This window comes from Pseudomonas sp. SDO5271_S396 (assembly GCF_054071795.1).
The window spans coordinates 114,428-157,675 of record NZ_JBSVWB010000008.1; the positions used below are offsets into that span (position 1 = coordinate 114,428).

General features: G+C 61.3%; 38 protein-coding genes (1 of these 38 running past the window's edge). 21 read left to right on the forward strand and 17 right to left on the reverse strand.

The window, feature by feature from the left end:
* Positions 1–689 carry the beginning of an autotransporter outer membrane beta-barrel domain-containing protein gene (locus tag ACW9IN_RS08975; RefSeq protein ID WP_457365545.1) on the reverse strand. The gene continues 2,197 nt to the left of window position 1, outside the view, so 689 of the gene's 2,886 nt are visible here — the first part of the coding sequence; the start codon lies at positions 687–689; its stop codon lies off the left edge, out of view.
* A 221-nt stretch (positions 690–910) separates the two neighbouring features.
* Here ACW9IN_RS08975 and ACW9IN_RS08980 point away from each other — a divergent pair, with 221 nt between their 5' ends.
* Both ACW9IN_RS08980 and ACW9IN_RS08985 read left to right on the forward strand, forming a co-directional pair.
* On the forward strand, positions 911–1,321 hold the full coding sequence (locus ACW9IN_RS08980) for a hypothetical protein (protein ID WP_457365579.1): 411 nt from the start codon (positions 911–913) through the stop codon (positions 1,319–1,321).
* Positions 1,318–1,593 (forward strand): helix-turn-helix domain-containing protein, encoded by a 276-nt coding sequence (locus ACW9IN_RS08985; protein WP_457365546.1) that lies wholly within the window; start codon positions 1,318–1,320, stop codon positions 1,591–1,593. Before ACW9IN_RS08980 ends, ACW9IN_RS08985 begins: the two co-directional genes overlap by 4 nt.
* Positions 1,594–1,633: 40 nt before the next feature.
* On the opposite strand, the gene ACW9IN_RS08990 is transcribed toward ACW9IN_RS08985, so the two are convergent.
* Genes ACW9IN_RS08990 through ACW9IN_RS09000 form a run of 3 tightly spaced genes read right to left on the reverse strand, consistent with a single transcriptional unit; the run spans position 1,634 to position 3,397 of the window.
* Positions 1,634–2,305 carry a GNAT family N-acetyltransferase gene (locus ACW9IN_RS08990; protein ID WP_457365547.1) on the reverse strand — a complete coding sequence of 224 codons (672 nt, stop codon included), beginning with the start codon at positions 2,303–2,305 and terminating at the stop codon, positions 1,634–1,636.
* Between the two features lie 10 nt (positions 2,306–2,315).
* Complete coding sequence (locus ACW9IN_RS08995; protein WP_457365548.1) at positions 2,316–2,762, reverse strand: N-acetyltransferase family protein; 447 nt, start codon at positions 2,760–2,762, stop codon at positions 2,316–2,318.
* A complete protein-coding gene (locus tag ACW9IN_RS09000; protein WP_457365549.1) occupies positions 2,759–3,397 on the reverse strand; it encodes an FMN-binding negative transcriptional regulator in 639 nt (212 codons plus the stop codon). Before ACW9IN_RS09000 ends, ACW9IN_RS08995 begins: the two co-directional genes overlap by 4 nt.
* An 87-nt stretch (positions 3,398–3,484) precedes the next feature.
* Between ACW9IN_RS09000 and pdxR the strand changes: the two genes are divergently transcribed.
* A complete protein-coding gene (gene pdxR / locus ACW9IN_RS09005; protein ID WP_457365550.1) occupies positions 3,485–5,029 on the forward strand; it encodes a MocR-like pyridoxine biosynthesis transcription factor PdxR in 1,545 nt (514 codons plus the stop codon).
* Positions 5,030–5,113: 84 nt separating this feature from the next.
* Complete coding sequence (locus ACW9IN_RS09010; protein WP_457365551.1) at positions 5,114–7,408, forward strand: hypothetical protein; 2,295 nt, start codon at positions 5,114–5,116, stop codon at positions 7,406–7,408.
* Between the two features lie 7 nt (positions 7,409–7,415).
* On the opposite strand, the gene ACW9IN_RS09015 is transcribed toward ACW9IN_RS09010, so the two are convergent.
* The 7 genes from ACW9IN_RS09015 to aspA form a co-directional block, all read right to left on the reverse strand.
* Positions 7,416–8,507 carry a polyamine ABC transporter substrate-binding protein gene (locus ACW9IN_RS09015; RefSeq protein WP_457365552.1) on the reverse strand — a complete coding sequence of 364 codons (1,092 nt, stop codon included), beginning with the start codon at positions 8,505–8,507 and terminating at the stop codon, positions 7,416–7,418.
* Positions 8,504–9,544, reverse strand: a complete 1,041-nt coding sequence (locus ACW9IN_RS09020) for a histone deacetylase family protein (protein ID WP_457365553.1) — start codon at positions 9,542–9,544, stop codon at positions 8,504–8,506. Before ACW9IN_RS09020 ends, ACW9IN_RS09015 begins: the two co-directional genes overlap by 4 nt.
* Positions 9,545–9,666: 122 nt before the next feature.
* The gene (locus tag ACW9IN_RS09025) at positions 9,667–10,659 is read right to left on the reverse strand and encodes an AraC family transcriptional regulator (protein WP_457365554.1); all 993 of its coding nucleotides are present in this window, start codon (positions 10,657–10,659) and stop codon (positions 9,667–9,669) included.
* A 65-nt stretch (positions 10,660–10,724) separates the two neighbouring features.
* The gene (locus ACW9IN_RS09030; protein WP_457365555.1) at positions 10,725–15,326 is read right to left on the reverse strand and encodes a hypothetical protein; all 4,602 of its coding nucleotides are present in this window, start codon (positions 15,324–15,326) and stop codon (positions 10,725–10,727) included.
* 107 nt (positions 15,327–15,433) lie between these two features.
* Complete coding sequence (locus ACW9IN_RS09035; RefSeq protein ID WP_457365556.1) at positions 15,434–16,411, reverse strand: asparaginase; 978 nt, start codon at positions 16,409–16,411, stop codon at positions 15,434–15,436.
* A gap of 80 nt (positions 16,412–16,491) precedes the next feature.
* A complete protein-coding gene (locus ACW9IN_RS09040) occupies positions 16,492–17,937 on the reverse strand; it encodes an alanine/glycine:cation symporter family protein (RefSeq protein ID WP_457365557.1) in 1,446 nt (481 codons plus the stop codon).
* A 468-nt stretch (positions 17,938–18,405) separates the two neighbouring features.
* On the reverse strand, positions 18,406–19,830 hold the full coding sequence (gene aspA / locus ACW9IN_RS09045; protein WP_457365558.1) for an aspartate ammonia-lyase: 1,425 nt from the start codon (positions 19,828–19,830) through the stop codon (positions 18,406–18,408).
* A gap of 181 nt (positions 19,831–20,011) precedes the next feature.
* Here aspA and ACW9IN_RS09050 point away from each other — a divergent pair, with 181 nt between their 5' ends.
* Entirely contained in the window at positions 20,012–20,923 is a 912-nt protein-coding gene (locus tag ACW9IN_RS09050; RefSeq protein ID WP_457365559.1) for a LysR substrate-binding domain-containing protein, read from the forward strand.
* A gap of 56 nt (positions 20,924–20,979) precedes the next feature.
* Here the strand turns inward: ACW9IN_RS09050 and ACW9IN_RS09055 are convergent, their stop codons facing one another.
* Positions 20,980–21,615 (reverse strand): hypothetical protein, encoded by a 636-nt coding sequence (locus tag ACW9IN_RS09055; protein WP_457365560.1) that lies wholly within the window; start codon positions 21,613–21,615, stop codon positions 20,980–20,982.
* 380 nt (positions 21,616–21,995) lie between these two features.
* Here ACW9IN_RS09055 and purE point away from each other — a divergent pair, with 380 nt between their 5' ends.
* From purE to ACW9IN_RS09075, 4 genes are all read left to right on the forward strand, one after another.
* Positions 21,996–22,487, forward strand: a complete 492-nt coding sequence (purE, locus tag ACW9IN_RS09060) for a 5-(carboxyamino)imidazole ribonucleotide mutase (protein WP_003213411.1) — start codon at positions 21,996–21,998, stop codon at positions 22,485–22,487.
* Between the two features lie 11 nt (positions 22,488–22,498).
* The gene (locus ACW9IN_RS09065; protein ID WP_457365561.1) at positions 22,499–23,584 is read left to right on the forward strand and encodes a 5-(carboxyamino)imidazole ribonucleotide synthase; all 1,086 of its coding nucleotides are present in this window, start codon (positions 22,499–22,501) and stop codon (positions 23,582–23,584) included.
* 105 nt (positions 23,585–23,689) lie between these two features.
* Positions 23,690–23,935: a GlsB/YeaQ/YmgE family stress response membrane protein gene (locus ACW9IN_RS09070; protein ID WP_017253508.1), complete on the forward strand. Its 246-nt coding sequence runs from the start codon at positions 23,690–23,692 to the stop codon at positions 23,933–23,935.
* A 78-nt stretch (positions 23,936–24,013) separates the two neighbouring features.
* Positions 24,014–24,550, forward strand: coding sequence for a DUF3299 domain-containing protein (locus tag ACW9IN_RS09075; protein ID WP_016971682.1), 537 nt, complete (start codon positions 24,014–24,016; stop codon positions 24,548–24,550).
* Positions 24,551–24,667: 117 nt separating this feature from the next.
* Here the strand turns inward: ACW9IN_RS09075 and ACW9IN_RS09080 are convergent, their stop codons facing one another.
* Together ACW9IN_RS09080 and ACW9IN_RS09085 are read right to left on the reverse strand one after the other, a co-directional pair.
* Positions 24,668–25,567: a D-hexose-6-phosphate mutarotase gene (locus ACW9IN_RS09080; RefSeq protein ID WP_457365562.1), complete on the reverse strand. Its 900-nt coding sequence runs from the start codon at positions 25,565–25,567 to the stop codon at positions 24,668–24,670.
* A gap of 58 nt (positions 25,568–25,625) precedes the next feature.
* Positions 25,626–26,030, reverse strand: coding sequence for an acyl-CoA thioesterase (locus tag ACW9IN_RS09085; protein ID WP_003176975.1), 405 nt, complete (start codon positions 26,028–26,030; stop codon positions 25,626–25,628).
* A 375-nt stretch (positions 26,031–26,405) separates the two neighbouring features.
* On the opposite strand from ACW9IN_RS09085, the gene ACW9IN_RS09090 reads away from it, so the two are divergent.
* The 11 genes from ACW9IN_RS09090 to ACW9IN_RS09140 all read left to right on the forward strand — a co-directional run bounded on the left by ACW9IN_RS09090 (position 26,406) and on the right by ACW9IN_RS09140 (position 38,921).
* Positions 26,406–27,695, forward strand: a complete 1,290-nt coding sequence (locus tag ACW9IN_RS09090; RefSeq protein WP_457365563.1) for an MFS transporter — start codon at positions 26,406–26,408, stop codon at positions 27,693–27,695.
* 102 nt (positions 27,696–27,797) lie between these two features.
* On the forward strand, positions 27,798–29,087 hold the full coding sequence (locus ACW9IN_RS09095; RefSeq protein ID WP_457365564.1) for an MFS transporter: 1,290 nt from the start codon (positions 27,798–27,800) through the stop codon (positions 29,085–29,087).
* A 245-nt stretch (positions 29,088–29,332) separates the two neighbouring features.
* Positions 29,333–30,319 (forward strand): phosphate ABC transporter substrate-binding protein PstS, encoded by a 987-nt coding sequence (locus ACW9IN_RS09100; protein WP_053258707.1) that lies wholly within the window; start codon positions 29,333–29,335, stop codon positions 30,317–30,319.
* 387 nt (positions 30,320–30,706) lie between these two features.
* Complete coding sequence (locus ACW9IN_RS09105) at positions 30,707–32,740, forward strand: ABC transporter permease subunit (protein ID WP_457365577.1); 2,034 nt, start codon at positions 30,707–30,709, stop codon at positions 32,738–32,740.
* A 15-nt stretch (positions 32,741–32,755) separates the two neighbouring features.
* Complete coding sequence (pstA, locus tag ACW9IN_RS09110; RefSeq protein ID WP_457365565.1) at positions 32,756–34,426, forward strand: phosphate ABC transporter permease PstA; 1,671 nt, start codon at positions 32,756–32,758, stop codon at positions 34,424–34,426.
* A gap of 219 nt (positions 34,427–34,645) precedes the next feature.
* Positions 34,646–35,479 (forward strand): phosphate ABC transporter ATP-binding protein PstB, encoded by an 834-nt coding sequence (gene pstB, locus ACW9IN_RS09115; protein ID WP_457365566.1) that lies wholly within the window; start codon positions 34,646–34,648, stop codon positions 35,477–35,479.
* A 70-nt stretch (positions 35,480–35,549) separates the two neighbouring features.
* Positions 35,550–36,311, forward strand: coding sequence for a phosphate signaling complex protein PhoU (gene phoU / locus ACW9IN_RS09120; protein ID WP_110620517.1), 762 nt, complete (start codon positions 35,550–35,552; stop codon positions 36,309–36,311).
* A 168-nt stretch (positions 36,312–36,479) separates the two neighbouring features.
* Entirely contained in the window at positions 36,480–37,388 is a 909-nt protein-coding gene (locus ACW9IN_RS09125) for a response regulator (RefSeq protein ID WP_457365567.1), read from the forward strand.
* 187 nt (positions 37,389–37,575) lie between these two features.
* Positions 37,576–37,899, forward strand: a complete 324-nt coding sequence (locus tag ACW9IN_RS09130; protein WP_457365568.1) for a type II toxin-antitoxin system RelE/ParE family toxin — start codon at positions 37,576–37,578, stop codon at positions 37,897–37,899.
* 4 nt (positions 37,900–37,903) lie between these two features.
* The gene (locus ACW9IN_RS09135) at positions 37,904–38,203 is read left to right on the forward strand and encodes a helix-turn-helix domain-containing protein (protein WP_457365569.1); all 300 of its coding nucleotides are present in this window, start codon (positions 37,904–37,906) and stop codon (positions 38,201–38,203) included.
* A 55-nt stretch (positions 38,204–38,258) separates the two neighbouring features.
* Positions 38,259–38,921 (forward strand): M23 family metallopeptidase, encoded by a 663-nt coding sequence (locus ACW9IN_RS09140; RefSeq protein WP_457365570.1) that lies wholly within the window; start codon positions 38,259–38,261, stop codon positions 38,919–38,921.
* A 4-nt stretch (positions 38,922–38,925) separates the two neighbouring features.
* Here the strand turns inward: ACW9IN_RS09140 and ACW9IN_RS09145 are convergent, their stop codons facing one another.
* The 3 genes from ACW9IN_RS09145 to phoB all read right to left on the reverse strand — a co-directional run bounded on the left by ACW9IN_RS09145 (position 38,926) and on the right by phoB (position 42,645).
* The gene (locus ACW9IN_RS09145; RefSeq protein WP_457365571.1) at positions 38,926–40,266 is read right to left on the reverse strand and encodes a hemolysin family protein; all 1,341 of its coding nucleotides are present in this window, start codon (positions 40,264–40,266) and stop codon (positions 38,926–38,928) included.
* 266 nt (positions 40,267–40,532) lie between these two features.
* Entirely contained in the window at positions 40,533–41,858 is a 1,326-nt protein-coding gene (gene phoR / locus ACW9IN_RS09150) for a phosphate regulon sensor histidine kinase PhoR (protein WP_457365578.1), read from the reverse strand.
* A gap of 97 nt (positions 41,859–41,955) precedes the next feature.
* Positions 41,956–42,645 (reverse strand): phosphate regulon transcriptional regulator PhoB, encoded by a 690-nt coding sequence (gene phoB, locus ACW9IN_RS09155; RefSeq protein ID WP_003176964.1) that lies wholly within the window; start codon positions 42,643–42,645, stop codon positions 41,956–41,958.
* A gap of 152 nt (positions 42,646–42,797) precedes the next feature.
* On the opposite strand from phoB, the gene ACW9IN_RS09160 reads away from it, so the two are divergent.
* Positions 42,798–43,175: a COG4315 family predicted lipoprotein gene (locus ACW9IN_RS09160; RefSeq protein WP_457365572.1), complete on the forward strand. Its 378-nt coding sequence runs from the start codon at positions 42,798–42,800 to the stop codon at positions 43,173–43,175.
* Positions 43,176–43,248: the final 73 nt, after the last annotated feature.

The window sequence follows — 43,248 nt, forward strand, 5'->3', positions numbered from 1 at the left end:
GTGATGCCGTGGCGACCGCCGGAAATCAGCCCGTAGTTGGTCACCGTCACGCCGGTGGCGGAGTCGATATCGACACCGTCGAACTTGTCGTCGCGGGAGAAGGTGTTGCCGGTGGAGATTTCGCCATAGTTGGTGATGGTGGCATTGGCGCCGGTCTTCATGCCGTCGCTGGCATCGCCGCGAATCAGGCCGCCTGCGCGGTTGATGATGGTCGTGGTCACGTTGTTGCTGCGGAGCGCATCCAGGTCCAGCCCTTGCCCGGTGGCGGAGCGGATGGTGCCGCTGTTGTCGATCAACAGGCTGCCGCTGGCGAAGTTGCTGTTGATGCGCAACGCATCGTTGGCGCCCTGGATCAAGCCGCCGGCCAGGTTGTAGATGCTGTAGTTACGCGCGCCGGTGAGCGTGCCGGAGCTGTCGATGCCACGTCCGCCGCTGGACACCAGCTTGCCCGCGTTGGTGATCACCACGCCGCTGCCGCTGGTACCGTCCTTTAACGTCACCGCTACTCCCGAGGTGGTAATGCTGCCCGGCGCCGAGGTGGTCAATGAATCGTTACCGCCCAGGGTTTGCCCGGTGGTGGTCGGTGTATCTATCTGCAGCCGTTTGGGCGGCGCGGGGTCTGCTTCAACGAAGCCGCTGGCGGCCAATAACGTGATGGCAAGCGCGAGACGCTGGGGCGACGGGGGCATGGCGGACGACCTTGTTATGGGAAACGAGGCGACCTGTATAGCGAAGGGTGTTTACAGGAATATGTCGGAGAGGTGACGGGTTGAATCTGCAGTTTATTGCTTACCTTCATGGCGCAAGTTCTGTGTATCTGCATTAAATTGCGCTCTTAATCCGGCATCGCTTGTATTTATGCACTATATTGCAAACCAATCGCTCCTAAAGTTATTAATGGTGCATTAAATTGCAGATCGAAACCCCGTTCAAACTGACACTCCAGGTTTTCGAAGCCAATGTGTGGCAGGACGCGATGATTCTGGAGTTTACCGAGCCGCAAAGCGGCTTTACCGGTGCCTGTCGTTACGCCTACGAAACCTCTTACCTTGAGAAGCATCTTGACCGCATTGAAACCCTGTTCGCCGCAGCGGTCAGCGTGCGGGTGCCGCCGACCTGGGGACGGGAGTCGTTAAAAAAAGCCCCCGCGTTCCTGTACGACATTGTTCCGGCAGGCGCTGCAAAGCGCTTTCTGCTGAACCGCGTAGGTGCCTTGCCCGACATCCTCGTCGCCAGCGGCTTGCCGGAGGTTACCCTGAACCATCCCCGAATCGCATTGCGTGAACTGGACCGGCGCTTGGCTGAGTGGGGGTTGATATGAGTATTTCCATTGATCAGCGTGCACAGGTTATCGAAGACGTAGAGCAAGGCCTGGCGCAGGGCACACTTGAACTGGGCGAAGCCGTACGCCGCCTTCGCACCGAGGTCACGGGGTTGCACCAAAGTCAGTTCGCGAAAATGTGCAAAATCTCCGTGCGTACCTTGGTGCATATCGAGCATGGTGAAGGCAATCAGACGCTGAAGTCGCTGAATGCGGTGTTCAGGCCATTCGGGTTGAGAATGGGCGTGGTGAAGGTTCGGCGGGATCTGTGACAGAACGGATCCCACATTTGGTTTGTGTCGTTGGTGAAATTCAGCCCCGGCACTCTGCCAGGGTTTTCAGTTGGCCTGAGCCGTTCTGATTCCCCTCTGACAACCACTCTTCGAACCCCGCCCCAACCTTCGGCCATTCCGAGTCGATAATCGAATACCACGCCGTATCGCGGTTCTGGCCCTTGACCACCATATGCTGGCGGAACACGCCCTCGAAGCTGAAGCCCAGGCGTTCGGCCGCATATTTGGAGCGGGCGTTGCCGTTGTTGCACTTCCATTCCAGGCGGCGGTAGCCCTGTTCGAAAGCGTGTTTGGCCAGCAGATACACGGCCTCGGTGCTTTTCGGCGAGCGTTGCATCGGCGCGCCGAAAGTGACGTGGCCGATCTCGATGCGGCCCTGGGCCGGGACGATGGACATCAGGCTGAGGATGCCCTGCACCTGGCCGGTCGTGCGGTCGATCACGCTGAAGAAATACGGGTCGCTGTGCTGGGCATGGTTGTTCAGCCAGTCATTGAAGGCACTGCGCTCGGGAAACGGCCCGTAAGGCAAGTAGTCCCACAGTTTGGGGTCGGCGCCGGGGCCTTGCAGGGCCTGGAACAGGTCGTCGCCGTGGCGGGCAGGGTCGAGTTTTTCCAGGCGGATGAAGCGCCCTTCGAGCAGTTGGACTGTGGGCGCCGGGACGCCTTTCCAGTCGGCGAGGGAAGTGGACATGCTGTGCTCCTTAGAGGCCTTTGCGAAATTGAATGAAACCCGGGCGTTCGGCGATGCGCTCGTACAACTGGATCGCCGTGGCGTTGGTCTCGTGGGTCAGCCAGTGCACCTTGGCGCAACCGTCGGCTTTGGCGGTGGCGTAGACGAACTCGATCAGCTTGCGACCCACACCCGTACCCCGTTGCGCCGGAACCACCAGCAGGTCCTGCAGGTAGCAGGAGTTTTCGATGCTCCAGTTGGAGCGGTGGTAGATGAAGTTGACCATGCCCACCGCCTTGCCGTCCTGCCAGGCCAGTGCCGAATGGGTCGGCTCGCTGGCATCGATCAGGCGCTGCCAGGTGCTCTGGCTGACCGCGTCCGGCAGGGTAGTTTCGTAGAACTTCAAATAGGCCTGCCACAGTGGCAGCCACGCGGCGTGGTCGGCGGCGGTGACCGGGCGAATGTCGATCTGGCTCATTCTGGAACTCCTTGGGGAATAAAGCGCGCGAGGGTCTGGTCGCGCACGTCGTGGCTGGCGGCCAGGCCCTCGCGCACGCCGGCGATATCCGCCGCGCTGCGGTTCTGGCTGAGTTTGCGTTTGCCGATCAGCCGCTCGATGGGCAGGGCGAAGCCGACGATGGCCTTGAGCATGCCCTCAATGTAGTCCGCCGGCGCGTCGCTGACTTTCCACGGCTGGGCGCGTTCGCTTTCGTGGCGATCGGTCAAGGCACTGACAACCGCCAGCAGGCGCTCGGCGTCGTTGAACACCTCGGCCTTGCCGTAGGCATGCACGGCGATGTAGTTCCAGGTGGGCACGACTTTGCCGTGCTCGGCCTTGGCCGGGTAGAACGCCGGACTGACGTAGGCTTCGGCACCGGCAAAGATCACCAGCGCTTCGCTGCCGTTCTGCAGGTCTTTCCACTGCGGGTTGGCCTTGGCCAGGTGCCCGTAGAGTGTGCCGTTCGGGCCCTCATCGGGGTTGAGCAGCAGCGGCAAGTGGCTGGCTTGCAGGCCTTGCTCGCCAAAGGTCACCAGCTGTGCCAGACGTGTGTGCTGGATCAATTGGTGCAGTTCAGGCAAGTCGTCGAGGGCAAAGGCGCGGGGTGTGTACATGAATATTTTCCTTGGCGAATGCCTGCATCCTAGGCAGGCTAATGGTTCGTTGTAAGAGCCATCAGTGGCCAATTTCATAGGTCCAATATGCCGCCGATCACACCACCACTGTCCTTCAACCCCGCCGGAATCGAGCTGGATCGTCGCCAAGGGCTCACGCGCCAACTCTACGAAGCCTTGCGCCAACGGGTGTTGGATGGTCGGTTGGTCAGCGGTACGCGCTTGCCCGCCACCCGCGACCTGGCGGCGGCCTTGTCGATTTCGCGCAACAGCGTGGTGCGGGCCTACGACCAGTTGTATGCGGAAGGGTTTATCGAAAGCCGGGTCGGGGATGGCACTTATGTCGCCCAACTGCCCACGCACAAAAAACTATCCACAAAACTGTCCACAGGGTTTTCAACAGGCTTATCCCCAGCTTTATCCACAAAATGGGGAAAATTACCGGAAGACTTGGACAGTGAAGTTATCCACAGCGGGAACCTGGCCCGGATAAAAAACAACCACCTGCCACAGCCGCCGGCAGGGCCGCCGCGCGCTTTTCGTGTGGGCGTTCCGGCATTCGATCTGTTTCCGTTTGACGTGTGGGCCAAGCTCAACGGGGCGTTCTGGCGCAAGCCGGACCTGGAACAGCTGTGCTATGGCGACCCCGCAGGTGACAGCCGTTTGCGCGGGTTGATCGCGGCTTACCTGCGCAGTTCGCGGGGCATGCAGTGCACCGCTGAACAAATTGTGATCACCAGTGGTGCACAACAGGCGATCAGTCTTTGTGCACAGTTGCTGGTCGAGCCGGGCGATGGCGTGGCGGTGGAAAACCCGGGCTATCGCGCTGCCGGTCACGCCTTTGCCCTGGCAGGTGCGCGGCTGCATGGCGTGCCGGTGGATCACGACGGCATCGACTGCCAGGTGTTGAACAGTCTGCAAGATTGCCGTGTGGCCTACGTCACGCCGTCCCATCAGTATCCGCTGGGGGTGGTGATGAGCCTGGCACGACGCCTGGAATTGCTGGCGTGGGCCGAGCGGACTGGCGGCTGGATCATCGAAGACGACTACGATGGCGAATACCGCTACAGCGGCGCGCCGCTGGCGCCGTTGGCAGCCCTGGATCGTGGTGGACGGGTGCTCTACGTCGGGACGTTCGGCAAGGTGGCGTTCCCGGCCTTGCGTCTGGGTTACCTGGTATTGCCGCCGGGCCTGGTGGATGCGTTCTCCCTGCGTCGCGCCGTGGACATGCGCCACTCCGAGGTCAGCACCCAGGCGGTGATGGCCGAGTTCATGGCTGCCGGGCATTTTCAGCGGCACATCCGGCGTATGCGCCGCGCGGCATTGAGCCGGCGCAATGCCTTGCTGGCCGGCTGGCCCGAGGGGCTACCGGGCGTGGGGCCACTGCCCAGCGTCGCCGCGGGATTGCACCTGACGGTACGCGTCGACAGCCTGGCCCGCGAGCAGCAGTTGCTCGCACAAGCGCATGCGGTGGACGTCGAGGTCAACGGCTTGAGCACCTACTGGTTGGCGCAATCCACCACTCCCGAGGACCAGCGCGCCGGCCTCGTAGTGGGGTTCGCCGCCGTACCCGAGGCGGGCATTGCCCTGGCGCTTGCCCGGCTGCGTCAGGCGTGGGGGCGTATCAACTAACTACCCACCTCTGCGCGGTGCGCAGCCTTACCTTGAATACCCATGGCCGGGCGCATGGTGCGACCGGCGTTCAAGGTAATCATCATGTTCGATCCGTTCAGGTTGCAGCTCGGCCAGATGTTCGCGCTGCGCCCCACCCTCCAATCGCTGGGCATCACCCAAGCCCGGCTCGACCAACACTATCAGGCGGTGCTCGAACACTATGGCGAGCGCCTGATCGATTTCTTCACCCGCCCCGATACGCGAGGGTTCAGCCGCTGGCGTTCCCTGGCGCAGCAACTGGAGCGGCGGCTGCGCACCGCCCGCAGGGCGCTGGACGACGCCACCGCGCGGGCCATGGTCACGGCCGTGCTGGATTACCCCGACAGTGGCGAACGCGAGCAACAATTGGGCGTGCGTTCGCCGCAGGTTTACCTCGCCAATCGACACGGCTGCCTGACGCTGGTCATGACGCGGGGCAGCGATACGCCATGGATGTTCACCCTGGCCCGGGGGCTGGACAGTGTGGATGACGCCACGGCGCTGCTGGGCGGTGCAGAGCGTCTGGAACATAACGTCTTCGAGGAGTGGGCTTTGGGTGCGCTGGAAACGGCCTTGCAGCGCATCGCCTGGATCGACCCCAGCGAGTTTCCCGAGCTGGCGGCTTTGGATCGGCAACTGGCCTGGGCGTCGGGTTTCACGGATTTCATTGAGCCGCACCCGGAGCAAGACAGCTTGCGGTTCGAGCTGGAGCAGCAGTTGCCCGCGTGGCTGAAAAACGCCTCACCTTCGGGCCGCTTGGCCTATAGCCAATGGCTTGAGGCGCTGGCGCGGTTTCATGAAAAGCATCGTGGCGCCAGTGTGCTGGACGCGGGCGCGGAACCGGATACCCGGCACAGCGCGTTATTCGCTCGGCAACTGGCTTTGCAATTGCGTCGGCTGACACTGGAATGCAGCCTGCGCAACGAAGCCAATGTCACCCATGAAGGCTACCGAACGGTGCGTGCGGCGGTGAACAGGTTCGCCCCGCACCGTCGCTTGAGAGGTGTGCCGGTGGCGTTCATGCCGTTGCAAGAGGGGGACGGCTATCTGCTGGGCCCCCCGGCAAACACCCAGGGTCCCTGGGTGGTGTTGCGGCCAGAGGAACCGCTGGTGATCGAGCAAGTGTCGTCGGCGCCCGCTGCCGGAGCGCCACTGGCCGAGCCGTTCAGCGTGCTGTACAGCGCCGGAGTGGCGCGCTGGTCGACGCTGCTTGAATCGCCTTTGCAGACCCTGGCCCGTCTCAAGCAAGTGGGCGGCAACCTTGAAGGCCTCTGCGAAGCCGCGCGGACCTGGCGTTGCGAAGTCAGCCTGCTGCGCAACCTGGCGATCCTGCTGGTGTGCCCTGGCACACGGCACCCTGGCGATGTTGCGCTGGCGCATCCTCGGGTCAAGCGCCTGGATACCGCCTGGGCCGGGGCGCGCAAGGCCTTGTCGGTCACCCAAGGCAAACGGTTGGTCGCGTTGCAACGTCCCCCTTCCCCCACGCCGGGTGAGCTGATCGAGGAGGGGGTGCATAAAGGGCTGTACAGGCAGGGCGGTGCGTTGATCTACAACAAGGATGAAAACCACTTCAACGTGCTTTCGAATATCCGGTTTGCGCCTGTCCTGAACGTCAATGTCGTGCAACACCAGATCGTCGACCAGCACGAACAGCCGACCGCCTACGGCCCCGGCATCAGCCCGGATACCCAGGGCCGCTGGCGCCTGCAACGCGCGCCCAGGTTGCGGCGCAACGCCGGTCAGTTGAGCCCTGCGGCACGCCGCGCGATCAGCGCAGGCACCACCTTGAGTGCCACTCTGCCCAGGTTGCTCAGTGACGCGACTCGACAGTCTCAGACCCCGGGCACCTTGGCCGTGGAAGTGGAGGAGGGCCTGCAGCGCAGTGCCGGTCGTTTTGACGAAGCCGCCAAAGCGATCCACCGCGCCAACAGCGACGCCCCCTTGATCGCCCAGTTGCAGGACCAGGCGCGGCAGTTGCGTGCCCATGGCCGTTACCTGCGCATCGAAATGGCTCGGCACACCCTCACCCCGACACTCGGCGACGTGCAGTACTTGCTGGCTCAACAGGTGATTCGCATCCGCCGGATTCAGGGCCGAGTGCCGGAAACCATCGACGGCGTAGTGGACTATCTGCAGGAATACGAAGTGCTGGACCTCACCGACGGCGAACGGCCGCTGTGGTACGCGCACTTTCACTATCCCACCCCTGAGACCGCAGACGGCCAGCCCACGGCGGCCCATCTCAAGATCGCGGCCCAGCGCAGGCTGGGCCGCGAGTACGAGCGTGAAACCGGGCACAAGGTCTACCGTGCGCCGATTACCAATGCCTCGGGGCGCCAGTTATTTCTGGCGCCTTGAGCCGGTCTCAGGTGCCAGATTTGATCTTGGTCCAGGCCCGCGTGCGGGCACGTTCAGCGTCACGGCCCAGGGGTTTGAGGGTGTAGAGCGTAGCCATGGCCGCCTCGGTCGGGTACAGGTTGGGGTTGTTGCGAATCGCCGGGTCGACCTGTTCGGTGGCGTCTTTGTTCGGGTTGGGGTAGCCGACAAAGTCGCTGATTGGCGCGATCACCTGGGGTTGCAGCAGGTAGTTGATAAAGGTGTAGGCGTCCTGCGGGTTCTGCGCGCCCTTGGGAATGGCGAGCATGTCGAACCAGATCGGTGCGCCTTCCTTGGGCAGGCGCATGTCCACGGTCACGCCATTCTTGGCTTCTTTGGCGCGGTTGGCGGCCTGGGAGAAGCTGCCCGAGTAACCCACGGCCACGCAGATGTCGCCATTGGCGATGTCGGCCATGTACTTGGAGGAATGGAAGTAGGTGATGTACGGACGGATCTTCATCAGCAACGCTTCAGCCTTGACGTAATCCTTGGGGTTGCTGCTGTTGGGGTCCAGGCCCAGGTGCTGCAAGGCCAGCGGCAGGATCTCCGAGGGCGAGTCGAGCAGGGCCACACCGCACTGTTTGAGCTTGCTGATGTTCTCTTCCTTGAAGATCAGGTCCCAGCTGTCCACCGGTGCATCGGCTCCCAGCACCGCCTTGACCTTGTCCGGGTTGAAGCCGATCAGGATAGTGCCGTACATGTAGGGCACGGCGAATTTGTTGCCCGGGTCGTTGGCCTCGATCAACTTCATCAGCTTGGGGTCGAGGTGGTTCCAGTTGGGCAGTTGGCTGCGGTCCAGGGGTTGGAACACGCCGGCTTCGATCTGCTTGGCCAGGAACACATTGGACGGCACCACCACGTCATAGCCGGAGTTGCCGGTGAGCAGCTTGGCCTCCAGGGCTTCGTTGGTGTCGAAGATGTCGTACACAAGCTTGATCTTCGGGTTCTGCGCCTTGAAATCTTCCAGTGCCTTGGGGGTGATGTAGTCGAACCAGTTATAGACCTTGAGGGGTTTTTCTTCGGCCTGTGCCGCGCCGCTCAGTACGGCGGCGCACAAGAGCAGGGAGGTGAGCATCTTCATCGGGCAGCTCCTTCTTGTTCGAAACCTTCGAGTACGTTGACGGCGTTGATGCCGATTTCTTCTACCGCGTAGCCGCCTTCCATCACGAACAGAGTGGGCTTGCCCAGCCGTGCTATGCGTGCGCCCATGGCGAGGTAATCCGGGCTGTCGAGCTTGAACTGGGAGATGGGGTCGTCCTTGAAGGTGTCCACGCCCAGGGACACTACGATGACATCGGCGTCGTAGCGTTCGGTCTCGCGGCAGGCCTCTTCCAGGGCCGCGCTCCAGGTGTCCCAGCCGGAGCCGGCCGGCAGCGGGTAGTTGAAGTTGAAGCCTTCCCCGGCCCCTTCGCCCAGTTCGTCGGCATAGCCGAGGAAAAACGGAAACTCTGCCTCCGGATGACCGTGGATCGAGGTGAACAGCACGTCATTGCGTGCGTAGAAGATCGACTGAGTGCCGTTGCCGTGGTGGTAGTCCACATCGATGATCGCGACTTTCCGATGGCCTTGGTCGAGAAACGCTTGGGCCGCGATGGCCGCGTTATTGAGGTAGCAGTAACCGCCCATCAAGTCGCTGGCGGCGTGATGCCCCGGTGGCCGGCACAAGGCGAACGCGCTGTGGGCGCCTTGCTGAATTGCCTGTTGCGCGGTGAGTGCGACCTGCGCCGCACTGTAAGCCGCCTGCCAGGTGCCGGCGGTGATCGGTGCGCCGCCATCGAAGCTGTAATACCCCAGCTGGCCGTGCAGGCTGGTGGGCAGCACGCGGCGCAGCGTGCGTGCGGGCCAGGTGTAGGGCAGCAAGTCGCCGTCCTCGCCGAACTCGGTCCAGCGTGCCCAGGCGCCTTTGAAGAAGTCGAGGTAGTCGCGGCTGTGGATGCGTTGCAGCGGCGCCAGGCCGAAATCCTGCGGGGGCTGCACCGGGCCCAGTGCGCGGTCCTTGACCCGTTGCAGCACATGGTCGGCACGGGACGGCATTTCGAAGCAGGGCATCAGTTGCCCGTCCATCAGTTCACAGCGTCCGTGGTGCAGATGGTGATCGTCCGAATAGATCGTCAGCATGGGTACTCCCCGCAGGCTCATTGTTGTGGCCTCAAGTGTTGCGGGGCGGGGCGCTCAAGAGAATGGCCGGAGCGGCCAGAAGGGGATAAATGTGGCCAAAGAACGTGACCGTAATTCGCCCGTTATTGGCGCATCACGCTGGGCGCCACCCCACTCCAGCGCACGAATGCATGGCGAAAGCTCGCGGTCTCGCTGAAGCCCAGCTGTTCGGCAATTTGATGAATGGGCATCTGGTCCTGCGCCAGCCATTGCTTGGCTTGCTCGAAGCGCAGTTCGTCGAGCAATTGCTGGTAGCTGCAACCCAGTGCGTGCAGGTGACGTCGCAGGGTACGCGCCGAGCAATTCATCTGCGCCGCCAAGCCATCCAGGCCGGGGGCGGCATGCAGCTGATCGGCCAGTAACTGGCGCACGCGATTGAGCCAGGCCTGGCGCCCGGTGAACTCGGAGTTCTGTTTGCGGCAACGTTCGACCATGGCCCGGTGGGTGATGGCATCCGCCAGGGGAAGGGGTTGCTGCAACCACTGTTTATCGAAGGAAAACCCATTGATCAGTGCGTTGAATTGCACCGGGCAGTCGAAGCGTTCGGCATAGCGTGCGTGATAATTCGGCGCGGCGTAATCGAAGCTGGCACCCCGCAACGGTAAGGGGCGTCCGAGGAGGTCGTCACAAATGACCTTCATCGACACCAGGCAAAACTCCACGTTGAAGGCTGCCAGTTCGGGGTTTTCCCGGTAGTCGCCGGCGGTCAGCCAGATGTGCTCGCCGTCTTCCACCAGGCTCAGTTCGAAAAGTGTTCCCAACAGCGCCGGGTAGCGCAGTGCCTGGTGCAAAGCGTCACCTAAGGTGGCACTGGTGAGCAGTGCATACCCGAGCAAGCCGTAACACGACACGTGCATGCGCTGGCCCAATTCCAGGCCGATGTCCTGACGCAGGGCCACGGCATTGGCGCACACGCGCATCTCCTGGCAGGTGGTGATGCGCGTGTCGGCCCGGTGCAGGTCGGCTACGCCAATGCCACTGCCGGCCAGCAATACATCGTTCGCCAGGCCCTGATCCTCGAAGGTGGCCAGGACCAGGGATACGGCGTTGAGGGTGGTCAAGTGTGAATGCAGCATGGCGCAAACCGGTGCCAGAGTGTGCTCCCTGTGCAGCAAGTTGCATGCCGCTTGCCGGGGGCGCGTCAACTGCCGGATTCGGATTTGGGCCGCTCGAAAAATAGCTCGCGTGCCTGTTCCAGGCTGATTTCGCTGCGATAAAACGCGACGGTCCGGGCGCGGTCAAGGCCCTTGGCCGTATCGGCAGCGGCGCCCAGGCGATACTCGTCCGGGGTTTTCAGGCGGGCAGACAGGTAGGCTTTGTCCGGTGTCCAGTGAGTGCTGTAATGAAAATGTGCGTACCACAGCACCTGCCCCGTAACGCGATCGCTGATGGTGTATTCATCCAGGTAGTCCGGGTTTATGGACTTGATGCGACGGCGGGCCACGCTTTTCTTGATGGATATCACATTGTGTCGCTTGAGCCATTCAACCCCCGATACGGTGGGTGGCCGCAGCTTGAGCGTGCGTTGCACCAGCTGATTGCTCTGCTGATAGAGGTCGGCCAAGGCGCCGTCGAGGGCTTTGATCACGGCGCTGGCCGGTGTTGACAAGGCGTCACTGTCGGTGATGTTGCGCTGCGTCAGGGCCTGTTCGATCGAGTGACGGGCCAACTCCAGCCTGCTGGCATGCTGGTGGTACAAGTGCTCGATGCCAAACGGTGCACGATCAGCGAGGTTGGCGTGGGTACGGGCCCGCGCGAGAAATGCGGGCAGCTCACTCAACAGGTGCTGGCCCTGGCTGATGCTCTGCTGCACATCCACGGCAATGGGCCCGGCCGACGGCGGCGGGGTGCGGTCGCGTACGACCCAGACGCCCTTGGTTTTTTCATGATAGGTGGCCAGCACCTGCTGGGTCAGGGGTGAGCGAATATCCACCAGGCCGGTTTCCAGGCCCAAGTCGGTCAAGCGCGGCTCACCGATCAGCAGGCCGTTGTAGCGGGTGTGGATAAATTTTTTCCTGGGGCGCGGCGGCGTGGACGGCGGGGTGGGGCGGTTTCTGAGCGCGGTTCTTTCCAGGCTCAGCATGCCGAGGTTGCTGGTGGCCCGGTGCTGGAACTCGCTCAGTTCCCCGCGCAATTCAAGCAATTGATCGGTGATAGCTTGTTCGGAGAACTCCACGGGAAAATCCTGCAGGCGCTCGTCCAGTAATTGAAACTGTTCGATCAGGCTGCTCAAGGTATCAATGCGTTCGTCCAGGCGTCGGTCACTGCGCTCCTCCAGGGTGTCGCGCAGGCACTGGATCGCGATGTCGGCGGTGTCGACAATCTGGTCAATCGCCAACCAGGCTTGCGGCGTGCTCTTGATGCTTGTCTCGGGCAGGCACAGGTTGCGCGTCAGTGATATGCGTATCGCCTTGAGGTCGTCGGGGGTGTAGACCGGCATCGAGCCCTTGAGGGTATTGAGTAGCAGCGCACCATCCCTGGCCAGACCCTTGAGTTCGGTGAAGCGGCCGTGCATGTATTCCAATTGCACCAGCAGCTTGCCGGCCAATTCGCGCAGTTCGCGGAAGTCCTCGATGTAGCGCTCTTGCGGCACTTCGATCTGGCGCTGTATCTGATCGTGCACAGAACGCCATTTGGGTGTGAAGCGGGCGAGAATATCGCTGAGTGCGGCCTGGGTCAGCCCGGCCTGGGCCTTGATGTAGTTGAGGGCCTTGGGCGCGTACTCTGCGCTGGGTTCATGGACATTCATTTCCTTGAGCATCTGCAGGGCCGACTCGTACTCCGTGCGCTGGGTCTCCAGGGTCTGGATATAGGCGTGCCTGAGCGCATCAGCCGAGGTGGAGGGGCCGGCGTCCAATGCCTGCCGGGCCCGTTGCAGCTCGTCCTGGGCCGCCCGTTTACCTTTTTCGAAGGCCTTCAGGCGCTCGCGCAATTGCTGCGCCTTTTGACTGGCCTGCGCGCGGGCCTTGGCGGTCAGGAGCTTGGGACCGCCTCCCCGCAGACGCAGGCGGGTATCGATAAACCACTGACCGCTGCTGTTGTGAATCAACAGCGGGCCGATACGACTGGGTTGCGCGGGGTCGACAATCTGTACATCGTCGTTTTCGTCGACCAACACTTTGAACCAGCGATGTGCCACCGGGGCGTACCAGCTTTGCCCGGCGCCATACAGAAAATGATAAGCCCCAGGTTCGTTGTGTACTTCTCCCAGCGCGTCGGGTTTGACCACCATGAAGCTGTCCAGCACGGTGGCCAGGCGGGCAGGTGCCCGGTTGATTGCGCCGCTGACGTGCAAGGGCTGGTCATGGGCGATCAGCGCGTCTGAGGCAATCGGCGTCAGTCGAGTGATGCTGACGGGCGTTGGAGGGGAGGGTTGTTTTGGCACCACCACAGTGTTGCCGGGCGTTAGTCGGCGTGGTGTGGTGCGGGTAACACTGTGCAGGGTCAGGGCCGTGCCGAGATTGAGCAGCAATTCGGCGAGTGCGGCCCAAGTGGATCGCTGCTCGGGATGCTCCTGGGTGTCGACCACGGTTTGCAGCTGATCCATGATTTGCCAGATCCAGGCCGCCGCACCGACGGTGCGCCCCAGAAACGGCAGTGCGCTATTGAAGATCAGCCAGCCGGCGCGTTTGAACGTGGCCCAGCGCGCTTCGGCGTTGGACACCGATTGCCGGTCGGCGAGAGTGATCAGGGCGTTGGCATTGGCATCGTACAGTACGCCGGGCAGGTCGCCCTCGATAGCCTCCTGACCGAGCGCCAGCGGCCCGCCCATGATCCATAGCTTGAACGGGTCTACCAGGAATTCGACCACGGCCCAGGGCGACGGCAGGTCGCCGGGAAACACGTATTGGGCATAATCATCGCGCACGTCATCCGGCAGCCACGCCAGCACCGAATCGCGCAGGCTTCTGGACTGCTGCAAGGCATAGAGCAGGTTGTTTTGCGAAGGGAACTGCGAAAGGGGTTTGTCCAGCAGCGGCCGGTACAGCAGGCAGGGGCCGGTGGTCGGGTCTTCCGGCCCGATCACGAACATATTGGTGACCTGGTCGGCAATGTTGCCCTGCCGACGGGTCGGCACGAACGCCAGCGCTCGCATCACAATGCGCTGGCCCTGTACCTGGCGTTCGGCGGTCTCGGCCTGTGTCACGGCCTTTACATACGCATAGCCTTGTTCATCGATGCCATTTTCGTGGCGCAACTTGCACTGCAAAGCCAGTAACGGCAGTTGAATGCGCAAGTGCTGGGCGTAGAGCGAGCGCCGGCGTGCGGACTCTTGAGCGTTATCCAGCAGCGTTCGGCGTATCAGCGACAGGTAGGTGCTGCCGATGTCCACGCGGCTGATCAAGCCTTCCAGGTACTCGACGGTCAGCCAGTCCGGCAGCGGGTGTGGGTTTCGCAGGCGCAGGGACTTGATGCCCAGTGGCAAGGCAATCAGGTTTTGCAGGGCCAGTTCCACCAGGCTGAACACCGTGGTGTCGATTTGCCCCGGCACCGCGAATGTGCCCCAGACCACGGGGCTGCGCACGACGATGTCGAGGTCGCTCAGCCACTGCGTGAGTGCGTCGGGGTGGTCCTTGAGCATTTCCGCGCTGAGCCGTTCGAGCGTGTATTGAGGGAGAGGGCTGATGCCTTCGTCATAAGTACGGCCCTCGTTGGCGTTATGCAGGGCTGCCAGGTCCTTGAGGTGGCGTGAGTACGCCGCCTGGTCTGCCGCAGTGGCGCTGGTGAGCCACTCGGGGAGCGCTTGGATGTAATCGAGCAGGGCCGGTGTGCTTCGTTTGGCGCGGGGGATTGGCGGTTGCGCCAGGACGTGCTGTGAAACGTTCGGCTCGCGCAGGTAGGAAAAGTCGATAGCCCCGATCGCCTTGGTCTGGATGCCGATGAAAGCACTGGCCAGGTAGTCGAAAAAATCACCATCAGGTTCGACCAGGCGCCACTCGAGTTTTTTGTACATCACCGGCAGTGACAGGTCCTTGCCCAGTTCGTCGAGGGACCGGTACTTCTTGAAACCCGACATCAGCGAATGGGTGAGGACCACCTCGGTGCCTTCCGGTTTACCGATAAGCACGCTGATCAGGTTTTCATCAAGGTGGGAAGTATTGCCCGCGTCATCAATCTGGTCGACATCCACCACATAGGCTCGAACGCCATTTGGGTTTTGTTGCTTGCGAGTGGCCGCGTCCGGGGTTTGAAACAGCTGGCGTGCCATTTGGCAATCAGCCGTGGTCCAGCCAGGCACTTGTACCAGGTTCCAGTGGTCGCGCAGCATGGTCGATAGCCCGTGCCAGCGTGGGCCGCTGTCACTTTCGATGGTGTTCCAGTACTCCAGTTGGGCCTGTTGGTAGCCGCGCAACATCACGGGTGCCAGGGTATTGAGGATACTGGCGATATCGAGGATGCGCACCGGCAGGTGGATCGCTGGCTCAATAACGGGCAGTTGGGTCAGAAAATGCTGGCCTTCGATGTAGAGCGTGGGCACTGCCAACACGGATTGCACGGCGAGCACGTCGGTAAGCACCTGGTAATGGCGGCCGGCCGGTACGACCTGGTCATCCTCGATGTCCCACAGCGGAGTACCGACGACGGCGGTATTCGGGTCGATATCGAGCGTGGGGTACAGCGCCTGCAATTGCTCACGCAGCAAGGTGGCGGCCACTTCGCGAAACGCGGGGCCAGTGGACATTTGCGCGATCAGCGCGTCAGTGAGGCTTTGATGAGGTTCGGTTGAAGGGGATGCAGTCATGACGCTTCCTTGCACGAAAGAATGGCACCGGACCCATTAAAAACCTGGGCCTTGCCATGCTAGGAAGCGTCGAACCGGGTGCGGTGGTGCTTATGTAAGGCGGGTATTCACTGCAACTCGCCGCACAGGTCCAGTTCCACCAGACGGCGCACTTGCGCGGTGTCGAGTCCGGCGCCGATCAGCGCATTGAGCTTGCCGAACGCGGCTTCGCGAGTCATGCCACCGCCGGACAACACACCGACGCCGCGCAGACGGCTGCCGGCTTCGTAGACGTCCAGCTCCACGCCGCCTTCATGGCATTGGGTGATGGCCACGACGACGATCCCTTTGGTCTGCGCCCGTTGCAGGCTGGTCAGGAACGCCGGGTTATCGCTGGGCCCGGTGCCGCTGCCGAAGCATTCGAGGATCAGTGCCTGGATGCCGCTGTCGATCAGCGCATCCAGTTGCACGGCTGCAATACCCGGCACCAGCGGTAATACGCCGACAGTGGCCAGGGCCTTGGGATGTCGGTAATCCAGGGCCGCCGGAATGGCGTCCGCCCGGGCCACACCGCCATTACGTTGCAGGGCAGCAAACGGATGGCGCCCAAAACTGCGGATCTTCGCGCAGCGGGTCGGCGCCATCAGCGCGCCGTGGAAATACAACTGCACGCCGGGCGCCAGGCCTGCGCCCAGGGCGGCCAGCGCGCCGCTGACGTTTTCCCAGGCATCGCTGTCCGGTACACCGGCCGGTAGCATGGAACCGGTGAACACCACCGGCGCCGGCAGGCCCAGCAACTGGAAGCTCATGGCCGCTGCGCTGTAGGCCAGGGTGTCGGTGCCGTGCAGGATCAGCACGCCATCGCAGCCTTGATCCACGGCCTCGATCACCGCCGCACGCAGGCGCTGCCAGTACGCAGGGGTCATGTTGGCGCTGTCGATCAGCGGCGCCATTTCGCGGAATTGCCACGCCGGCAACGGCTGGTTCGCCAGTTGTTCGCGCATGCGCGCTTCGAAACCGGAGGCCGGGGCCAGGCCGTTGGCGCTGGCCTGCATGCCGATGGTGCCGCCGGTGTAGAGCACCATGACGTTGTTGGATGCTGACATTGAGATTCTCCTGAACGAAAAACGCCGCCGGGCCCAGAGCATGCCCAAGGCCGGGCGGCGTGTCATCTATCGACCGGCGCTCAGCGTTGTGTCTGAGCGTTCAGTGCTGCCGAAGCCGCTGCGTCCGGTGTTGCCGGGTTGACCGGCCAGGCCTTGCGGTCAAGGTCCAGGTCAGGGAACTGGCTGGAATCGAACACCGGAACCTTGATGCCCGAGGCGCGTTGATCGTCGTAGTCCTTCAGGATGCGCATGGCGATCTTGAACAGGAACGCCAGGGCGAACAGGTTGACGAACGCCAGCATCGTCATGGTGATGTCGGCAAAGGCGAACACGGTGCTCAGGTTTTCGATGGAACCCCAGAAGATCAGCACCAGCACCAGCGTGCGGTAAGCCATCAGCATCTTGCGGTTGTTGCCCACCAGAAAGCGCAGGTTGCTCTCGCCCAGGTAGTAGTTGTACATGATCGAGGTGAACACGAACAACGCCAGGGCCACCGAGATGAACATGCGGCCCCAGTCGCCTACGACGGCGGCCAGGGAGTTCTGGGTCAGGGCAATGCCATCGCCTTCGAAGCCCGGGGTGTAGAAGCCCGACAGCAGGATCAGCAGCGCGGTGCAGGTGCAGATCACGAAGGTATCGAGGAACACGCTGAACGCTTGCACCACACCTTGGGCCACCGGGTGTTCGACCGCCGCCACTGCCGCCACGTTGGGCGCGCTGCCCAGGCCGGCTTCGTTGGCGAACACGCCGCGTTTCACACCCATGATGATCGCGCTGCCCACCAGGCCGCCGAAGGCCTGGTCGAGGCCAAAGGCGCTCTTGACGATGGTCGCCAGCATGGCCGGTACGTGGTCGAACTGAAGCACGATCACGTACAGGGTCACGGCGATGTAGATCAGTGTCTTGACCGGTACCAGCAGGTCGGCGATCGACGCGATGCGCTTGATCCCGCCGATGAACACCAGGCCCAGCAAGACTGCCAGGGCGAGGCCGGTGTAGGTGGTGTCAAGGCCGAAAGCGTTGTTCAGCGAGTGGGTCACGGCGTGGGCTTGCAGGCCGTTGAAGGCAAAGCCGAAAGTCACCAGCAGCAGGAAGGCCATGACCATGCCCAGCCAGCGCTTTTGCAGGCCGTGCTGGATGTAGTAAGCCGGGCCGCCACGGAACTGGCCTTCCGCATCGCTGCGTTTATAGAGCTGGCCGAGGGCGCACTCGATAAAGCTGGACGACATGCCCACCAGCGCGGTGACCCACATCCAGAACACGGCACCGGGGCCGCCCAGGGTCACGGCGATGCCGACCCCGGCGATGTTACCGGCGCCTACGCGGCCGGCGAGGCTGAGCATCAGCGCCTGGAACGAGCTGAGCTGGTCGGAGCTGTTTTTCAGGCTGTCGCGAAACACCGAAAACATGTGGAAAAAGTGACGCAGTTGGACGAAACGCGAGCGGATCGTGAAATAACCGCCGAGCCCGACAATGAGCACGATCAGTACTTTCCCTGAGAGGAAGTCGTTGATGACTTCGAGCATGGAGTGTTCCTCGCTGATTTTTCTAATGGCAAACGCAGGACGGTCCGGCATGTCGCATGGCACCAGGCAGTGCGCGACGGTTCGACCCCGTTCCTTTTGCGGGTTGTTATTCATGCGGTTTCGCGCTGTACCGGGCCTCGTTACCGACAGCCTCAGACGCGAAGAGGGGCGGCACTATACCTAGGCGAACGTGATCCGTCTGCCCGGGCTGATTAAAGGTTTCACCTAATGCGACGGGTGATCCCCGTTTTACTGTGGGAGCGGGCTTGCCCGCGATAGCGGTGTGTCAGGCAACGGTGCTGTCATCTGACCCGGCCTCATCGCGGGCAAACCCGGCCCCCACAAGGTCCTTCGGTGTTCGGTCGAGCGTATTTCAGGCAAAAAAAAGGGCCTGAAGAACGAGCCTTCAGGCCCTCAAAAGGTGAGAGGTGTCTAGTCCCTCAACCTGGTGAGCGGTGCAACAAGCGCTTAGGCCTTCAAGGGGACCAGGCGCGGGGCAATCATGTTTTCGGGGCGCAGGATGTCGTCGAGCATGGCGTCGTCGAGCAGGCCTTCTTCGCGCACCAGTTCCAGCACGCCACGGCCGCTTTCAAGGGCGATACGAGCGATTCGGGTGGCGTTTTCGTAGCCGATGTACGGGTTCAGTGCGGTGACCAGGCCGATGGAGTGTTCCACCAGTTCACGGCAGCGCGCTTCGTTGGCGGTGATACCGACAATGCAGTGTTCGCGCAGCATGTCCATGGCGCGTTGCAGCAGGCGGATCGAGTCGAAGATCTTGAAGGCGATCAGCGGTTCCATCACGTTCAGTTGCAGTTGGCCGCCTTCGGCTGCCATGGTCAGGGCCAGGTCGTTACCGATGACCTGGAACGCCACCTGGTTCACGGCTTCCGGAATGACCGGGTTGACCTTGCCGGGCATGATCGAGCTGCCTGGCTGGCGCGCCGGCAGGTTGATTTCGTTGATGCCGGTGCGTGGGCCGCTGGACAGCAGGCGCAGGTCGTTGCAGATCTTCGATAGCTTCACGGCGGTACGCTTGAGCATGCCGGAGAACAGCACGAAGGCACCCATGTCGGAGGTGGCTTCGATCAGGTCGGCCGCCGGAACCACCGGTTGGCCGCTGATCAAGGCCAGGCGCTCTACGGCCAGGGCCTGGTAGCGTGGGTCGGCGTTGATGCCGGTGCCGATGGCGGTGCCACCCAGGTTCACTTCGGTCAACAGCTCTGGCGCCAGGGTTTTCAGGCGGGCCAGGTCTTCACCCAGGGTGGTGGCAAACGCGCGGAATTCCTGGCCGAGGGTCATCGGCACGGCGTCTTGCAGTTGGGTGCGGCCCATTTTCAGGACGTGGGCGAACTCTTCGCCTTTGGCGGCGAACGACTGGATCAGGCTGTCGAGACTGGCCAGCAGCGCGTCATGGCCCAGCAGCAGACCCAGGCGGATCGCGGTCGGGTAGGCGTCGTTGGTCGACTGCGCCATGTTCACGTCGTTGTTGGGGTGCAGGTACTGGTATTCACCTTTGTTGTGGCCCATGGCCTCCAACGCGATGTTGGCGATGACTTCGTTGGCATTCATGTTGGTTGAAGTGCCGGCGCCGCCTTGAATCATGTCCACCACGAACTCTTCGTGGAAATCACCACGGATCAGACGGGCACAGGCCTCGCTGATGGCGGCGTGCTTGGCTTCGCTGAGCTGGCCCAACTCGCGGTTGGCGTCAGCGGCTGCTTGCTTGACCATTGCCAGGCCGACCACCAATTTCGGGTAATGCGAAATCGGAACGCCGGAGAGACGGAAGTTGTTCACCGCTCGCAGGGTCTGGATGCCGTAGTACGCTTGAGCCGGTACTTCGAGTACGCCAAGCAGGTCTTTTTCTGTGCGGAATGATGCAGCGGAGGACATGACGGAAATCATCTCGATATGGACCCGGGCTTTGCCGGAACGCTGTGAATGCTAGGCTTGTGGAAGATTCAGGGCCAATGCTGTTAAACACTGACCTATGCATAAACGGCATAATGTGAGTGTGACCCGGCTATCATGGCGGGCGTGTGTGCCAAAATGGTGCGTACCGTGGGAGAACGTGATGAACCTTGAGAGCAAATGGCTGGAAGACTTCAGCGCCCTGGCGGCCACCCGCAGCTTTTCCCAGGCGGCGGAGCGGCGCTTTGTCACCCAGCCGGCCTTCAGTCGACGTATCCGCAGCCTGGAAGCCGCACTGGGCCTGACGTTGGTCAACCGTTCGCGCACGCCGGTGGAGCTGACGGCGGCGGGACAGCTGTTCCTGGTGACCGCGCGCACCGTGGTCGAGCAACTCGGTGAAGTGCTGCGCCATTTGCATCACCTGGAGGGCGGCCAGGGCGAAGTCATGCAAGTGGCGGCGGCGCATTCTCTGGCACTGGGCTTCTTTCCACGCTGGATCGCGCAGTTGCGCAACGAAGGTTTGAACATCGCTACGCGACTGGTCGCCACTAACGTGGGTGACGCTGTGCACGCCTTGCGTGAAGGCGGCTGCGACTTGATGCTGGCGTTCTACGATCCGGATGCGGCGATGCAGATGGATTCCGAGATATTTCCTTCGCTGCACCTGGGTAACACCGAAATGCTCCCGGTGTGTGCTGCCGATGCCGATGGCAAGCCGTTGTTTGACCTGGAAGGTGAGAGCAGTGTGCCGTTGCTGGCGTACAGCGCCGGTGCGTTTCTTGGCCGTTCGGTGCATCTGTTGTTACGCCAGCGCGCGCTACGTTTTACCACGGTGTACGAAACCGCCATGGCCGATAGCCTCAAGAGTATGGCTTTGGAGGGCTTGGGCATTGCCTGGGTGCCGCAGTTGAGTGTGCGCGCCGAGTTGGCGCGCGGCGAGTTGGTGGTGTGCGGCGGACCGCAATGGCACGTTCCGCTGGAAATTCGCCTGTACCGCTGTGCGTTGGTGCGTAAGGCGAATGTGCGGTTGTTGTGGCGCAAGCTGGAAGGTGGAGCGGCCAGCGCAACACTGTGAATGGCGGATGAAACTCAGGGCAATTGTGGCCTGTTGACATTGACTGGGAGGATGGCTCAGTCGAACTTATCTAGGTAGTTGCGAATGTTTTTTTTGTTCGCGTCGGAGTAGTTCAAGTCATTACCGCGCAGAATGGACTCGCCGTTGTATTTCATAAACGTATCATTCCACCAACCGTTATAGGTGATATCCCCGTCCTCACGCGTTGCACCCAGCAAAAGTCCAAGTGCGTGCGCGGCGCCTCGAGGATTTTTGTACGAGGTCATTCCAAACTCATGGCCGGAGTCGGCCTTGGCAGGTTCGTTGAATCTTAAATAGTCTGGCGTTACAAATAACGTTTTCTCAAGCTCGGAGTTTTTCGATTGGTGATCGCGACTTGACTTCTCGTTTCTGTTCCAGTGTTCACGAAGACCGTATTCGACATCATTGTCCGATTTGTAATTGAAGTCCCGCATTTTCGGGTCGCGAACCACATTAATAACAACTTCTCGGCCGGAAATTTCCTCAATATGTTTCTTGGCCAGGGCTAAATGAGTTTGCTCGTATTGGTACTCGGGGGTATAGCCCAAGTCCTTGTGGAAAACCACATTCACATAGATTGGTTGTTTGGGGGGACGTTCGGATTTTTCCGTTATTGTTGGAATACCTTGTGAAACGAATCGATAGAAGTCGAAGATGGAATGAGTGTTCACGGATATAACCCTCGTGTTTCGTTTTGAAAATTGAGTTGCGAGGGACAAGCGTATCGTTTGTGCGTTTTCATCAGGTGCTAAATTGTCTGAACAGTCAGTGGGAAACTGTGCCTGGTTTTGTAAGAGACTCGGTTATCCGTGTGGCTTGTTTTATGGGTTTAAACAGAAACAGGCTGACTTTTGAGTCAATAAATCGCTTTGAGCGCTGCGTTAGACAGATGGTCATCCAAGGGGCTGTTTATCTGCATTATTACGGTATACTGCGCGGCCTTCGGCCGGTCCAACCGGCCAAATTTCGTACAACAAGCCACGCCGGATTTCCCGCGTGGCTTGTTGTTTTTTGACGCGCCTGTGGGCGCCCAGAGAGAAGAGGCACGACGATGAGTGCATTGGTTGGCGTGATCATGGGCTCCAAGTCCGATTGGTCCACCCTTAGCCACACCGCCGATATGCTGGAAAAACTCGGCATTCCGTATGAAGTGAAGGTGGTTTCCGCTCACCGTACCCCGGATTTGCTGTTCCAGTATGCCGATGAGGCTGAATCCCGTGGCATCGAGGTGATCATCGCCGGTGCGGGTGGCGCTGCCCACTTGCCGGGCATGTGTGCGGCCAAGACCCACCTGCCGGTACTCGGTGTACCTGTGCAGTCGTCGATGCTCTCGGGCGTGGACTCGCTGCTGTCCATCGTGCAGATGCCCGCCGGCATTCCGGTAGCGACCCTGGCGATCGGCAAGGCCGGTGCGATCAACGCTGCACTGTTGTCCGCCAGCATCCTGGGCGCCAAGCACCCGCAGTTCCATGCGGCGCTGAAAAAATTCCGGGCTGAACAGACAGACAGCGTGCTGGACAATCCAGATCCACGCATCGCCTGAGGGTGTAGACGATGAAAATCGGTGTAATCGGTGGCGGCCAACTGGGCCGCATGCTGGCCCTGGCGGGTACCCCGCTGGGGATGAACTTCGCTTTCCTGGACCCTGCGCCGGACGCCTGCGCGGGCGCCCTGGGTGAACATCTGCGCGCTGACTACAGCGACCCGGATCACCTGCGCCAACTGGCCGACGAAGTCGACCTGGTGACCTTCGAGTTCGAAAGCGTCCCGGCTGAAACCGTGGCTTTCCTGTCGCAGTTCGTGCCGGTGTACCCGAGCGCCGAAGCCTTGCGCATCGCCCGCGACCGCTGGTTCGAAAAGAGCATGTTCAAGGACCTGGGCATTCCGACCCCGGCCTTTGCCGATATCCAGTCCCAGGCGGACCTCGACGCCGCCGTCGCCAGCATCGGCCTGCCGGCCGTGCTGAAAACCCGCACCCTGGGTTACGACGGCAAGGGCCAGAAAGTCCTGCGCACCGCCGCTGATGTGGTTGGCACCTTTGCCGAGCTGGGCAGCGTCGCCTGCCTGCTGGAAGGCTTCGTGCCGTTCACCGGCGAAGTCTCGCTGATTGCCGTGCGTGCCCGTGATGGCGAAACCCGCTTCTACCCGTTGGTGCACAACACCCACGACAGCGGCATCCTCAAGCTGTCCGTGGCCAGCACCGATCACCCGTTGCAGGCGCTGGCCGAAGACTATTCCAGCCGCGTACTCAAGCAACTGGATTACGTCGGCGTGATGGCCTTCGAGTTCTTTGAAGTCGACGGTGGCCTCAAGGCCAACGAAATCGCCCCACGCGTGCACAACTCCGGGCACTGGACCACCGAAGGCGCCGAGTGCAGCCAGTTCGAAAACCACCTGCGGGCGGTGGCGGGCTTGCCGCTGGGCTCCACGGCCAAGGTTGGCGAGAGCGCCATGCTCAATTTCATCGGCACGGTGCCGGCGGTGGAGAAAGTCATCGCCATCGACGACTGCCATCTGCACCATTACGGCAAGGCCTTCAAGGCCGGGCGCAAGGTCGGCCACGCCAACCTGCGTTGCAAGGACCGCGCGACGCTTGAAGCGCAGATCCTCAAGGTTGAAGCGCTGATCGCCGGGCAATAAGCCAAGTCCGACGGGAACCATTGGCAACCGTCGTCTCTCTGATTGCAGGATGCCAAAGCCTGACTAGGCTTTGGCATAGCTCACCTACATTCAGAGGGAAATGCCATGGGTATCATCGGAACCATCTTTATCGGCCTGATCGTCGGCCTGCTGGCGCGTTTCCTCAAGCCCGGCGACGACAGCATGGGCTGGATCATGACCATCCTGCTGGGTATCGCAGGTTCTCTGGTCGCCACTTACGGGGGCCAGGCGCTGGGTATCTACCAGGCGGGCCAGGGCGCCGGTTTTATCGGCGCGCTGATCGGCGCCATCGTGCTGCTGGTGATCTACGGTCTGATCAAAAAGAAATGAGTTAAGCGACAAAGCCCTCTGCGCTGCGCAGGCGCAGAGGGCTAGAATGCTCGCCACCTGTATTTGTCGAGCCTCTCCATGCGCCGTCTTCTATTGACTCTCCTCCTGCTGGGCTCTGGCCTGGCACACGCCGGCGAACTGCCGGAAACCGACTGGCTCGACCTGATGCCGCTTTCGGACCAGAAAGCCCTCGAAGCCATGCCCGAGATCGACCACAACTCTCCCGAAGCCCAGGGCACGTTCACCGCAAAAGGTGGCTTGAAACAGAGTAAGGGGCTGCCGGCGGTGATGTATTCCACCAAGACCGTGGCCGCCATGAACGGCAAGAACATCCGCATCGGCGGTTATCCGGTGCCGCTGGAAACCGACGCCAAGGGCCGCAGCACCTTGTTCTTCCTCGTGCCGTACCCGGGCGCCTGCATCCATGTGCCGCCACCGCCGCCCAATCAGCTGGTGCTGGTGCGCTACCCCAAGGGGCTGAAGCTGGATGATATCTATACACCGCTGTGGGTGACCGGCACCCTCAAGGTTGAAAAGGTCAACAACGACCTGGCGGACGCGGCGTATGCGTTGGATGCCGGAAAAGTGCGGGTAGTCAAAGAGTCGGATCTCTAAACCCGGCATATAACCCATGTGGGAGCTGGCTTGCCTGCGATAGCATCATCCGGGTATCACTGATACACCGAGGTGCCTGCATCGCAGGCAAGCCAGCTCCCACATTTTTATCGGCGTTTACAGGGCAATGGCGGCAATGCTTACACCAAGGGTGTGGCTTTCGCCTGGCGCCAAGGCCACCACATCATCCAGCACATTCGCCGTCTCGATGCACAGCATGCCCTGCCAGCCGTCATCGGCCATGTCGTCGAACGCCTTGGCGCGTTCGGTCCACGGGTTCCAGATCACGGTGGAGTTCGAACTCTCGGCAGTCAGTTGGATGCGGCGCTGCCAGTCCTTGTCGATGATGTTCAACTGGGACGGCGTGTCGAGGTAGATGCGGTCGGTCTCGGCGGTGAAGTGCAGGAGGCCGGATTGGGTCTTCTCGGTCCAGCCATCGGCGGTGTCGATATACGTGCCCCCGTCCAGGCCGGCGACTTGCACATTACGCACATCGCTCACGGCGAAATAGGTGTGCAGGGCCTGGCTGAAGGTCGCGGTGTCGGTGCCGCGGTTGTGGCTGGTCAGGCGGATATGCAACTGATCATCCAACAACAGGCTCAGTTTTAGATCGACTTGATGTGGCCAGCCGGGAAAACCACCAGCAGGTACGGGCAATACCAGGTCGATGCGCAAGGCATTGCCTTCAAGCTCGGTCGCGACCAGATCCCAAAGCGCTGTGCGCGCGAAACCATGGGCGCCGGCGGGTTGATCGCTCTGGCGCATTGCTTTCACGCTTTGCGGGTTGCGGTCGAATACACCAAACCACGGCCAGCACACCGGTACGCCGGTGCGAATGCCCTTGCCCTTTTTGAACACCGCCTGAGGATTCGGCCAGATCAGCGGCTGTTCGCCCTCGCGCCCGTAACTGAAGATGTGCGCACCCTGCTGGGCCACCATCAGTTCGGCACCGTTGTGGCGAATGCGCCAGCAGTCCAGCTCGTCGATTTTCACGGTTTCAACGTGGGGCGTCGGCATAACAAAGCACTCTTCATGGCTGGCAATGGGGCAATTGACCGTCAAAACCCGGCGAGGTTTAACGCGCGCGCGACGGAACCGAACGCGTGCGGCCGCTGCCGTCGATGGCGACGAACACGAATACAGCCTCGGTGACCTTGCGCCATTCGCTGGACAGCGGGTCGTCGCTCCACACCTCGACCATCATCTGGATCGAACTGCGGCCGATTTCCAGGGCCTGGGTATAAAAGGACAACTGCGCGCCGACGGCTACCGGTACCAGGAAGGCCATGCGGTCGATGGCCACGGTAGCCACACGCCCGCCGGCGACCTTGCTGGCCATGGCGGTGCCGGCCAGGTCCATCTGTGCCACCAGCCAGCCGCCGAATATATCGCCAAAGCCATTGGTTTCACGCGGGAGCGCCGTGATTTGCAGGGCGAGATCGCCTTGCGGGATAGGATCTTCTTGTTCGAGTTCGATCATGCCGAGGGTGCCTCTGACCCGTGACGCTTCATGGGTATTTCAAGTGGATAGCCGTCTTCGAAAAAAACGTTTCAGCACCAACATACACCGCGTGATACGTTTCTCGTAAGGCGAACTGAAGGGAAACTCTGCCAAACCGGCTGGAGGGCACCCAACGGCGTTTTGGCACAGCAGCCCCTCAAGACAGCGGGTTTGACGCTTGCACGGGCCGAGTATATCGAGACCCTGACGCCGCGACGACCTCCCAAGGCTCATTTGGTCGGTAAATCGCGGCTGTAATGCGGCTTTTTCCGGAAACTGTGCTCATGGTCGGGAATATTTGCAGGTATTGAGGTGTTGTTCCGTCAGTACCGACCTTAATAGAGAAGCCCCGCCATGCCCACCGTGCCTGCAAGCACCGCGCCCGTCGTGCGTCCGCTGACCCGCAGCGACTATAAAACCCTGTCGCTGTCCGCCCTGGGCAGTGCGCTGGAGTTCTATGACTTCATCATCTTTGTGTTTTTCGCTGCCGTGGTGGGCAAGCTGTTTTTCCCGCCGGACATGCCCGAGTGGATGCGCCTGGTGCAGACTTTCGGCATTTTCGCCGCCGGCTACCTGATTCGCCCGCTGGGCGGCATCGTGATGGCGCACTTCGGTGACCTGCTGGGGCGCAAGAAAATGTTCACCCTGAGCATCTTCCTGATGGCCTTGCCCACCCTGGCCATCGGCTTGCTACCGACCTACGCCCAAGTCGGGCTGTTGGCGCCGGTGTTGTTGCTGCTGATGCGCATCATCCAGGGGGCGGCGATTGGCGGCGAGGTGCCGGGCGCCTGGATTTTTGTGGCCGAACACGTGCCGGCCAAGCGTATCGGATATGCCGTGGGGGTGCTGACCGTGGGCCTGAACCTGGGGATTTTGCTGGGTTCGCTGGTCGCAACAGGCTTGAATGGCGCTTACAGCCCGGAGCAGATCGCCGATTACGCCTGGCGTATTCCGTTCCTGCTCGGTGGCGTGTTCGGTCTGTTGTCGGTGTACCTGCGCCGCTGGCTGCACGAAACACCGGTATTCGCTGAGCTGCAACAACGCAAGGCACTGGCGGCCGAGGTGCCGTTGCGCACGGTGCTGCGCGAGCATCGCGAGTCGGTTGTCGTGTCGATGCTGCTGACCTGGCTGCTGTCCGCCGGCGTGGTGGTGGTGATCCTGATGACACCCGCCCTGTTGCAGGGCGTGTATCACTTCCCACCGAAAACCTCGTTGCAGGCCAATAGCCTGGCCATCGTCGCCCTGAGCCTGGGCGTGGTGGCGGCGGGTTGGTTGTGTGACCGCATCGGCGCAGGCCGGGTGCTGGTATTCGGCTGCGCGGGCATGGCGGTTTCGTGCTGGGTCTTGTATGCCAGCCTGGCGGGCCATCCCGAGTGGCTGTTTCCGCTGTATGCCTTGACCGGCCTGTTCGTCGGCACTGTGGCGGCGGCGCCTTTTGTGATGGTCAAGGGCTTTCCCGCAGCGGTGCGCTTCAGTGGGTTGTCGTTTTCCTACAACCTGGCGTATGCCGTGCTGGGCGGCCTGAGCCCGGTATTCGTTTCGCTGTTGCTCAAGGAAAGCCAGATGGGCCCGGCTTACTACGTGGCGCTGGTGTGCGTCGTGGGGATGGCCGTGGGTGCGTATCTGTGCAAGCGCGGGCGTTAAGCAACGCTGTGCTTTTCCGGGCGATTTGCTATCGTGCCGAACCGACCCCGGCGCTTGCCGGGGTCTCGCGTTCGCCGTCCTGACAATAAGAGAAGCCTTGCCATGTCCTCCGTGCCCGCAAGCAGTGCGCAACCTTCGCGCCCGCTGACCCGCAACGACTACAAAACCCTGTCGCTGTCTGCCTTGGGCGGGGCGCTGGAGTTCTACGACTTCATCATTTTCGTGTTTTTCGCCACCGTGGTCGGAAAACTGTTCTTCCCTGCCGAGATGCCTGAATGGCTGCGACTGATGCAGACCTTCGGCATCTTCGCCGCGGGCTATCTGGCCCGTCCGCTGGGCGGCATCATCATGGCGCACTTCGGTGACCTGCTGGGCCGCAAGAAGATGTTCACCCTGAGCATTTTCATGATGGCTGTGCCGACTTTGATCATGGGCCTGCTGCCGACCTATGCGCAGATCGGCCTCTGGGCGCCGATCCTGTTGCTGCTGATGCGCGTCATCCAGGGTGCGGCGATTGGTGGCGAAGTGCCGGGCGCGTGGGTATTCGTCTCCGAACACGTACCGCCGCGCCACATCGGCTACGCCTGCGGCACGCTGACCAGCGGCCTCACTGCCGGCATCCTGCTGGGCTCGCTGGTGGCCACCGCGATCAACACCGCTTACACCCCGGAGCAGGTGTCGGACTACGCCTGGCGGATCCCGTTCCTGCTCGGCGGTGTGTTCGGCCTGTTGTCGGTGTACCTGCGCCGCTATTTGCACGAAACCCCGATCTTCGCCGAAATGCAGCAGCGCAAGGCCCTGGCCGAAGAGCTGCCGCTGCGCGCCGTCGTGCGTGACCACCGTGGCGCCATCGTGCTGTCGATGTTGCTGACCTGGCTGCTGTCGGCTGCCATCGTGGTGGTGATCCTGATGACACCGACCGTGTTGCAGACGGTCTATCACTTCAGCCCCACGGATTCGCTCAAGGCCAATAGCCTGGCCATCGTGGCCCTGAGCTTCGGCTGCATCGGCGCCGGTGCACTGGCTGACCGTTTCGGTGCCGGACGTGTGCTGATCGTGGGCTGTGCGCTGCTGCTGGCGAGCTCGTGGACGCTGTACCACAGCCTCACCGCTCACCCGGACTGGTTGTTCCCGCTGTACACCGTGACCGGCTTGTTCGTCGGCACCATCGGCGTCGTGCCCTATGTGATGGTCAAAGCCTTCCCGGCCGTGGTGCGTTTCAGCGGGTTGTCGTTTTCCTACAACGTCGCCTACGCCATCTTCGGGGGCCTGACGCCGCTGGTGGTGTCGCTACTCATGAAGGAAAGCCCGATGGGGCCGTCGTATTACGTGGCGGCGCTGTGCGTGATGGGGATGTTGGTGGGGGCTTATCTCTGGAAGCGTGCCCGTTGATTATTCGTTGATCGTTCCCGCGCGTGTGTGGGAACGATCAACAGTTACAGAGTATTTCTGCAATACGGCAACAATCGCCCTATCCCCCGCGTACTCCCCGTCCAGCTTGATACCTGCCTTCTTTTTCCTCTCTTCGCCGCACTAGTGGCCTTTCATCTAATTGTCACATTCCAGACATAGAGTGTTCACACGGCCTACCGATACTTGGCCCCGATCCAACTATCCCTATCTGCTAGGAGCAAGGCATGAAACTGAAGCGTTTGATGGCGGCAATGACTTTTGTCGCCGCTGGCGTTGCGACTGCCCACGCGGTGGCCGCTGGTGTTGACCCGGCAATTCCGGCTTACGCCAAGACCACTGGTGTCTCGGGCAACTTGTCCAGCGTCGGTTCCGACACTCTGGCCAACCTGATGACCCTGTGGGCTGAGTCCTACAAAAAGGAATACCCGAACGTCAACATCCAGATTCAGGCTGCTGGCTCCGCCACTGCGCCACCTGCGTTGACTGAAGGTACCTCCAACCTGGGCCCGATGAGCCGCAAGATGAAGGACACCGAACTGGCTGCCTTCGAGCAGAAGTACGGCTACAAGCCAACCGCTATCCCGGTTGCCGTGGATGCCCTGGCTGTGTTCGTGCACAAGGACAACCCGATCCAGCACCTGACCATGGAACAAGTCGACGCGATCTTCTCCTCGACTCGTCTGTGCGGCGCCAAAGCCGACGTGAAAACCTGGGGCGACCTGGGCGTGACCGGCGACCTGGCCAACAAGCCAGTGCAACTGTTCGGTCGTAACTCGGTATCCGGCACCTACGGCTACTTCAAGGAAGAAGCCCTGTGCAAAGGCGACTACAAGCCAAACGTGAACGAACAACCAGGCTCGGCTTCGGTCGTGCAGTCGATCAGCTCCTCGTTGAACGGCATCGGTTACTCGGGCATCGGCTACAAGACTGCAAGCGTGAAGACCGTTGCACTGGCTAAAAAGGGCAGCACCGACTTCATCGAAGACAGCGAAGAAAACGCCCTGAACGGCAAATACCCGCTGTCGCGCTTCCTCTACGTTTACGTCAACAAAGCTCCGAACAAGCCTCTGGCCCCGCTGGAAGCCGAGTTCGTGAAGCTGGTTCTGTCCAAACAGGGCCAGGAAGTTGTAGTGAAAGACGGCTACATCCCGCTGCCAGCCAAAGTTGCCGCCAAGGCACTGGCTGACCTGGGTCTGAAAGAAGGCAACTGATTGCCTCCGCGGGGTCCGGTATCACCGGCCCCGCATCCCCAAATTTCGAGTCCGCTGCCAGCCCTGCTACGCGGCGGATTTCTTGCGTCACTGCATTGTCATCTTTCTGTCATACAGGATCGCTAGGGTGTGCGCATGAATGATCTGGCCAATTCCACCATGACGACGACTTCTCCCCCCAAGCGCATTGATTTCAATACGCCTGAGCTGCAACGCAAGCGCCGCATTCGCGCGCTCAAGGATCGCCTGACCCGCTGGTACGTGCTGGTCGGCGGCCTCGCCGTCCTCGGCGCCATCACGCTGATTTTCTTCTTCCTTGCCTATGTGGTCGCACCGTTGTTCCACGGTGCCAGCTTGACCAAGGACGAGGCCCTGACGCCCGCCTGGGTGCAGGATGCAGGCAAGCCGCTGCTGATCTCGATGGAAGAACAGAACCAGGTCGCCATGCGCGTTTCCGACAAGGGCCAGGCGCTGTTCTTCAATGTGGACAGCGGTGCGGAGCTCAAGCGCATTGACCTGCCGGTCCCGGCCGGCGCCAGCGTGGTATCCATCAGCAAAGACCAGCCCGCCAGTCCGCTGGTGATTCTCGGCTTGTCCAATGGCCAGGCGCTGGTGTTCCGTCATACCTATAAAGTGTCCTACCCGGACGGCAAGAAGACCATTACTCCGGCTGTCGAATACCCCTACGGCGAAACGCCGATCGCCCTCGACGAACAGGGCCGTGCCCTGGAGCACGTGGCGCTCAATGCCACCGACTCGTCGCTGGTGGTTGCCGGCTCCAGCGGTGCTCACCTGAACGTGCTGAGCATCAGCCGTGAAGAAAACATGATGACTGACGAAGTCACCATCGAGCAGAAGCGTGTCGAGCTGCCGCAGATGACCGAGCCGGTCAAAGCCATTTTTGTCGACCCACGCCAGCAGTGGTTGTACGTGATCAACGGTCGCGCCCAGGCCGATGTGTTCAGCCTGCGGGACAAGAGCCTCAACGGTCGCTACAAACTCACCGAAGACGCCAACGCCGAAATCACCGCCAGTGCGCAACTGGTGGGCGGTATCTCGCTGATCGTCGGTAACTCCAAAGGCGGCCTGGCCCAGTGGTTCATGGCCCGCGACCCGGACGGCGAGCAACGCTTCAAACAGGTCCGTACCTTCCAGATGGGCACTGCGCCGATTGTGGAGATCACCGCCGAAGAGCGCCGCAAAGGCTTCACCGCCCTGGATGCGTCCGGCAAGTTCGGCGTGTTCCACAGCACTGCGCACCGCACCTTGCTGGTGGAGCAGGTGGTGGATGGCCAGGGTGTGTTCGGTCTGTCGCCACGGGCCAACCGCGTGATCGTCGAAGCGGGCGGCAAGCTGCAACCGCTGGCGCTCGACAACCCGCACCCGGAGGTTTCCTGGAGCGCGCTGTGGAGCAAGGTCTGGTACGAAAACTACGACGAGCCTAAATACGTCTGGCAATCGACTGCGGCCAACACCGACTTCGAACCCAAGATGAGCCTGGCGCCGCTGACGTTCGGTACCTTGAAGGCCGCGTTCTACGCCATGCTGCTGGCCGCGCCCCTGGCCGTTGCCGCTGCGATCTACACCGCTTACTTCATGGCCCCGGGCCTGCGCCGCAAGGTCAAGCCGGTGATCGAGCTGATGGAAGCGATGCCCACGGTGATCCTCGGCTTCTTCGCCGGCCTGTTCCTGGCGCCGTATGTCGAAGGGCACCTGCCCGGGATCTTCAGCCTGTTGATGTTGCTGCCGATCGGCATTCTGATCGCCGGTTTTGTCTTCAGCCGCCTGCCCGAGTCGCTGCGCCTGCGGGTGCCGGATGGCTGGGAAAGCGCGATTCTGGTTCCGGTGATCCTGCTGGTGGGCTGGCTCTCGCTGTACATGAGCCCGTACCTGGAAACCTGGTTCTTCGGCGGCGACATGCGCATGTGGATCTCCCACGACCTGGGCATCACCTATGACCAGCGCAACGCACTGGTCGTCGGCCTGGCCATGGGCTTCGCGGTGATCCCGAACATCTACTCCATCGCTGAAGATGCGGTGTTCAGTGTGCCGCGTGGCCTGACCCTGGGCTCCCTGGCCCTGGGCGCCACACCGTGGCAGACCATGACTCGCGTCGTCATCCTGACCGCCAGCCCGGGGATCTTCTCGGCGCTGATGATCGGCATGGGCCGCGCCGTAGGCGAGACCATGATCGTGCTGATGGCCACCGGCAACACCCCGGTGATGGAGATGAACCTGTTCGAAGGCCTGCGCACCCTGGCGGCCAACGTCGCCGTGGAGATGCCTGAGTCGGAAGTGGGCGGTAGCCACTACCGCGTGCTGTTCCTCTCGGCACTGGTGCTGCTGCTGTTCACCTTCATCATGAACACCCTCGCCGAGCTGATCCGTCAGCGTCTGCGCAAGAAATACTCGTCGCTTTAAGAAAGGTAGAAGTCTGTGAAACAGAACTCCCTGAATGGATGGTTCAAGAGCGGCGCCCCGGGTGTCTGGATCAGCGGTGGCGCGGTGTCCATCGCGGTCATCATGACCATTGGCCTGCTGGCGGTGATCGCGGTACGTGGCCTCGGCCATTTCTGGCCGGCTGACCTGATCCAGGCCAATTACAACGTGCCTGGCCAGGAAAACCATGTAGTCATCGGCGAAGTGGTGCAGAAGGAAGAAGTGCCGCGCGAGCGCCTGAAAAGCGCCGGTCTGCCGGTGCCCGACCAAGGCCCGGAATTCATGACCCGTGAGCTGATCAAGGTGGGTAACCGCGACCTGAACGGCAACGACTTCACCTGGATCGTCGGCGAATGGTTGAAGGACCAGACCAAGCCGGTGGACCTGATGGCCATCGAGCGTCGTGAGTGGGGCAACTTCTACGGCACCCTGGTCAACGTCAAGCAGGATGGCAAAGTCATCGCCGAAGGCGCAGCGGCCTGGCCGGAGCTGCAAGCCCGTGTCGACCGTGTCAACAAGCTGGCGGGGCAACTCAAGAGCCTGGAGAAAACCGACATCGGTGCGATCAACGCCGGTTTGGAGCGGATTCGTCTGCACGGTCGCAAGCTGGAACTGGAAGGCAAGCTCGACGCCGCCGCCCAGGCTGACATGGACGCTGACCGTGCCGAACTGAATGCCCGTTACCAGGACGTGGAAGCGCGCCTGGCCGACCTGCACACCCAGTTCAACCGTGACTCGCTGACAGCCCGCGACGGCAATGGCAAGGAAGTGGAAATCGGCATCGGCAAAGTGGTGCACGCCTACCAGCCGAATGCCATGAGCTACTCCACCAAGGTGGGCTTCTACTTCAGCAAGGTCTGGGAGTTCCTCAGCGATGACCCACGGGAAGCCAACACTGAAGGCGGGATCTTCCCGGCCATCTTCGGCACCGTGATGATGACCCTGATCATGGCGATGATCGTGACCCCGTTCGGCGTACTGGCGGCGGTGTACCTGCGTGAATACGCCAAGCAGAACACCCTGACCCGAGTGATCCGCATCGCGGTGAACAATCTGGCGGGTGTACCGGCCATTGTCTACGGCGTGTTCGGCCTGGGCTTCTTCGTGTATGTACTGGGCGGCTCGCTTGACCGCCTGTTCTTTCCCGAAGCCCTGCCGGCGCCGACTTTCGGTACCCCGGGCCTGCTCTGGGCATCGCTGACCCTGGCGTTGCTGGCGGTGCCGGTGGTGATCGTGGCCACCGAAGAAGGCCTGGCGCGGATTCCTCGCACTGTCCGTGAGGGTTCCTTGGCCCTGGGCGCGACCAAGGCGGAAACGCTGTGGAAGATCGTGCTGCCGATGGCCAGCCCGGCGATGATGACCGGCATGATCCTCGCCGTGGCCCGCGCCGCTGGCGAAGTGGCGCCGCTGATGCTGGTGGGTGTGGTGAAACTGGCGCCGTCGCTGCCGGTGGACGGCAACTACCCGTACCTGCATCTGGACCAGAAGATCATGCACCTGGGCTTCCATATCTATGACGTCGGCTTCCAGAGCCCCAACGTCGAGGCTGCGCGGCCGCTGGTATACGCCACAGCCTTGCTGCTGGTGCTGGTGATCGCCACGCTCAACCTGTCGGCGGTATGGATTCGTAACCATCTGCGCGAAAAGTACAAGGCGCTGGACAGCTGATACTTGTAGGAGCTGGCTTGTGTGGGAGCTGGCTTGCCTGCGTAGCATCACCAAGGTGTGACTGACACACCGAGGTGCCTGCATCGCGGGCAAGTCGAGACGTCGAACCGCCGACTCCCACACAAACCAGCCCCCACAGAGGCCAGTGTCAGACACAGATTTTTGAGTAGATCGCCCCGGCGGTCCAACACAACGAATTGGTAGCACAGGGAGCATCCCATGCAACACGAAACCCATTCCCACGGCATCAACATGTCGGCCCTGGGTCGCGACAAGCAGAGCCTGAGCCTGGCCCAGGAAACCGTGGCCATCGAAGTGCCGGACCTGAGCCTGTACTACGGCGAGAAACAGGCCCTGTACAACGTCAGCATGAACATTCCCAAGCAACGCGTGACTGCGTTCATCGGTCCGTCCGGTTGCGGCAAGTCCACGCTGCTGCGGACCTTCAACCGCATGAACGACCTGGTGGACGGTTGCCGCGTGGAAGGTGCGATCAACCTTTACGGCAGCAATATCTACCGCAAGGGTGAAGACGTGGCCGAGCTGCGTCGCCGCGTGGGCATGGTGTTCCAGAAGCCCAACCCGTTTCCCAAGACCATCTACGAAAACGTGGTGTATGGCCTGCGCATCCAGGGCATCAACAAGAAGCGCATCCTCGACGAAGCCGTCGAGTGGGCCCTCAAGGGCGCCGCGCTGTGGGATGAGGTCAAGGACCGTCTGCATGATTCGGCACTCGGCTTGTCCGGCGGCCAGCAGCAGCGTCTGGTGATCGCGCGTACCATCGCCGTGGAACCGGAAGTGCTGCTGCTCGACGAACCCTGCTCGGCCCTCGACCCGATCTCGACGCTGAAAGTGGAAGAGCTGATCTACGAGCTCAAGTCCAAGTTCACCATCGTCATCGTGACCCACAACATGCAACAGGCGGCGCGGGTTTCCGACTACACCGCATTCATGTACATGGGCAAGCTGGTGGAGTTTGGTGACACCGACACCCTGTTCACCAATCCGGCGAAGAAACAGACCGAAGACTACATTACCGGTCGTTACGGCTAGGACGCTGTGGTTCTCATTGCACTGACGCTGCGGTTCTCCGCACCTTACCGGACGCTCCAAGGACGCCAACATGATTAGCAAAGAAGGCCTTACCCACCACATCTCCGCGCAGTTCAACGCCGAGCTCGAGGAAGTGCGCAGCCACCTCCTGGCGATGGGCGGGCTGGTGGAGAAGCAAGTCAACGACGCCGTGACCGCGTTGATCGAGGCTGACTCGGGCCTGGCCCAGCAAGTGCGCGAGATCGACGACCAGATCAACCAGATGGAACGCAATATCGACGAGGAATGCCTGCGCATTCTGGCCCGTCGCCAGCCGGCGGCGTCCGACCTGCGTTTGATCATCAGCATTTCCAAGTCGGTAATCGACCTGGAGCGCATTGGCGACGAAGCCACCAAGATCGCCCGTCGCGCCATCCAGCTGTGCGAAGAAGGTGAAGCGCCGCGCGGCTACGTGGAAGTGCGCCACATTGGCGACCAGGTGCGCAACATGGTGCGCGATGCCCTCGATGCATTTGCTCGCTTCGACGCCGAACTGGCCTTGTCGGTGGCCCAGTACGACAAGATCATCGACCGCGAATACAAGACGGCCCTGCGCGAGCTGGCCACCTACATGATGGAAGACCCACGCTCTATCTCGCGGGTCTTGAACATCATCTGGGTCTTGCGTTCGCTGGAGCGCATCGGCGACCACGCGCGCAATATCTCGGAGCTGGTGATTTATCTGGTTCGGGGTACCGATGTGCGGCACATGGGCCTCAAGCGCATGAAGGCCGAAGTTGAAGGCACTGCCGACCAAATCCCTAATGTTCCGGGCGAATCTGACGATAAGTAAGGTTGCCCGAGAAATTAACGCCCGGCCTCAGGCCGGGCGTTTTCGTTTGTGGCATCTGAATTTTTTGCGCGTCGGGAGCGATAAAGTCCCTCCGTGACCAACGAGTTTTGGCAAAATGCCATCAGGCAGGCGTTTTGCGTGCCGAAGTTTTTATAGGATGAAGGGTCGATGAGTAAAGTCAGTGTATTGGTGGTGGATGACGCCTCGTTTATCCGCGACCTGGTGAAGAAGTGCCTGCGCAACTACTTCCCCGGGATCAAGATCGAAGATGCGGTAAACGGCAAAAAGGCCCAGGCCATTCTGATGCGCGAGACCTTCGACCTGGTGCTGTGCGACTGGGAAATGCCGGAAATGTCCGGCCTGGAACTGCTGACCTGGTGCCGTGAGCAAGCGCACCTCAAAGCCATGCCGTTCGTGATGGTGACCAGCCGTGGCGACAAGGAAAACGTTGTGCAGGCGATCCAGGCCGGCGTTTCCGGCTACGTCAGCAAACCCTTCACCAACGAACAGCTGCTGAACAAGGTCAAGCAAGCCCTGCACAAGATCGGTCGCCTTGATGCGCTGATCGCCAGCGCGCCGACCAAGATGAACTCGGCATTCGGCAACGACTCCCTGAGCGCACTGACCGGCGGCAAGCCTGAAGCGGTCCGTGCGGCTCCGGTAGCGGCTGCCGCGCCGGCACCGAGCAAGGGCCTGCTTAACAGCCCGCCCGTGCAGGCCCCCGCAGCGGCGCCGGCCGGTGGTCGTGGCCAGGGCCAATTGCGCCTGTCCAGCGGCAACCAGCAATGCGTGATCAAGGCGCTGAGCATCAAGGAAGCGCTGCTGGTGGTGCGCCGTGGTGACGTGCTGCCTCAGGTTCTGGAAAGCGCAGTACTCGACCTTGAGCAAGGCGAAAACGCCGAAGTCGCGCGGCTCAATGGCTACCTGCATGCCATCGTCGCCTATGAGCCCAAGCCCGACAGCGACTGGCTGCAACTGACCTTCCGCTTCATCGATCAGGACGCGCAGAAGCTCGACTACATCTCTCGCCTGATCGCGCGCGGTACGGCGCAGAAGCATTTCGTGCCGGGTGCTTGATCTTCTGATTACAGGGAGTCGACCGGCTGTCTGATTCCCTGTGCTTTGCTTGATTTATATCTGTTTCGATATACCCTCTCGATAACGCCTCCGCGTTATCGAGGCTTTGCGATGCCTTGAAACAAACCTCCGTGAGCACTGGCCGAATCGTCGATTACGCTTTTTCTTTCCAGGAAAGGAGAAGCCAATGCCAAGGCACAGGGATGTGGTGTTTCTAGGAAGCTCGCTCAAGGACCTCAAAGCATTTCCTCTCGACGCCCGAAGGGCAGCAGGTTTTCAGTTGGATCTCTTGCAACAGGGTGAGCAGCCTTTTGATTGCAAGCCGATGAAAACTATCGGGAGAGGCGTCAGCGAGATTCGTATCACCGAGGAGTCGGGCGCTTTTCGAGTATTTTACGTGGTTAATCGGCCTGAGGCCGTTTATGTGCTGCACGCGCTGCGCAAGACCACACAGAAAACCGAGGGGCGAGATATCGAGCTGGCACGCGCCAGGTTGCAGGAGTTAGGTTAAGCCTATGACAAATCAGAAAGTTTATGGCGAGCGTTTCAGCTGTGTTTGGGACGCTCTGGAAGATACGCCCCAGCAAGCTGCCAATATGCGGCTGCGTTCGAAATTGCTCTTGGCGTTGTGCCAAACCATTCGCAGCTGGGAGCTTTCCCAAAAAGAGGCTGCACACAGACTAGGCGTCAGTCAGCCCCGACTTAACGACGTCCTCACCGGCAAGATCGACAAGCTTTCTCTGGACGCCTTGGTCAATCTGTCGGCGGCGGCCCAAATGAACGTGGATATTTGTTTCAACGGGCTGCCAGCCTGAAGTTGTCATCAAGCCTTGCTAACCTGCCGCTCAGTCATTCCGGCAGGTCTACGCCATGTTCATGCGCCTATTGTTGCTCTGTGGGTTGGCCACGGTGACCACGTCCACTCTGGCCATGACCCTCTACCGATCCACCGATGCCAACGGCGATGTGTTTTTCAGTGATCGGCAAACGCCGGGCGCCCAGGCTTTTGTGATCCATGAGCGCAAGTTCCTGCCCCCTTCGCCCGACAGGCCTCAACGCGTCTATCCACAGCAAGCCTATCGCTACCCCTTGCCTTGGCGTGGTGGGCCGTTTCGTCTGACCCAGGGACCCAACGGCAGCTTCAGTCACACCGACGCCAAAAGCCGTTACGCCATGGACATCGCCATGCCCGAAGGCACGCCGATCATTGCGGCACGTGCTGGCGTGGTGGTGAACATTGAAAATGCGCAGGTGGGGCGCGGCAATGATGCATCGGGGAATTTTGTGCGGGTGCGGCACGATGACGGTACCGAAGGCGTGTACCTGCACCTCAAGCAGGGCTCGGTCAGTGTCAGGGCCGGGCAGCGGGTGGCGGTGGGCAGCCCATTGGCGTTGTCGGGCAACACCGGCAACAGCAGCGGGCCGCACTTGCACTTTGTGGTTCAGCGCGCCACCGAGGCGGGGCTGGTGTCGATTCCGTATGAGTTCAACCAGCCCGTCGGTACGTTGCCCAATTTTGCATTGGGCAACTGAGGGATCAGTCCAGCAGCAGCACCTTGGCCAATACGATCTTCGGCCCTTTCATCTTCTTGATGATGATCCGCAGGCCTTCGACTTCCAGCACTTCCTCTTCTTCCGGCACCCGCTTGAGGGTTTCGTAGATCAGGCCCGCCAGGGTCTCGGCCTCGATGTGATCCAGGTCGATGCCCAGCAAGCGCTCCACCTTGAACAGCGGCGTGTCGCCACGCACCAGCAGCTTGCCCGGTTGATAGGCCAGGATGCCGCGTTCGGCCTTGCGGTGTTCGTCCTGAATGTCACCCACCAGCACTTCCAGCACGTCTTCCATGGTGAGGTAGCCGATGATCTTGCCGTCGGCCTCTTCCACCAGGGCGAAGTGCGCGCCGCCTTTGCGGAACTGCTCCAGCAACTGCGACAACGGCATATGCCGTGACACGCGCTCCAATGGGCGGGTCAGTTCGGCCAGGTTGAACGATTCGGGGATGTGGTCCAGGGCCGCCAGTTCCAACAGCAGGTCCTTGATGTGCAGCAGGCCCACGAATTCGTTGCGCACGGCGTCATACACCGGGTACCGGCTGAATTTGTGGCGTCGGAACAGCGCAAGGATTTCCTTGAGCGGGGCGTTGAAGTCCAGGGTGACCATGTCTTCCCGGGAGTTGGCCCAGTCCACCACTTCCAGCTCGCCCATTTCCACGGCGGAGGCCAGCACGCGCATGCCTTGGTCGCTGGGGTCCTGGCCACGGCTGGAGTGCAGGATCAGCTTGAGTTCTTCGCGGCTGTAATGGTGTTCGTGATGCGGGCCGGGCTCGCCTTGCCCGGCGATACGCAGGATGGTGTTGGCGCTGGCATTGAGCAGGTAGATCGCCGGGTACATCGCCCAGTAGAACAGGTACAGCGGCACGGCGGTCCACAGCGACAGCAACTCGGGCTTGCGAATGGCCCAGGACTTGGGCGCCAGCTCACCGACCACGATGTGCAGGTAGGAGATCACGAAGAACGCCGCAAAGAACGACACACCCTTGATCACTTCCGGCGATTGCACGCCCACGGCACTCAGCAGCGGTTCGAGGATGTGCGCGAAGGCCGGCTCGCCGACCCAGCCCAGGCCGAGGGAGGCGAGGGTGATACCCAGTTGGCACGCCGACAGGTAAGCATCGAGCTGGCTGTGCACGGTACGCAGGATCTGCCCGCGCCAGCCGTTCTGGTGAGCGATCGCCTCGACGCGGGTGGCGCGCAGTTTGACCATGGCAAACTCCGCCGCAACGAAGAAGCCGTTGAGCAGTACCAGGATCAGTGCAAAAAGAATCATGCCGAAGTCGGCGAAGAGTGTCGCGAGGGTAATACCAGGGGAAGGGTCCATGATGGGGTTTTGCGGGTTCCGTGTGTTCAATAAGGGGTGTCAGGAGAGCCTGAAAGGCAGGCGCAAGTCGGCCAATGTAGCGGCTGACGGGGCGCTTGCCTAGTACCCACTGCCGGGCGGGGCAAGGAATACATTCTCCAGAACAACACAATCCCGTGTGGGAGCTGGCTTGCCTGCGATTGCGTCGATACAGCAAACAGGCATGTCGCCTGACACACCGCTATCGCAGGCAAGCCAGCTCCCACACGGTTCGTTGTTACTTCAGGTCATTCATCATTCCCGACCGGCCGCGAACGCGTCATCTGTGCCGGCGGGAAATGGCAGGTAAACGTGCTGCCATGCCCCAGTACGCTGCTGATTTCCAGGCGTGCGCGGTGGCGCAGCAGCACGTGCTTGACGATCGCCAGGCCCAGCCCGGTGCCGCCGGTATTGGAGTTGCGGCTGGAGTCGACACGGTAGAAACGCTCGGTCAGGCGCGGCAGGTGCTTGGCGTCGATGCCGATGCCGGAGTCCTGCACGCTCAGGTGCGCGCCGTGTTCGTCGGCCCACCAGCGGATGCGGATATTGCCCTTGTCCTGGGTGTACTTCACGGCATTGAACACCAGGTTGGAAAACGCACTGCGCAGCTCACCTTCGCTGCCTTTGAGCAGGACGGCCGGGTCGGCTTCCAGGGTGATCTGCTGCCCGCGTTGGCCGGACAGGGCCTGGGCGTCATTCTTGATGGTCTGCAACAGGCTTTGCACCGCCACCGGGTGATTGTCCGAGGGATAATCGGTGGCTTCCAGCTTGGCCAGCAACAGCAAGTCGTTGAGCAGGGTCTGCATGCGGCTGCCTTGCTGCTGCATCTGTTGCAGGGCACGGCTCCAGCGCGGGTTGATCTCTTCGACGTTGTCCAGCAGCGTCTCCAGGTAACCGCAGATCACCGTCAGGGGCGTGCGCAATTCGTGAGACACGTTGGCGACGAAATCCTTGCGCATCTGTTCCAGCTGGTGGATGCGGGTGACATCACGCACCAGCATCAAGTGTTCGTTGTTGCCATAGCGTGTCAGGTACAGCTGGATGCGCACACGGTCATTGGTGGGCGAGGGGATTTCCAGGGCTTCTTCGTAGTTGTCCTGTTCGAAATACTCTTTGAAGCGCGGGTGACGCACCAGGTTGGTCACTGGCTGGCCACTGTCCTGCGGCGTCTTGAGGCCCAGCAGGGTCTCGGCCGCGCGGTTCCACCATTCCAGGTTGCCGTCGCTGTCGAGCATGATCACCGCGTCCTTCAGGGCGGCGGTGGACTCCTGCACGCGGTCGATCACCGCTTGCAGGCGCCCGCGAACGCGCTGGTCGCGGCGTTGCAGGTGGTAGATGCTGTCAAACACTTCGCCCCACAGACCGTAGCCGTCGGGCGGTGCTTCATCGGGTTTGTGCTGGCGCAGCCATTCATGCAGACGCAGCAGTTGCTTGAGGGTCCAGCCCAGGTAAAGGGCGATACCGACGGCCAGGCTCCAGCCGTATTGGCCGCTGATCAGGCCAATCAACAGGCAGCCGGTGATCAACAGAAGCAGGTGGCGGATCAGGGTGCCATGCCAGTTTTGATTCACGATCGGTCCTTCGGACAGTGAAAAGTTTCAAGCTGCAAGCTTCAAGTCAGAGCAGATCAGCTTCTACTTGCCACTTGTAGCTGGGAGCTTGCAGCTGCTTTCAACCTTTGGTTGAAAACCGATAACCCGTGCCGCGCACGGTTTGTACCAGATTCTCGTAGGCGTCGCCCAAGGCTTTGCGCAGGCGGCGGATATGCACGTCCACGGTACGCTCCTCCACGTACACGTTGCCGCCCCATACCTGGTCCAGCAACTGGCCACGGGTGTAGGCGCGCTCCTGGTGGGTCATGAAAAACTGCAGCAGGCGGTATTCGGTGGGGCCCATCTCGGCGGGTTTGCCGTCGATGGTCACGCGGTGGCTGATCGGGTCCAGCAACAAGCCGCCGACTTCGATAGGCGCTTCACCATCGGTAGGGCCGGCGCGACGCAGTACGGCTTTCAGACGAGCGACCAGTTCCCGTGGGGAAAACGGCTTGGTGATGTAGTCATCGGCGCCGACTTCCAGGCCCTGGATCTTGTTGTCCTCTTCGCCCTTGGCGGTGAGCATGATGATCGGGATATCCCCGGTCAGCTCGTCGCGCTTGAGGCGCCGGGCCAGCTCGATACCGGAGGTGCCTGGCAGCATCCAGTCCAGCAGGATCAGGTCGGGCTTGCGGTCGACGATAATGGCATGGGCCTGCTGGGAGTTCTCGGCCTCCAGGCAGTCATAGCCGGCCATTTCCAACGCGACGGCGATCATTTCGCGAATGGGCGCTTCGTCGTCAACGATCAGAATGCTCCTGCCAACCATGCTAAATCCTCTTGTCATTTAACTGTCTTGCGCCGCATTAGATAACGGAATTATTGCAGTCGTGTGACAGTAATTTAGTCGCTTGGGCAATTCGCGCCTCTCTGGACTACGCTTTGGGTCCGAATCCTGACAACCAAAAAAGGAAGGTTCTGATGACTAACAGCACAGTTTCATGGAAAGCCCTGCTGGTAACGGCCGCATTGACGCTGCCAACCCTGGCGTTCGCGGCGGAGCCGGCCATGACCAAAGACGGTCTGTTGGTGGACCACAAAGGGCTGACCCTCTACACCTTCGACAAGGACGCCGACGGCAAGTCAGTGTGCAAGGACCAGTGTGCGACCAACTGGCCGCCGCTCAAGGCTGAGTCCACCGACAAAACCACGGGCGACTGGACCGTCATCACCCGCGACGACCAGACCAGCCAGTGGGCCTACAAAGGCAAGCCGGTCTATACCTACAAGGATGACAAGGCTGCCGGTGACAAGACCGGTGATGGCAAGGGCGGGGTGTGGCACGTCATCAAACCGTGAGCCTGCGGCGCCACCAAGCGCTTCGCGAGCAAGCCCGCTCCCACATTTTGACTTGTGAATACATTCAAATGTG

Coding starts and splice junctions, on each gene's coding strand:
- ACW9IN_RS08985 (WP_457365546.1), top strand. CDS start 1,318: ATGAGTATTTCCATTGATCAGCGTGCACAGGTTATCGAAGACGTAGAG.
- ACW9IN_RS08990 (WP_457365547.1), bottom strand. CDS start 2,305: ATGTCCACTTCCCTCGCCGACTGGAAAGGCGTCCCGGCGCCCACAGTC.
- ACW9IN_RS08995 (WP_457365548.1), bottom strand. CDS start 2,762: ATGAGCCAGATCGACATTCGCCCGGTCACCGCCGCCGACCACGCCGCG.
- ACW9IN_RS09000 (WP_457365549.1), bottom strand. CDS start 3,397: ATGTACACACCCCGCGCCTTTGCCCTCGACGACTTGCCTGAACTGCAC.
- pdxR (WP_457365550.1), top strand. CDS start 3,485: ATGCCGCCGATCACACCACCACTGTCCTTCAACCCCGCCGGAATCGAG.
- ACW9IN_RS09010 (WP_457365551.1), top strand. CDS start 5,114: ATGTTCGATCCGTTCAGGTTGCAGCTCGGCCAGATGTTCGCGCTGCGC.
- ACW9IN_RS09015 (WP_457365552.1), bottom strand. CDS start 8,507: ATGAAGATGCTCACCTCCCTGCTCTTGTGCGCCGCCGTACTGAGCGGC.
- ACW9IN_RS09020 (WP_457365553.1), bottom strand. CDS start 9,544: ATGCTGACGATCTATTCGGACGATCACCATCTGCACCACGGACGCTGT.
- ACW9IN_RS09025 (WP_457365554.1), bottom strand. CDS start 10,659: ATGCTGCATTCACACTTGACCACCCTCAACGCCGTATCCCTGGTCCTG.
- ACW9IN_RS09030 (WP_457365555.1), bottom strand. CDS start 15,326: ATGACTGCATCCCCTTCAACCGAACCTCATCAAAGCCTCACTGACGCG.
- ACW9IN_RS09035 (WP_457365556.1), bottom strand. CDS start 16,411: ATGTCAGCATCCAACAACGTCATGGTGCTCTACACCGGCGGCACCATC.
- ACW9IN_RS09040 (WP_457365557.1), bottom strand. CDS start 17,937: ATGCTCGAAGTCATCAACGACTTCCTCTCAGGGAAAGTACTGATCGTG.
- aspA (WP_457365558.1), bottom strand. CDS start 19,830: ATGTCCTCCGCTGCATCATTCCGCACAGAAAAAGACCTGCTTGGCGTA.
- ACW9IN_RS09050 (WP_457365559.1), top strand. CDS start 20,012: ATGAACCTTGAGAGCAAATGGCTGGAAGACTTCAGCGCCCTGGCGGCC.
- purE (WP_003213411.1), top strand. CDS start 21,996: ATGAGTGCATTGGTTGGCGTGATCATGGGCTCCAAGTCCGATTGGTCC.
- ACW9IN_RS09065 (WP_457365561.1), top strand. CDS start 22,499: ATGAAAATCGGTGTAATCGGTGGCGGCCAACTGGGCCGCATGCTGGCC.
- ACW9IN_RS09070 (WP_017253508.1), top strand. CDS start 23,690: ATGGGTATCATCGGAACCATCTTTATCGGCCTGATCGTCGGCCTGCTG.
- ACW9IN_RS09075 (WP_016971682.1), top strand. CDS start 24,014: ATGCGCCGTCTTCTATTGACTCTCCTCCTGCTGGGCTCTGGCCTGGCA.
- ACW9IN_RS09080 (WP_457365562.1), bottom strand. CDS start 25,567: ATGCCGACGCCCCACGTTGAAACCGTGAAAATCGACGAGCTGGACTGC.
- ACW9IN_RS09085 (WP_003176975.1), bottom strand. CDS start 26,030: ATGATCGAACTCGAACAAGAAGATCCTATCCCGCAAGGCGATCTCGCC.
- ACW9IN_RS09090 (WP_457365563.1), top strand. CDS start 26,406: ATGCCCACCGTGCCTGCAAGCACCGCGCCCGTCGTGCGTCCGCTGACC.
- ACW9IN_RS09095 (WP_457365564.1), top strand. CDS start 27,798: ATGTCCTCCGTGCCCGCAAGCAGTGCGCAACCTTCGCGCCCGCTGACC.
- ACW9IN_RS09100 (WP_053258707.1), top strand. CDS start 29,333: ATGAAACTGAAGCGTTTGATGGCGGCAATGACTTTTGTCGCCGCTGGC.
- pstB (WP_457365566.1), top strand. CDS start 34,646: ATGCAACACGAAACCCATTCCCACGGCATCAACATGTCGGCCCTGGGT.
- phoU (WP_110620517.1), top strand. CDS start 35,550: ATGATTAGCAAAGAAGGCCTTACCCACCACATCTCCGCGCAGTTCAAC.
- ACW9IN_RS09125 (WP_457365567.1), top strand. CDS start 36,480: ATGAGTAAAGTCAGTGTATTGGTGGTGGATGACGCCTCGTTTATCCGC.
- ACW9IN_RS09130 (WP_457365568.1), top strand. CDS start 37,576: ATGCCAAGGCACAGGGATGTGGTGTTTCTAGGAAGCTCGCTCAAGGAC.
- ACW9IN_RS09135 (WP_457365569.1), top strand. CDS start 37,904: ATGACAAATCAGAAAGTTTATGGCGAGCGTTTCAGCTGTGTTTGGGAC.
- ACW9IN_RS09140 (WP_457365570.1), top strand. CDS start 38,259: ATGTTCATGCGCCTATTGTTGCTCTGTGGGTTGGCCACGGTGACCACG.
- ACW9IN_RS09145 (WP_457365571.1), bottom strand. CDS start 40,266: ATGGACCCTTCCCCTGGTATTACCCTCGCGACACTCTTCGCCGACTTC.
- phoB (WP_003176964.1), bottom strand. CDS start 42,645: ATGGTTGGCAGGAGCATTCTGATCGTTGACGACGAAGCGCCCATTCGC.
- ACW9IN_RS09160 (WP_457365572.1), top strand. CDS start 42,798: ATGACTAACAGCACAGTTTCATGGAAAGCCCTGCTGGTAACGGCCGCA.